We start from the raw sequence: 57671 nt of genomic DNA on the forward strand, positions 1-57671 counted from the left end.
GAAGCAGAAGCTCGGCCTGTGCTGTGCGCTCATTCACCAGCCTGAGATTCTTCTTCTCGACGAGCCAACCTTCGGCGTGGATCCCATTTCGCGTCGCGACCTCTGGTTGATTCTCGATGAAATGGTCTCGCAGGGCGTCTCGGTGCTCGTAACCACCGCGTATATGGACGAAGCGGAGCGGTGCGACCATGTGGCCCTACTCAATCAAGGGCGCATTATTGCGCTCGATACCCCCGCGGCGCTTCAAGCGACTATGCGCGGCCAGATTGTGTCGTTGCGGGCGTCGGACAGCCGCCGCGCGGTGGAGCGAATCAAAAGTGAACCGTCCGTGCGCCGAGCCACGCTGTTTGGCGACACGATCCACGTGGTCATGTCCGAGAGCGCGCGCGACTGGAGCGGCGTAGCAAGTGCGCTCGCCGCAGACGGGATCACCATCGCAGATGTGCATGACGTGGAAGCCTCGCTCGAGGATGTCTTTATTGAACGGGTCAAAGGCGCTGAGGCGGCCGCGGCGGCCGCGGTGGCGCCGTGACCACTCCTCTCGCCCCGCTCAATAATTCGCCAACATCGGCGCGCCTCGCTGTACAGGTGCGCGATCTCACGCGCACGTTCGGCACTTTCACGGCCGTTGACCACGTCACTTTCGATGTGGCCGAAGGAGAAATCTTCGGATTCCTTGGCCCCAATGGCGCGGGGAAGACGACCACCATCAAGATGCTCACCGGGTTGCTTGCGCCGAGCGGTGGCGAAGGGCGTGTGGCCGGACTGGATGTGCGCACGGCGTCCGAGGAAATCAAAACACGCATTGGCTACATGTCGCAGCTGTTCTCGCTCTACGGCGATCTCACCGTTGAGGAGAACATTGCATTCTTTGCCGGCCTGTACGAGGTCTCCGGCGAGCGTTTGGACGCGCGCCGCGCGTGGGTGCTTGAGATGGCGGGACTCACCAAGCATCGCACGCAAATGACCAGCGAGCTCCCACTTGGCTGGAAGCAACGGCTCGCACTTGGCTGCGCGGTGTTGCACGAACCGCCCATTCTGTTTCTGGACGAGCCGACTTCCGGCGTGGACCCTATTTCGCGCCGCGCATTTTGGGAACTCATCTATTCACTCGCGGACCGCGGCACGACCGTGTTCGTGAGTACGCATTACATGGAAGAGGCGGAGTACTGCAATCGACTCGCGTTGATGAACCGGGGCCGGCTGATTGCCTTGGATCGTCCCGACGCGCTCCGCAATCAGATGATGGAGCCCATTCTTGAAGTAGCGACACCCGACGCCGCCGCTGCCGCACAGGCCCTGCAGCACCAACCCGGGATTATTGAGGCAGCGATGTTTGGACGCGCGTTGCACGTGGTGGTGAACGACGTGACGGCCGCGGAGTCGTTCTTGCCAACCTTTCTCGCTGCGCGTGGCCTTCAGTGCGAGCGCGTGACGCGAATCCGGCCATCCCTAGAAGATGTGTTTGTCTCGCTTGTGCGCCGCGAGGGCGGCGCGGTGATTGGCTAACCGATGCGTATCCGCCCGAGCCGCCTCTTGGCGATTGCGCGAAAAGAAGTCATTCAGTTGCGGCGCGACGTGCGCAGCCTTGCCATGGCGTTCGTGGTGCCAGCGGCAATGGTGATGTTCTTTGGGTATGTGATCAGTTTTGATGTGAGAGACATCACGTTGGCGGTACTCGATCAAGACCATTCCCAGCGGAGTCGCGAGCTGGTCGAGTCTTTTGCGGCGTCAGGACGGTTTCGGATTGTCGATCGGCTCTCGAGGAGCGAAGACGTGGCTCCGCTGCTGGATCGTGGGGCAATCCGCATGGCGCTGGTGATCCCGCCAGGCTTCGAACGAGAGTTAGGGGCAGGAGCCACCGCCCCCGTGCAGGCGATCATCGATGGCGCGGACGCCAACACCGCTGGCATTTCGGCCAACTACGCCACGGCGATCGTCATGGCGTATTCCGCCAAGATCGTCCTGCGGACAACACTCGCGGCCGCACCGGTGAGTGCTGAGGCTCGTGTGTGGTATAACGAGGCGCTCGAGAGTCCGCCGATGATCGTTCCGGGATTAGTGGCAGTGATCATGATGATTATTGCCGCCATGTTGACGGCGCTGACCGTGGCCCGAGAATGGGAACGTGGCACCATGGAGCAACTGGCCGCCACGCCGGTGCACCCGGCTGAGGTGATTCTCGGCAAACTGTTGCCGTATTTGGTGATTGGGCTGATCGACGTCGCCGCCACGATTCTCATTGGAATGTTCGTGTTTGATGTGCCATTCCGCGGGAACCCTGCGCTTCTTGGCATTATGACCACGATGTTCCTCGTTGGTTCACTCGGGCTCGGCATTTTTATTAGCACGGTCCTGCGCTCGCAGCTCCTCGCGACGCAAGTGGCCATGCTCGCGACATTCTTGCCCTCGGTGCTGCTCTCGGGATTGATGTTCGACATCAATGCCATGCCCCTTCCCTTACGCATCATCTCGCTGGCAGTGCCGGCGCGGTTCTTCATCACCGTCATGCGCGGCATCTTCCTCAAGAATGTCGGCATCCCCGTGCTGTGGGGTCAGGGACTCGCGATGGTGGCGTATGCCATCATCGGCCTGACGCTGGCGGTTCGCGCATTCCGTAAGGAGATCGCATGAAGCGACTGAGCTTTAGTCGCCTCGGGCAGCTCCTGCGTAAGGAGATGCGGCAGTTGCTGCGAGATCCGCGGTCGCGGCGCATGCTCTTTGTGGCACCGATCTTTCAGCTGCTGATCTTTGGATATGCGGTGAACACGGATGTTCGCCACGCGCGCACCTATTTGCTCGACGCAGACCAGAGCGCTGAGTCGCGACAGCTGGCAAGCACGCTCACCGCGAGCGGCTACTTCGACATTGTAGACCGTAGCGATCGGCCAGCGCAACTCACCCGCGCACTCGATGCCGGCGATGTGCTGCTTGGCGTGAACATTCCTCGCGGCTTTGGCGCTGACGTCTCACGCGGGCGCCCGACGTCCGTCCAGCTGCTGGTTGACGGCGCTACCGCTAACACCGCGAATGTGGCGCTTGGCTACGCGACCCAGATCATTGGACGATACGGCAATCAGCGCGGCGCACAGATCGCCGCCCGAGCGAACGGTGGCACCATGCCCAGCGGCGTGGACTTCAAGATGCGGATGTGGTACAACCCGAATCTCGAAAGCCGCGTGTACAATGTGCCCGCCGTTATGGGAAACATCGTCATGCTGATGGCGTTACTTCTCACATCGCTCGCCGTCGTACGGGAACGAGAGCTCGGTACGCTCGAGCAGCTCATGGTGAGCCCGCTTCAGCCCATTGAATTGATTCTCGGCAAAACGTTGCCGGCGGCGCTCATTGCGATGATCGATGTGGTTATCATCACCGTCGTGGCACTCCTCTGGTTTCACATTCCCTTTGCCGGCAGCTATCTGGTGCTGGGCGTGGCAAGTGCGCTGTTTGTGGTCACCGGCCTTGGTGTCGGCTTGTGGATTTCGACCGTGAGCAACACGCAACAGGAAGCATTTATGCTGATGTTCATGTTCTTCCTACCTGCCATGATGCTCGGTGGTATGATGTTCCCCGTGGAGAACATGCCGCACTGGGTGCAGGTGGCTACGCTGATCAACCCGGTGCGCCACTATCTGGTGGTAGTGCGCGGCGTATTCTTGCGCGGCGCAGGCTGGAGCATTGTGATGCCCCAGCTGATAGCGCTCAGCGCAATCGGCGCCGTCGTCCTTGGGTTCGCGACGGCGCGGTTCCGCAAAACAGAGATGTAGCGCCGTTGGCGCAGCCTATTTTGGCCGCGCCAACGCCTCCTTCAGCCGCGCCTTGGTGATCGGCAGTTGCACCACGCGAGCGCCCACCGCGTCAAACACGGCGTTCGCCACCACAGCGCCCATCGTAATGATTGCGGGCTCACCACCGCCCATCGGCGGTTTGTCAGACGCCTCGATAATCACCGCCTCGATCTTCGGTACCCACGAGAAACGTGGGATGGCATAGGTGCCGTAGTTCTTGTCGAGCACCACGCCGTTGCTGAAGCGCACTTCTTCGGAGAGCGTGTAGCCGAGTCCCATGGTGATGCAGCCTTCAAGTTGCTGCCGCGTGCCGTCAGGGTGCACGACGAGCCCCATATCTTGCGCGCACACCACGCGCACAACCGTCACCTCTCCCGTCTCGCGATTCACCTTTACCTCGGCAATGCTCGCCACCCACGTGCCAGCATCTGTTCCGCAGGCAATGCCGATGCCGCGTCCGCTCGGTGCGACTTTCGGCACGTAGCCGAACTTGGCCGCCGCCGCTTGGAGTACGCCTCGCATCCGTGCGTCGGTGAGGTTCTTGAGACGGAACTCGAGCGGATCAACGCCAGCTTTCGCCGCGAGCATATCCATGTGCGACTCGCGCGCAAAGACATTCGCGTTGGCCCCAGGCGCACGCCACGGCCCAATGCCAAAGGGATGCAGGTCACCCGAGTTCCCCATCCAGCCGCCACGCACGAGAGTGCGATGATTGGGAATCTCGTATCCGTGCGCCGCGCCGCGATCGCCTGCGCCGATGACTGTGTAGTCCCACGCGACGATCTTCGAGGCACTGTCGAGCCCCGCCTTGATCTTGATGACGGCGGCCGGGTCGAAGGTGTCGTAGAAGAACTCTTCGTCGCGTTCCCAGATCACGCGCACCGGTACGCCTGCAACCATCGCGAGCCGAGCGGCTTCAATGGCCTGCGCACCCGCACTCTTACCGCCAAAACCGCCACCCACGTACGGTGTGATCACGCGAACTTTTTCCGGCGCGAGATTCACGGCGCGCGCCAGCTGTGTCTTGAGGGGGAACGGCGTCTGCGTGCTCGCCCATACTGTGAGCTTACCATCGGCAAACTCGGCGACCGCAGAATGCGTTTCCATCGGCGCATGCGCGACGTAGCCTTTGAGATACGTCTGCTCCACCACCACTTTGGCACCCTTCAAAGCGTCGGCCACCTGCCCAGCTGAACCGGTGACATTGCCCACCGGAGCCTTGGCTTCGAGATGCGCGAAGATCGTACGGTCATTGAGGGGAGACGGGGATGCACCGTAGGTCGCCTTGATGAGACGCATCGCCTTGTCCGCTTCGTCGCGATGGGCATGCAGCACGGCCACAAGTTCTCCGGCGCGCACCACGCGCGCGCCTGGCACAGACTCGGCCGCTGTGGTGTCGATGTTGGCGAGTACTGCACCGTGCGCCGGAGGACGTACGATGCGGGCGTGCAGTGCACCTTTCGGCGCAATATCGCCGGCGTACTTAGCGCGTCCGGTAACTTTTTCAATGGCGTCTCGACGAGGCACCGATGTGCCCACGATGTTCATGGCAGAAACCGCTTCGAGCGGCGCAGGCCCTTCGAGACGACGTTCGATGCGTTTGCCCGCGGTGAGTTCGCCGTAGCTCACTCGCTTGCTCGCGTCCGTGCGTGACTGCACGATGCCGTCCTTTACCTCGAGCGACGCAGCGGGGAGTTGCAACCGGTCCGCAGCCATCGCGACAAGCGTTGCACGCGCTTCGGCGGCGGCGGCGCGAATCGCCGGCCCGAGTTGGCGAATACTGAGCGAGCCGAAGGTTCCCATATCGATGGGGCAGAGATTGGTATCGCCCAGCACAATATCTACGGCACTGATCGGCACGTTGAGTTCATCCGCCACCAACTGTGGGAAGGAGGTGCTGATCCCCTGTCCCATTTCGATCTTGCCGACGTACGTGGTCACGCGCCCATCGGCACCGATGTGCAGAAACGCATTGAAGTCGGTGCCAGCGCGTTGCTGCGCTGCGGCCGCCGGCAGTTCAGGACGCACTGGGCCGGGACGCATCGAGAACGCAACGAGTAGACCACTGCTCGTGACCGACAAGAAATCGCGGCGATCCATCCCACTCAAGCCGTCGGCGTGCGAGGCGTCGGCGCTCAGCGTATGAGGCACGTCGTTTCGCGGCGTCACTTGGCCGCTCCCGCCATCACCGCGGCGGCTTCTTCGATGGCATCTACAATGCGTAGGTGCGCACCGCAGCGACAGAGATGTCTGTCCATCCCCTCCATGATTTGCTCGCGCGTTGGCCGCGGATTTTTCGCCAGGAGCGCGTGGGCGCCGAGGATCATCCCTGGCGTGCAGAAGCCGCACTGGAAGCCCGCGTGCTTTACGAAAGCGGCTTGAATAGGATGCAGATGATCGCCGGTGGCGAGCCCTTCGATGGTGATGACTTTTTTTCCGTCGGCGAACGTAGCTTTGGTTGAGCACGCGCGCACGGCTTGGTCATTCACGAGTACGGTACACGATCCACAGAGCGCTTTGCCGCATCCATACTTGGTTCCGGACATTTCAAGATCGTCACGGAGCACCCAGAGCAGCATGCGCTCGTCGTCAATGGTGACTTTGCGCACAGCGCCATTCAGCGTAAATGAAATGGTCTTCGTCATAGTCTCTCCCTGGGACGGTATCCCAACACAGCGATCCGACGCCTACAGGGTAAAGACCAACGGCCATATGAGCTAGAGTGAGTAACCCCCGTTTGCTACCGAAGTTGCTGAAAGACGCTCAGCCGGTCGGTGACCTGCCAATGTCCCGTGAGCCGATCACCGTCTACGGAATAGATGGTGATTCCCGACGTGTGTACGGGCTTCCCGGTGGCAGGAAAACCTGGGAGGTCGGCGAGAAAGGTGCCCGACCAACGCCAGGTCACGGCGATGCGGTTTCCTTCTTCGAGCATCATGTCGACGCTGAACTTCTGATCGGGAAAGGGCGCGCGACTCGTCACGAGTCGGTGCTTGAACCCATCGCGCGTCAGCGTCTGTCCGTGCCAACCATCACCGGGATCGTGGTGGATGGTGTACGACTCGGCGAGATACGTATCGACGGCGTCCGCGTTGCCGTTGTCCCACACGTCATGCAGGAATGCAGCAATCAGCGCCTTTGCCGGTGACGACGCAGTGAAAGCGGCGGAGGCGAGGTCGGTCACGCGGTCTCCTGTGCGGAGTGACTAAAGGCGAGGTGCGTCGCGTGGGTGCGCACGTCGTGCGGCCACTCCCGGATCAGCTCTCCGAACCGTGCATGATCGCCGGCGAAGAGTGCGCGGGTTGCCTCTTCGAATCCGGGGAGATCGCCGGCCATCGCCAGCATGAAGTGGTATGCCGCTTCATGTGCGTGCCGCCGCCGATCTTTTTCGCCACCCGCACGACGCGCCTCCTCTACGAGTTTGCGCAGTGTGACGGACGCGCCCCCTTGTTGGGTGCTGAGCCATTCCCAGTGACGCGGCAACAACGTGACCTCGCGCGGCACCACGCCAAGTTTGGGACGTCCCCGTCCGCGCGGCGGTTCGGCGGGCGGCGAGTAGCGCGCCGTGATCTCAGCGTCGGTGCCGCGGGTGTCCACATCAATCGAGCGGCCCGTTTGGTTGTTGAAGATGAGGAGCGGGCCGTCTGCGTTTGCATCGACGGCAGCACGGTACGCGACGGCGATCTCCGCCAACGTGCCGGAGGCGAGGCGTCGAAATCCGCCAAAAAGCGCGTAGGGCTGGGACTGGGAACTAGGCATGTCGGAGCGGCTTCTATATGATAGGGATATCGAATATTATTATCCGGATATATATCTGTCAATATTATCCGGATAAATAAGCCACCAAACAGCTGTTCGCTAAGCGATGGCTCAAGCAGAGGCAGCCTAGCCCAACCGCTAGACTTTCAAGCCCGAAAAAGGCGCGCGTAGCTCTGCCCGTCTCTCTCACGCACTCCATATTGTTGGGGTCGCAGTAACCGCTCCAAAAAAACGCCTACCCCCCGGCTCCTGTCTATCGAGGCGCTTCGCGAAGCCATCGGCTCGACCTACGAACTCCAGCGCGAACTTGGCACTGGGGGAATGGCGCGCGTGTATCTGGCGCGGGACATCAAGCACGACCGGCTCGTCGCGATCAAGGTGATGCTCCCCGACCTTGCTGCCAGTGTGGGAGCAGAGCGGTTTGTGCGAGAAATCCGACTCGCCGCGCGACTGACGCATCCGCACATCCTCCCGTTGCTCGACTCCGGCGAGGCCGGCGGCATGCCGTACTATGTTATGCCGTATGTGGATGGTGAGGACGTGCGCACGCGCCTTGATCGCAATACACGACTGGGCGTCGGCGAGGCGGTGCAGATCGCACGTGAAGTCGCCGACGCGCTGCATTATGCGCACGCCGCCGACGTGCTCCACCGCGACATCAAACCGGAAAACGTGTTGATGCTCGCCGGCCACGCGGTGGTGCTCGATTTTGGCGTCGCGCGCGCAATCTCCGCATCGGTAAACACCGGCGACGTGAATAGCACGACCTCGGGACTGGCCGTCGGTACACCGATGTACATGAGCCCCGAACAGGCCGCCGGTGAAACGTCCTTGGACGGTCGGAGCGATGAGTACAGCTTGGCCGTGATGCTCTTTGAGATGTTGACCGGCACACCGCCGTTCGCGGGCAACACCGCGCAGGCGGTGATTGCCAAGCGATTCTTCGAGACACCCGTTCGGGTTGATACCATCCGGTCCGACGTACCGCTGCATGTGGCGCGAGCCATCGAGAAGGCGCTCTCGCGCGATCCGGCTGATCGATTCCCAACGGCGGGAGCGTTCGCCGAGCAGCTTGCCGGACAGTCGGGAGAATGGGCAGCGGCACCACGCCCTCCAGAAAAGCCCTCGATTGCCGTCATGCCCTTTGCGAACCTCGGCGGAGAGCCCGAGAACGTCTATCTCGCCGACGGCATCACGGATGAAGTCATCAGTGCGCTGAGCCGCCTGCGCACCCTGCAAGTGGCGGCGCGCACTTCGAGTTACGCGTTTCGCGGCAAGTCGGACGACATTGCGGCCATCGGGGCACGACTCAAGGTCACGAGCATTCTCGAAGGCAGCGTCCAGCGCGCCGCCACTCGGATTCGCGTGAAGGCGAGGCTCGTGAGCGTCTCGACTGGCTTTCCCTCCTGGAGCGAACAGTTCGATCGTGAACTCACCGATGTGTTCGCCATTCAAGATGAAATCAGCGGGGCGATCTGCCGGACCCTTGAATCCACGCTGGTGGGTGCCGTTCCTGCGGCGCTGACGAACGCGGCCGCGACCGATGTAGAGACCTACGAGTTGTATCTCAAGGGGCGCTTCTTCTGGAACAAGCGCACCGAACACCACCTCATCCACGCCACCGAACTGCTAGACGCGGCCACCGTTCGCGATCCACTCTACGCACCGGCCTTTGCGGGACTCGCCGACGCCTACGCGGTGCTTGGCATTTACGGCGCCAAGCCGCCGCGCGACGTGATGCCGCTCGCCCGCCTGACGGCGCAACGCGCGCTGGCGATCGACCCGTCTCTTGCCGAAGCGCATGCCACACTCGGGCTCGTCGCCGCCGCGTACGATCGCGACCGCTCTGCCGCTGAAGGGGCTTTTCATCGCGCGCTGACCCTCGCGCCGACGTATGCGCCCGCACTCCAGTGGCGCGCCGTCACGCACCATGTTCCGCACGGTCGGTTCGACGACGCCATAGCCGATATCGAAAAAGCGCGCGCGCTTGACCCGCTCTCGCTGGCCATTAATGCCACCGCCGGCGTTGTGCTCGCACTCGCCGGGCGTCTCGACGAAGCGATCGCGCGCCACACCGAAACGCTCGCCATGGAGCCGGCGTTTGCGATGGGGCACTTTTTTCTCGCGCAGTCGCAACTGTATGCCAAGCGACCGGCGGAGGCCGCAATCAGCATTGCGCGTGCCATCGAACTTTCTGGCGGCACGCCGGAAATGTGGGCACTGCAAGCGCTGATTGCCGCAACGCGTGGCGCGTGGGCAGATGTGGGAGCGCTCCGCGATCGCCTGACCGCACTGCGCAACGAGCGATACGTGGCCGCCTCATTGCTCGCGCGGGTGCAGCTGGCGAGCGGACAGCCCGACGCGGCGATGGAATGGCTCAACCGCGCCGTGGACGAACACGATCCTGAACTTATTTATCTGCGGGTGCGCAGCGAGTACGACGCCCTGCGCCAAGATCCGGCCTTCAGCCAGTTGGCGACGCTCGTCTTAGGCTGAGCGCGTCACCCAACACCGCCGCTGCCTTTCCGTACGCGGCGTCTCGCGTACGGAAAGGTTTTCATGCTCGCGCCGACTGGGCCGCGTTCATCTAGACATAGGTTCCAGTGATCACGGAACGAAGGTGCATCCTTCGGCCTTGGCGCACTTGGGATCGACCGTCGGAAGCCCGAGTCGCTTGAGCTCATTGTTGAAGGCGTTGAGATCGGTCTTCCACACCTTGTCGAGATTGGTCGTGTATTTCTTGAGCTCCACGGAGAGAATGCCGAGGATCTCATTGACGTTGTTGTTCGGCCGGCCGTCGCCACGCTCGACCATCGAGAGCAGTGATGCGAGACGGTTGTTGATGCGAATCGGGAAGTTGAGCGGATCCTGCCCGCTCTGATTCTTCACCTGATACACATCTTGTTCCACTTCACCCGCGCCTGCGGTCAACTTGTCGCCGGTTTCCTTGAGCTTGACATCCGGCGATTTCTTGAGGCGATCGGTGACCTGCCCCTTCACGTTGCGAATGTCCACCACCGCCTGATTCGCTTCGCTCACTTTGTCGCGAATCTTGCTGGCCATCACATACTGCGCGCGCATGTCGGCGTCGCTCACATCCGTGATCAACGGATTGCGCTTGACGATCATCGGCTGCGTGAGCTGCTTGCCGTCGGCGGTGAGGCGCAGCGTGTAGCGGCCCGGCGGCACCTGCGGTCCATTGGTGCTGGCGCCCCACAGAATCATTCCCGGGAAGACCGTCGCTGGTGTGCCGCGCAGATCCCACGAATAGCGATTGAGTCCCGCGGCATTCGGCAGTGCGGGTGCGCCGCCAAAGCGACCACCGCCACCACCTGCTGGCGCCGAATCCGCAGCGGCACCCGCACCACGACCGCGTCCAGCGGCCGGAGCGACGGCCGTGTCGGGTTCATATTTGCGCACGAGTGCGCCGGCGCTGTCGAGCACTTCGAGCTTCAAGCGCACGGCGGGCTTCTTCAGGTACCAGCTCAACGTGGCGCTCGGGCCACTGCGAATCACCACCGGCGGCGCAAAGAGATAGGCGTCACCCGCGGTGACCTCCGGCTTTACCTGACGCAACGGTGCCACGTTGTCGAGCACCCAGAATCCGCGCCCGTGCGTCGAGATCACCAACTCATTCGCCTCAACAACGAGATCACTCACCGGCACGTCCGGCATGTTGAGCATGAACGGTTCCCACGTCTTGCCGTCATCGTACGCGATGTACACCCCGTGTTGCGTGGCCGCGTAGAGCAATCCCTTGCGATTAGGATCTTCGCGCACGGCGTGCACAAAGGCATCGGCGCGCAGACCGTTGATGATCTTCGTCCACGTCTTGCCGTAATCGGTGGTCTTGTAGATGTACGGCGATTTATCATCGAGGAGCGGGCGCTTCGCCGAGAAGTACGCGGTGCCGGCGTCGAACGCCGAGGCGTCGATTTGCGTGACGCGACTGAACTCTGGCAAATCCTTGGGCGTGACGTTGGTCCACGTTTTTCCGCCGTCCTTCGTCACGTTCACCAAACCATCATCAGAGCCGGTCCAGATGACATTCACATCTTTCTTGCTCGGGCCAACGGCAAAGATCACGGCGTACACTTCGGGGCCGTTCATATCGCCGGTGATCGGGCCACCGCTGTGTCCCATCGTCTTGGGATCGTGGCGCGTGAGATCGCCGCTGATCGCGGTCCAGGTGTTGCCGCGGTCGTTGGTGCGCCAGAGCCGCTGACTCGACGTGAACAGCACGTTCGGGTTCACCGGCGAGAAGATGATCGGATACGTCCACTGCCAACGCTCGCGGATCGCACTGCTCGGCTCTCCCGAATACATCCACGGATACGGCGTGACTTCGCGATTGGTGCCGAGTCGACGGTTGAACTTGTCGAGGTAGCCGCCGTTGTTCGTGCCGGAGTAGAAGAGGTCAGGGTCGAGCGGGTCGGTGGCGATGTAGCCAGGTTCGCCGCCGCCCGCGGTGTAGCTCACGGCCATGCCGCCGGCGGTGATATCGCCTGGAGCGCCACCGCGACCACCGCGTCCACCGCCGCCACGCCCGCCGCGCGCGGTAAAGCCAAAGGCCGCCGCATTCCAATTGAACGGCGTGCAGAGCGTGGAGTTGTCCTGCTGCGACCCGCACACGTGATACGGAATGTGCTTGGTCGTAATGACATGATAGAACTGTTCGGTCGGGAAATCTTCATCAGTCCACTTGGCGCCCGTCGTAGTGCTCACCGCACCGCCGCCGTCGTTGCCCACCACGAGATGCGTCGCGTCGTCGGGGTCAATCCAGAGCGCGTGGAAATCGCCGTGCGTGCCGTTGCCGGCATTGCCGAGCGTTTTGCCAGCATCAGCGGAGCGGAACATGGAGGTGTTCTGCATGTACACAACGTCCGCGTTCTTGGGATCGGCGTAGACGTGCGTGTAATAGAAAGCGCGCTGACGAATGTTACGGTTGTCGTTCACCAGCGACCAAGTGGCGCCGGCATCGTCGCTCTTGAAGAGGCCACCCTTGTCGTTCTCAACCAGCGCGTAGACGCGGTTCGAGTTGGCGCCCGACACGTCCACGCCAATACGCCCCACCAGCCCGTCGGCCGGAAGTCCCTTGGCGCGCGTGATTTCCGTCCACGTTTCGCCGCCGTCGGTGCTCTTGAACAAACCGCTGCCGGGGCCGCCGCTCGACATCGTGTATTCTTTGCGGTAGGCCTCCCACATGGCGGCGTACATCACGTTCGGGTTGTTGCGATCAATGGTGATATCGATCGCCGCCGTTTTGTCGTCGCGATACAGCACCTTACGGAAGGTCTTGCCGCCGTCGGTGCTCTTGTACACGCCGCGCTCTTCGTTTGGCACGCTGTATTTGCCAAACGCAGCGACGAACACAATCTCAGGATTCGTGGGATGGATGCGAATCTTGGAAATGACTTCGGATTTTTCGAATCCGATATGCGCCCACGTTTTGCCGGCATCGACGCTCTTGTAGACACCGTCGCCCGCCATGATGTTGCCGCGGATGCAGCTCTCGCCCATCCCGATGTAGACGATGTCGGGATTCGACTCGCTCACCGCGATTGCACCCACCGACGCGCTGGTGATCTGCCCGTCGGTTACCGGCGCCCAGTTTTCACCAGCATCGGTGGTTTTCCAGAGTCCGCCGCCGACCGCGCCAAAGTACGCCTCTTTGGGGCGTCCCTTCGCGCCGCTCACGGCAATCGAACGGCCGCCGCGGTCGGGGCCAATGTTGCGCCAACGATAGCCTTTGAGAATGGCCGTATCGATGGTCGCGGCTGCGCGCACCGGCAGGGATCGCGCCTCGGCGCGGTCGCCGGTCCAGGCGGCGGTGAAAGTGACGCACGCGACCGCAATAACGGTCGGGACAATGGCGCGTGTTAAGCGTGACATCCGCTGTTCCTCGTTCGGGTGGGGACGCTCGGCGAGCATAGGAGCGCTACGACCGACGTCCTACATACGTTGGCGCAGGGGGAACCGTGGAGCAACTACCCCGCCCCCGGTGGTACGGGGTGACACCGCCCCAGCCAGTAGGTGATCATTCGGACATGTCTAAAGTCACCGTCATTACGGGGGCCAGCTCCGGGATCGGGGCCGCCCTCGCCGAACGCCTCGCCGCCGCCGGGCACTCGCTCGTGCTGGTTGCCCGCCGCGAAGCCGAACTGCACGCCGTGGCCCAGCGGTGTGGCCCCTTAGCCCTGCCCGTGGTGGCCGACGTAACCATCCGCGATGACGTCCGGCGCGTGGTCCGGAGCGCCATTGAGCGGTTCGATCACATTGACGTCTGGGTGAACAACGCCGGGCGGGGCATTACGCGGTCGCCGTCGGAACTCACCGACGAAGACATTGATGACATGATCCGTATCAACGTGAAGAGCGTGCTCTATGGCACGCAGGAAGTGCTGCCGCACTTTAAGGCGCGCGGCGCGGGGCACGTCATCAATGTGTCGTCGATGCTTGGGCGGATTCCCTTTGCCGTGTTCCGCGCGGCGTACAGTGGCGCCAAACACTTTGTGAATGCACTCACCGCCACCTTCCGCGACGAACTCAAGAGTGCGTACCCCGGCATTCAGGTATCGCTGGTGTCGCCGGGCGTGGTGCAGACAGAGTTCGGGGCCAACGCGCTGCATGGGGGGCCGGATTCACGGTCACTGCCCAATTCGCAGACCGCCGACGAAGTGGCCGCTGTGATCGCCGAGGTGATTGAGACACGAAAGGCAGATGTCTACACGCGCCAAGGTGCACGAGAGATGGTCGTGAAGTACTTCGCAGCCGAGGAGCCGGGCGCGTAGGTTCCGCGCACATAGCATGTGCGGCGTCGCGACCGTGTCGCGACGTCCGCCACCTGCCGGTCAGGCTTGCGTCTGTAACCGCCGACGCGTCAGCCGATAGATAGGCCATCCCGCCGCCGTGAGCGCCGCACCCCACGCGAGTGCCTCCCAGCCGGAGCCATAGAACGCCCATATCGAAAAGAGCGCCGCGCCCACTGAGGCGACGGTGAGTCCAGCTGTACGCGGCAGGCGGCCATTCGACATGAACTTGAACGCCACGATCGAGCACAACAGGTACATCACCAAGTTTGGAGCGGTCGCGAGCAGCGCCACAAAGTTGAACGCGGCCACACCGGCCTTGGTCGCTGCCAAGAGCGTGAGCAAGGCGCCAATGACGCCCGAGAGAACAACTGACTGTGCCGGAATGCCGTTGGCATTGCGTTTGCCGAACCAGGGCGGAAGAGTGCCCGCGTCTGCCATCACCGCGGCCATCTGACCTGAAATCAGGATCCACCCGTTTACGGCGCCAAAGCAACTCACCACGGCACAGAGCGCCACAAAGTCACCCGCCACAGTGCCCCAGCTCACGGCAATAAAATCGGCGATCGGCGCGTTCGACTTGACCACCTGATCCACCGGCAGCATCAAGACGACGGCGCAGGTGGCAATGATGCTCGCTACCGCGCTCACTACCGTACCGATGATCGTCGCCCGCGGCACGTTGCGTTCCGCGTTTTCTACCGCATCACTCGGCACCGTCGCGCACTCCACGCCGAGCATCGCGTAGAGCGTGAGGGACGCCACCGAGGTGGCGCCGGCGAACGTAAAGGCACCCGGTGTGATGGGCGCCAGCACACGACCGCCCGTGCTGAAGAGCCGCCAGAAGGCGAGTCCGATGGCGGCAGCAAAGGGGAGGAGTTTCACAATCGTGGTAACGAGCTGCACGCTGCCACCCGTGCGCAGGCCGCGCAGATTCACCCACGTGAGGAGTGTAATGAGCGCGAGGGCGATTGCCGTCGCCCCACCGGGGATGGTATCGACGGCTGGGACGAGGCGTGTCAGGTAGCTCACACCGGTAATGGCGATGGCCGCGATCGTTGGCCAGCACGAGACGAGATACCCCCACGATCCCAAAAAGGCGGCTCCCTCACCGAGGCCGAGGCGCATAAACCCATTGGCGCCCCCGGCGTCCGGCAAGCGGCGCGCCAGCTCGGCGAACACCCAGGCGAGGCAGAGCGCACCGAACATGGTGATCAGCCAGCCGGCGACGGCATTCCAGCCGTACGGTGCCAGAGAACCCGGCAACATCAGAATCCCAGCCGCCAAAATGTTACCGATCACCAGCGCGGTGGCCATCCACACACCGAGTTTCCGAGAAGGTGCCGTCATGGCGGTAGTATGCACAATCGACGCACGGGTGGCGAGTCGGCTCGCCAATGCGCATATAATTGAGTGTGCGGTCGAGGTTCCCATTGCGACTGCCCGGTTGCCATCGCACCAGCCACCACGCCATCGTGCCCATCCTCGCGTTCACCAGAGCCGTCAGTTCACGGATCGCCCAGTGCGAGCTCACGCATCTCGCCCGTGAACCGATCGATGTAGAACGTGCGCGCGCGCAGCACGCCGCGTATGAACATTTGCTCACGGACTTGGGCTGTAGCGTGCAACGCGTGGCGGGCGCCGAGGAACAGGCCGACGCGGTGTTCATTGAAGACACCGCCGTGGTGCTGCCAACGATTGCCGTGATGACACGGCCTGGGGCGCAATCGCGCCGCGCCGAGGTCGATGCCGTGGCCGCGGCACTCGCGGCGTATCGGCCCCTCGCGTTTATCAACGCGCCCGGCACGCTCGATGGCGGGGATGTGCTTCGCGCGGGGCGGACGCTGTTTGTTGGACGCAGCACACGTACGAACGATGCCGGCATCGCCCAGCTGGCGGCCTTTGCCGCTCCACAGGGATTCACGGTCCGTCAGATTGACGTTGGCGGTGCGTTGCATTTGAAATCCGCAGTCACCGAGGTGAACGCCAACACGCTTTTGGTGAATCCCGCGTGGGTGGACGTGCGGCAGTTCGGCGACTGGCAGATTCTCGAAGTGGATCCCGACGAGCCGGCCGCCGCCAACGTGTTGCGAATCGGCAATGCGCTCGTGCACGGCGCCGCATATCCGCGCACCCGCGCACGACTTGAGGCGGCGGGGTATCGCGTGCACGCTGTGGATGTGTCCGAGCTCGCCAAGGCTGAGGGTGCGGTGACCTGCTGTAGCGTGTTGGTCGAGCTGTAAGTCAACGCGGGACGCTTGCGCGGCAGCGCCAGCACGATGATTCTCACTGTGTCTGCGGTACGTCCTCCTTCATTCTGACACTCCATGAAACGCTTTCTGCAGCTCTTGGGCGCCGTGGTCGTTGCGATCGTGGTGGTTCTCGTTGTGAACACGATGCGATCGGCGCGTGCGGCCGACGCCGCCGTGGCGCCCGTAGCTGTTGCCGTCGATTCCGTCGGCGCCATCGCGCGTTTCTCCAAGGCGCTGACGTTCCCGACGATTTCGTATGATCCGGGGACGCATCCTACCGACAGCGCTGCGTTCCGCGCACTGCACGCGCACTTCGTCACGAGCTTTCCGCTTGTCCATCAGAAGCTGAAACGCGAGACGATTGGGCTCGCGCTCCTCTATTCCTGGCCTGGGAGCGACCCATCGCTCGACCCCGTGGTATTGATGGGGCATCAAGACGTGGTGCCCGTGATTCCCGGCACCGAGAATCGCTGGGAGCAGCCGCCGTTCAGCGGTGTGGTGGATGGCGGATTCATCTGGGGTCGTGGTTCGCTCGACGACAAAGTCTCGGTGCTCGCCATTCTCGAGAGCATTGAAGGGCTGCTGCGCGCTGGATTTCAGCCGAAGCACACGATCTATCTGGCCTTCGGGCACGATGAAGAGATTGGCGGACATGGCGCGGAAACGTTGCGCGACACGCTCATGGCGCGCGGCCTCAAGCACGCAGCACTCGTGATTGACGAAGGCGGTACGGTCACCGACGGCGCGGCCCTTGGCGTGACGGGAAAAGTCGCCTTGATCGGCGTGGCGGAAAAAGGATATCTGACGCTCGAACTCACGGCGAACGGCAAGGGCGGTCATTCGTCCACGCCGCCCGCACATTCGGCGATCGGCGTGCTCGCCACGGCGATTACTAAACTGGAAGCCTCGCCCTTTCCCATGACGCTCGACGGCCCCACCGAAGCTATGCTCGAGTCGGTGCGCGCCCGTATGCCATTCAGCCGCCGTCTGGCGCTTTCCAATCTATGGTTGCTCCGCGGCGCGGTGGTGCGCGCGCTCAGCGCGGCACCGATGTCCGCGTCGATGATGCGAACCACGACCGCCGTGACGATCATTGGTGGCGGCGTAAAAGCAAATGTGCTGCCGATCGATGCCAAGGCGTCGGTGAACTTCCGTATTCGTCCGGGCGAGTCCGTGGCGAGTGTGACCGCGCGGGTGGTGCAGACGATCAACGACACATCGGTCCACGTCGTGGCAGTCGGCTTTGCGCGCGAGCCCTCGACCGTCAGCGATGCCAAGGGCGCGGGCTTCGCAGCCATCTCACAGTCCGTGCGAGAAGTGATGGGTGGAGCCGATGTGACCGTCGCGCCATTTCTCCTGATGGCCGGCACGGATGCACGGGCGTGGTCGGCGAAGAGTTCGCAGGTCTTCCGCTTCATTGCGGCACCACCGGACGCCGACGTGCTCACGCGCGTCCATGGAACGAATGAGCGGGTCACCCCCGCCGCGTATCTGACCGCCGTGCGATTCTTCGACCGGCTCGTGCACCACACCGACGATCTCCCATAGCCGGTTGGGAACGAACCCGCGTTTCTGCAGCGTTTGTCGGTCGGGATGAAACGTGCGAAGCAACTCTGGTTCCGGCGCCTCGGCGTCGTTGGGGGACTGCTCTTTCTGGCGAAGGGGCTCCTCTGGCTATCCATCCCTGCCGTGCTGACCCTGCGCCAGTGCGGAGCATGACGGCGCGGAGCTGAACACGGGCCGTTTGACCGAACCCTGAGAATGGTTGCCGTGGTGACCGAGGCTGTGGGGCAAAGTTCCTCTGCCCAACGGGGTGGGGGCTCAGTATCTTTCGGGATCTCCCGCCCCACGCTGCTCGGACCTCCGATGCCGACGCATAGTCGATTTCACGAATTCGCTTCGCTCCTCACCCTCGCCAGCCTCGCCACCGCTACGGTGTATGAGTTGGCGCACGGTGACGCACTCGTGGCGGCGCGTAATTTTGGGCTCCTGCTCATCGCGCTCGAACTGGTCCGTCGCCCCGCGCCGGCGGGGCGCCGGCGTGACTGAGTTCCAGGCGACCGCACGCCAGACGTCGGCCCAGGTCCACGTCGAACACTGCCACGATCGAGCGTTGTTTGGCCGTTGAGTCTTGGCGTATACGCATCGGACAGACAACCCGACTCGCCGCACTATTGGTCGCGCTGAACGGCGTGGCGGTTGATGCTGCGTTTTCGCAGGTGACCGTGCCGTCTGGGCCTGCTGCATCAGCGGCGCCAAGGACCACCGCCGGTGCTGCCCGTGAGACGACCGCCCGCGCCGTGCGAACGGCCACGCCGCCCGTCATTGATGGTCGCGACGACGATGCGGGATGGGCCGCGGCGCAGCGGTTAACCGACTTCCGTCAGTTCGATCCTGGTGAGAACCTGGACCCCTCGTTCCGCTCCGAAGCGCGCGTCCTCTTTGATGATCGCTATCTCTATGTGCTGGTACGCGCCTTTGATCCGCACCCAGACAGCATTGTCACGCTGCTGAGCCGACGCGACGTGAAAACCGCGAGCGATCAACTCAAAATCGTTATTGACGCGTTCCACGACGGTCGTACCGGTGTGGAAATGGCCGTGAACCCGGCCGGCGTGAAGCGTGATTACTCGATCTACAGCGACGGCATCGAAGACCAGACCTGGGATGGCGTGTGGGACGCCGCGACGCGCATTGACGCGCTCGGGTGGATTGCTGAGTTTCGGGTGCCCTTTAGTCAGCTGCGCTTTAATCCGATGGCCGAGCACACCTTCGGATTCGGTATCTGGCGCGACATTGCACGCTTCAGTGAGCGCGACGCATGGCCGGTATACCGCTTGTCGAAGAGTGGGGTGATCTCACAGCTCGGCACACTCACCGGCATCACGGGCATCGCACCGGTCACGCGCTTGGAGTTGCTCCCCTACGGCGTTGCCAAGAATGCGAGCGAGCCAACGGCCACCGGTGCGCGGTCAGTGAACCACGGGACGGTGGGGCTCGACATCAAAGCCGGGCTGACGTCCAATGTCACGGTGGACGCCACCATCAATCCGGACTTTGGTCAGGTTGAAGCCGATCCGGCGGTGCTCAATCTCTCGGCGTTTGAAATTCGCTTTGATGAACGTCGTCCGTTCTTTCAGGAGGGCGCGGGGCTCTACCGTTGCTCTGGGCCGTGCGAGGGAATCTTCTACACGCGGCGCATTGGGCGCACGCCGCAGTTGCGCGCGTCGGCGAACGATCCGTGGTTTACGCCGATTGTCGGCGCCGCGAAACTCACCGGACGCTTTACCGACGGCACCGCCATCGGAATCGTGGAGACGGTGACGGACCGCGTGATCGGATCCAACGGCACGACGATTGAACCGCGCTCTAACTATCTCGTGCTGCGCGGCGTCCGCGAATTTGATCGCGGGCTCTCGCAGTTTGGATTTGAAATTACCGACGTGCGCCGTGCGCTCGACGCGGCCACCGAGCCGTATTTGCGTCGGTCCGCCACGATGGCGGTGCTCCAAGGGTACACGCGACTCTTCAGCGACGACTGGCGCGCCATGATGTACGCCGGCGTCAATCATGTGGACGGGAGCCGGTCGGCGATCGCGCTCACTCAGCTCGGCAGCGTCCACTATTTTCAGCGGCCCGACGGCGACGAACATTTTGACTCCACGCGAACCGCCCTCGGTGGATATGTGATTGGCGGCGAACTCACCAAACTCGCTGGGCGCGTGCGGTACGACGGATTCTACCGCTATGCCACCGGTGGCATCGAAGCCAACGACTTTGGCTTCGTGACGCTCGTCAACGACGTGAGCGCGCGCCATCAAATTGATTTTCTGCAACTGACGCCCACCGACTGGTTTCGGTCGGCCTTCACATCGCTCGCACTCGACTCCCATTGGACGACGGGCGGGTTGCCCACGTCGGAAGTGTTTCAGGCACGGTCGAGCATGGTATTGCCGAACTATTGGGGCGGCATCGTCACGTACACGCTGAGCGAGTTTGGCGGCACGTCCTGTGTGAGTTGTGCGCGTGGTGGTCCGGCACTGCGCCAATCACCCAAGCACGGGATTCGACTCGACCTCACCCCCGATCCGCGCCTCAAACTATTGCCGCACGCCGCGCTGCGCGCAGGCACCAGTGACGAAGGGCGCTCGTCCTACCGCGGCGGCGACCTCGGCGCGGACCTCCGAGTGGCGAGCCGCTTTTCGGCATCGCTCGGCGGCTCGTTTGACCATGTGGTGAACGATCAGCAATGGGTCGCCAACTACGGTGACCCCCTACGCGACAGCACGCACTACACCTTTGCCCGCCTCGATCAAAATATTCTGGCGATCACCGCCAGGATCAACTGGACGGCAACGCCGAATCTGTCATTCCAACTCTACGGGCAGCCGTTCCTGAGCACGGGATCGTACGACGCGTGGCGACAACTCGCCTCGCCGCATGCGTCGCGTTACGACGCGCGATTCCGCGTGTACAGTGCGAGTGCGCCCAGTGGCTTCAACGTGAAGCAGTTCAACTCGAACATCGTGGTGCGCTGGGAGTATCGTCCGGCCAGCACGCTATTCGTGGTCTGGCAGCAGGGGCGTCTCCAGAGCGACCGCGACCTCGGCAGCTTTGATGCAACACGGGACGTGTCGCATTTGTTTGCGTCACGCCCCGACAACACCGTGCTCGTGAAAATGAGTTGGTGGCTCAACCCCTAACAGGGGCGCGGACTACTCGACGCGCAGCACGTTGAGCACTTTGTGTCCCGACTTCCACAAGTCGTCGAGAAACATCTCCATCCGTCCGCCGCTAAAGCGAGCGACGCACACCGGTCGGTCGCCCTGCTCGGTGACGATGAAACTGTTTACGCGCACCCCGCGGCGACGCGTGGCGTCGGCCAACCAGACGAAGATGTCTTCGCCGACCGTCACGTCGAAGGTCACGCGCGCATCGCCCGACGCCGTCTCGAGGATGTTGGCGAACGCGTGAAAGATGTCGGACTCGGTGATGATCCCCACGAGCGTGCCATCGCGCACCACGGGAAGGGCGCCGATTTTTTCGTGGCGCATCGCGGTCGCGGCTTCTTCGATCGGCGATTCCGGCGTGGTGGTAATGGGGTCGTGCCGCATCACATCGCCGGCCGTGAGCACGGCCGAGCGAATGTCCGGTGTAAGGGGATCGGAGCCGGCGGGGAGTGCGCGCAGCAACTCCGTGAGCGAAAGCAGCCCGACCACCTTGGGCGTGCCATCGCGAATCGCCAGCACCGGGAGATTCCGGATGTTGCGCGATTTCATCAATACGGCGGCTTGGCCCACCGGCATACTCTGCTCAATGGTGAGCACGTCCCGCGACATCCACATGCTGACGATCATCCAACCTCCCTTCGGTCCACGCGCGCCGTGCTCGTTACGGATTTAGGGCGGCGGAACCGCCCCACCGTGCGTACGCCACGGCACTTCTTTCATCCCAAGGAGCTTCACACGACGTTCCGTGAGCTCCCGCAAAAAGCTTTCACTCAACAGCACATCCAAATCTCGTTGCCGCCACGGCGCTCCCCAGGCGTCTACGCCTTCGGTGAGGGCACGTAACTCCGGATCGTCGTAGCCCGGATGCACCACCAACCTCGAGACACCAGCCGGTGCTCCGCGCACCACAGCTTCGTACCAACGCGGCCATCGCGCCGGTGTTTCGACTGGCGTGATCGCCGTGCTCACTTCGAGCATCGGCCCCGTACCGAGGGCCAAGGCCAACGTTCCCCACTCGGTTGGGCCGGTGCGAGACAGCACCACGGTCACCGCTTCGTCCGCCACGATCCGAACCAAGGCGTCGGCAAACCGTCCACCGCCGCCATACAACGCATTCTTGTGCACATCGAGATGCGTGACGTGCACCCCCGCAGCGCGCGCCAACATCAGCTGCGCGCGAATCTCCTGCTCCACCTCGCGTGCATCAGCACGCGATCCGTCAAAGCGACGCCGGAAAGCGCCGGTGCTGTCGGTGAGGGTCGGCACCACGGACGGTGGCATCACCGGACGCCACCGCGCATGCGGCCACTCAGCGCTCAACACCACGTGCAAGCCGACGTCCACTTCTGGATGCGCCCGCAACCACGCGGCTGCGTCGTCGAAGGCATCGCCCACGACCATCACGCTCACCGAACTCACGGTGCCGCGCGACACCGCTTCAAAAACGCCGCGGTTCACCGAGCGGGACATCCCCACGTCCACCGCACTCACTACCATGAGTTTCGGCCGCGGGGTGAACGTTTGTGAGCGTAGGTTTGAGGAAGTCGCGAGAATCGCGACCACCACACAGGCATATCGCATACCAATACGCCTAACTTGTTGCTGCACTTATAGTTACGGCGCTATGGCGAGGGCGAGAATCAGGCGCGAGAGGGCGTCCAAATCCCGCAGGTCGAGCACTTCGCCGGGGGTATGCGAGTAACGCCCGGGCCAAGAGAGCCCAATATCCGGTGGGCCGAACCCGCCAATCGCGGAACCGTCCGTGGAGCCGTGCGTGGTGCCCACCTGCAAGGGGATCGCATTGGCCTTGGCCACGCGCATCACGCGATCACGTTCGGCGCGTGGCGCAACGCTGCCATCGTCGAGTCCACGCAACACCGCGCCTTGACCGAGTGGCGCGTAGGCAAACATCGGCTGCTCGAGTGGTGTGTCGGAGGACACGAAGGTGTCCACCGCGTACACACGCTGCAGCCCTCCACCAGCCACCGCACCCCACGCGCGTGCGCCAATAAGCCCGCCTTCCTCACCCACCGTCCATACGAAAATCACTTTGTGTTTGAGCGTGGCGGGATTGAGCCGCTGCACGGCGAGCAACAGCGCCGTGGATCCGGTGCGATCGTCCGACGAGCGTCCGGTGATTCGGGTGCCAGCGAGGCGTGTGGCGTGTTTGTCGCCGATAATCGCGGAGCCCGTGCGCACCCCGCGCCCCACGAGCGCGGCGGAGTCGAGTCCAAACCACGCGACGAGCCGCGGCGGGCTTTTTACGCGGGCGCTGTCGCGCGGCACGAACACACCAGAGAGCGGGCTCGCCGTGTTTCCGTTGGCATCGGCGTCAAAGAAGAGCACGGCGGGCTGCCCTTCCCACGCGGATGGAATCACGCCGCCTTTGCGCGTCAGCGTGACGGTGCCGTCGCCGAGGATGCGATCGACTTCAAAGCTGACTTCGTCGACGTGTGCTACAAAGGCTACGGAATCACGTTCGGGGCCCGCCTCTACAATCAGATTGCCCGTGGCGTCGACTTTCGCCCGCGCCCGCGCCCACTCGGGAAGTGCGGCACGCACGGCATTGCGCACCCGCCACTCGTGGCCGGGGACGCCAGGCAGATCGAGCAGCGACATCACCATCCGTTCGGCGTTCTCATGCGCGTCGGTACGTGGCCGACGAGCGACGGTGGCGATGGCTGGAGGGGCGACCCAACCCGCGTCTGCAGCGAGCGTGACGCCGGCCGCTTTCGCAGTCGACTCGAGCAATGCTGCGGCCTCGTTGGCGTGAATGGTTTCGACGCGCGAACCCGCAAATCGTACGCGCGCAGACACCGCACGGGCACCGGTAACCGTGTTGACCTCACGCGCGGACGCGCCGATCACGAAAAGAGAATCCACGCGCCCGAGCCGCTGCAGCGCGGCCGTCAGACCGCGCCATCCCATCACGTGACGCGCGGACAGGATGAACACCGTCTCACCGCTTGCCACGCGCCCCTCGGCGGCGGTGGCCACCGCCGCACACGCGGTGCGACTCAACGCCCCCGCCCCGCTGGCATAGCCTTCAAAGCTCCACGCCGGACGCGTGGGGGTCACAGGATCAAGCAGCGCGATGCCGATGCGCTCCGCTTCCGCGCGCGAGGACACGCCGACATCTACCCACAGTTGATCGACGCCCACGACGGTCGTGTCCGCGCGGTGCTGGCGAGTAAAGTGCCCATTGGCGATCGCCACCACGCCGGCCACCGTGCCATGCGCGGTGTGAATCTGCACGCGCTGCGCTTCGAGTGACTGATCGGCGAGCGGATGTTCCAGCGCCGTGCCGATGCGATGCAGGCGCAGATAGCCGTCGGCGGTGATGGCACTCACCACGTACGCGTGCATGTCGAGCCCGCAAGCGACGACGCGACGTGGAGCGCCCTGCCCCACCCGCTTAATGAGATTCCCCGACAGGTCGCGCGACCAGCCATGCAACGACTTGAGGAGCGGATCGGTGGCGAGTTCCTCGGAGCCCGGCGGCGCGGTCATCGCCATCCAACGCGAGAGTGTTTCCGCGGTACGGGAGGCGTCGCCTTGCGCGCTCAGGCGGGCGGCGGCGAACGCGAGGGCGAGGGCGATTTTTGAGAGGTTGGTCATACGTGTAAGCTGTGGGCGCGAAGGGCTTGGCGGCAATGTGTGTGGCCCGCGCAACACGATTTAATGCGCGGCGAATGTGGCACCGCCGATGAGGCCGTGCCTACGGCCGTCTACTGTTCGCCGAGCGGCGTCGCGCGCGTGGTGTAGGCGACGGTCTCGTAGGCGAGGCCTGTGTAGTGCCGGAGACCGATGGCGCCGGCGCCGTGGGCCTGTAACCATGCCGGGAGATCGGTGAGGTCGGCGGCGCGATGATAGGCGGCAATCGCGACGAACGGCGTGTGCCGGAGCGTCTCGCGCGAGCCCGCGAGCGCAGCGGCTTCTTGGCCTTCGACGTCTATTTTGATCATCTGCGCGGCGCCGGCGAGGCAATCGTCCACGCGCACGACGGGCACCTCGACCGATACGCCATCGTCGGCCGAGCCAAGTGCACCGGACATGCCATCGGCCTTCGCAAACCAGGTGGAGCCCGGCGCCGCGCCTGCGGCCGCTCGTATGACAGTCGCACGCGCGCCAGACAAACTCGCGGCGGCCTTGGCAGCGAGCGCCTCATCCGGCTCAATGACCACCACCTCCCCGTCGGGGACGTGGCGCAGGAAGGCGCGCGCGGTGTCGCCGTCAAAGCCGCCGCAGTCCACGAGCGATCGAATAAGCGCGGCATCAAAGTAATCGGGATCGAACCATTGCTCGTGCGAGGACTTGACCGCCCACAGTTCGCGATCGTTAAGTGTCCGCCGAAAATGGAGCACGCCTTCGAGTACGCGGAGCGATGCGTCTCCGTCGAGTGCGCCCATCAGCGCGAGATACTGCCCTGGACGCGCCATCGCATCGTCTTGCCACGCCTGCTCTGGCTCTGCCTCTACGCGCGCGGCGAGATGCAGGGTGGAGAGACCATACGCGCTGCTTCGCCTAGCGGCGCTCCAGGCCGCGAACATTCGGTCGGCGGCGCCGGCGGCGAGCACGACGGGGCCGTCCGGCGCGTCGTCTGGCGTGTGTACGGGGAGTCCATCGTCGTTGGTACCGCGCGCGGCGGGATTGGAGTCCACCCAAAAGAGTGTACGGATTCCGGCGGCGGCGGCACGCGCACGCGTGATCCGCCCAACCATCCCGCGACCGTAGATACCGATGCCACCGGCGCGGCGTGCGTCGTCGCGCAGCCGTGCGGCGACGCCATCCGACTGCCATTCCGCTGCGTTGAAGAATCGCCAGAACTCCGACAGCAAGGCGCGATGCTGTGGGTTGTCGGCATCGGGGAGTCCCGCGCGCCACGCGGGAGCCCATTCGTTGCTCGGCTGACCCAGGGGAATCAAGCTCCACCGCAACGCTGGCACCTTCGCGTCGGCGGCGAGCCGGTCGCTGAGCAGAAGCCGCACGGAATGGCTTGTAGCCGCGTACCGCCATTCTTCGAGCGGTTGCACGTCGGCGAAGTCGCGAAGTGCACTGAGCGCTGGGATGGCGGCAGCGGCCGCATAGACCGCCACGTGAGCGCCACTGCACTGCCAACCACGCAGGCGATCGGACATCGCCATCACCCGAGCCGCCGACGACTCGAGTGAGACAACGATGATAACTTCGAACCGCGCGTCAGTCACCGTGTGTGCCGTCGAGACAGCGCGCCATCGCCTCTGCATCGGCTTCGGTAATGGGGCTCGGCGATTCCTTGCTGCACCACACCGCGTCGTCGGCCACGCGTCGCACGACAGATGCGCGCGCCTCGGCGATGTGTGGTGATGCCGCCAGAGCGGCCACACTCTTTGAAATGAGTGCGAGACTGCCCGCGCGATCGAGCAACTGTTCCCACACGGCGAGCGCGTCCGACATCGACGTGACACCAAACGCCTGCGCAAGTTCTTGTTGAAGGCGCGCGCCCTGTTCAGAACGTGCGGTCTGCGCAAACCCACGGCGCGCAAAGATCCAGAGGGTTTGCGCGTGCGTGAGTCCGTCGCACCACTCCAGTGCAGCGCCGCCGGCTTCGTGTACGTGTCCGGTGCGCGCATTGGAAATCGCAACGCCTGCCATGCACGCCGCCACCTGTAAGTGGGCGATGTCGTCCATCGACAGTTGGTTGCCGGTCAACAACATGCGCACCACACGGGACAGCGTGCGAATGCTTTCGAGGCATACGGCGCGCGTAATGTCCGTGGCTTCGCCTTGGCACACATACGATTCGCAGCAGTGCACAAAGGCGTCGAACGCGGGTTCCGCAAAGACGCGCGGTGGCGCGCCCGCGAGCATCTGCGGGTCGAGAAGTGCCACATCGGCCACGAGCGACCAGCTTTTTCCGTGCGATTTTTTCCAGCGAGCGCCCGACTTGTCGTAACACACCACATAGCGGCTCGTTTCGGCGCCGCTCCCGGCGGTGGACGGTACCGCGATGAACAGGGGCTTGGTGATGCCGGCGCGCGTGGGCTGCCCTCTCCGCGTGCCCATTCCTACGCCGTCATAGCCGCCGTCAAACAGCCACTCGCCGAGCAATGCCTTTGCGCTGTCGAGCGCACTCCCGCCGCCAAAGGCAACGACCCAGCCAATAGAAGACCAGTCCAACTGCGCGGTGTGTTCACTCACCCACGCCGTTTCAGGCATTTCGCGATTGGTGAGCCAAATAGCGCGTGCGCCGAGTGCGGTGCGCAAAGCGACGACCGGTGCTTTGTGTTCGAGGGCCGGGTCACACACGACGAGGCAGCGGGAGCTGGTGCGCTCGGCCATGAGCGTGAGCCATGGGCCGGCGCAGTTGTCGCCCCAGATGAGTCGCGTAGGCGCGGAAAATCCGCCGCGGGCACGCTGTCCAAAGAACAGCTCTTGATCGGACTGCGCGGCAATCTGTGCGTCGTTTGCGTGCAATGTGCTCATGCGTCCTCGCGGTGCCAGCGCCACATTCGACGGAGTCCGTCGTCGAACGATGTCCATGCATCGAGTCCCAGCTCAGCGCGCGCCAACGCAATCGACGGCACGTAGTGTGAGGCGTGGCCGTGACTCGTGGCCGGTGCGGATCCTGCGAATTCGAGGGAGACTGGTGGCGTCGCGAGTGCAGCCACGCGCGACGCAGCGGTGCGCAAATCGTACGACTCTTCGGATCCTACGTTGTACGCGGCGCCGCTCTTTCCGTGCGTGAGCAACACCCAGCACCAGGCGGCGAGGTCGGCGGCGTAGAGCCACGAGCGCACGGCGGTGCCATCGCTGAGCAACGTGATGGGCCGACCCGCGAGCGCGTCGCCCATGAAGTTGCCGAGGGCAAACTGGCCGTCGAGTGGTAACCGCGGACCGAAGAGCGCGAAGACGCGCGCACACACACCGTGTACGCCGCGCGCGCAGGCGACTTGTACACGTTGTTCGGCGCGCCACTTGGCGGTGCCGAACCGCTCAGGCCCTTCCACCGCGCGCGCGCGTCCCGGGAATGCTTCGGTGATACCCGTGGGTGGCACCGGTGGCGTGCCATAGATGGATCCGCTGCTCAACTGCAACAGACGCGTGCCCTTCGTGGACTCCGCTTCTTCGCACATGCGTTCGGTGCCGTTCTCAATCAAGTCCACCACTTCGTCGGGCTGTTCGGCGTTCATGCGCGGCGGCGCCGCCGACGCCGAATGCACGATATGCGTAAACTCGCGAGTCGGTGGATCGGCCATGCGCACGTCGCCCACATGAATGCGGAGCGCCGCATCGGTCATCAGGTGCGGAAAGCGCGCGGCAAAGGTATCGCGATCGCGCACGAGCGCGGTGACGTGCACACCGAGTTGCTTCGCGCGATTTGCCGCGAGGAGCGATTCGAGGAGCCAACTCCCCACAAAGCCGCTGGCGCCGGTGATAAAGACGCGTGCCTCGCGTAGGTCGTCCCACGCGGGAGCCGCGCGCTGCACCACGGCATCTAGGTCGGCGGCGGGCAACCGGGTCACGGGTATGTCCTGGGGGGAATCATGCCGAAAGCTAGCGTTCCCGCGCGAGGGGCACAGGGCACCGGTCAGGCGCCGGCCAGTCGCGCGCGCCGTAGCGCGGCAAAGCGGACGGCTACCGCGAGGGTGCTCGCGAGTCCGGCGGCGGCGTATCCCACCGCAGCGCCCGCTCGCCCCGCGGCTACTCCTCCCGCAATCCCGCCAGCGGCCATCACCGCACACGCGATAACAGCTGGCGTGCCAAACGACTCGGTGGCAAAGGCCCGCGCCCAGGCGAGCATCGCTTGCAGTGCGACTAGCGCAAAGCTGCCCGTGAGCAGCGCGCTCAGTGACCAGAGCGAAAATACAGGAACCTTTGCATCGGGCAGCACCATCGGGATCGCGCTCGCTAACGCGAGTACGGCGACGGCGCCGGCGATAAAGACGAGCGTTGCTTGTAGAAATGCCTCGCGTGCTGCGCGATCGAAACCGCTCACGTCGCCGGCCGCCACACGTGCGCCAAAGCTGGCATATCGACCGTGCAACCAGACGACGCCCAGCACCGGCGGCGCGAGGGCGAGGGCCATATGCAGGCCGAGGTCGCTCCCTTCAACCGCGCCACGGGCGGCGAGGACTGCGGGCGTGAGTGCCTGTGGTGCGAGAGTCAGCGCGATCCATACGCGCGCGGATCGCCCCTGCTCTTGGCGGTAACGGCTAGCTCGCTCTTCGGACGGTGACCGTTCGCCGGCGAGGTAGCCGCGTTGAAGAAAAACGAATGTGCCAACCACCAAAAGCTGGGCGAGTGATCCGGTAGCCGCGGCCAAGAGCGGTCGTCCGGTTGAGAGGCCGAGCGCCAGCGCACACAACAGCGCGAGTGCCTGTACGGCGCGCATGCGTTGCACGTGCACGGTGTAACCGATGCCTTCCAACGTGCAGATGCGCGGCGACAGCCAGATATACAGCGTGGTGCTCCCGACCAACACGAGCCATGGGAGCAAGAACTCCACATGTTCCTGTTGCGCGCGTCCGCCGAGGAGGAGCACGCCGCCCAGTACGGCAAGCGCTGCGAACCAGAGGGCCGCGTGCGCAAACCAGCGGTTCGCCATGGAACGCACCATACCGATGTCGGCGCCGGCGTGTGCGGCGAGCTGCACCACGAGTGTGCCGAGTCCGGTTTCGAACATGGGACCCACGGCCACGAGGTTCACGGCCACGAGATAGAATCCGCGCGCCGCTGGGGAGAGTCGTGTGAGGGTAAGCCAGAGCGTGAGCGGAGCGCCGGCGAGGGCAAGCAGGCGGGCGAGCGCGAGCCAGCGAACGGCAGGGTCGGCGAAGAGTTGGCCTGCGAGTCGTTTCATGCGCCGGCTGTGCGGGGGCGAGCGAATGCGTCCGGCGTGAGTTCCGGCACGACACGCATCATCTCGTTGTCCTTGTATGGCAGTGCGCCGATGAGCAAACGACCAGTGGCGTGCCATTCGCGCCAGCACTCGCGAGCGAAATCGGCGACCGAACGCGTGACGCCGGACGCAATATTAACTTCCTCGATGCCGCCGTCCTTCCGCTCCTGGATGCGCTCCGCCAGCATGACCAGCATCTCGGCCACCTGATCAACACGAACGAAATCGCGGAGTTGCTCGCCGGGCGACATCGGGAAATCTCGCCCAGCTGCCGCCGCGGCGCGAAGGGCCGGCCACAGGCGCGACTCCGCCTCACCTTCTCCGTAGACTTGAAACAACCGTGCGATCATCCCCACGCTTCCGGTTTCGCGAATGAACTCACGAACCGCAAGACTCGCCATGGCCTTGGACGTCGGATACGATCCCGCAGGCCGTAGCGGTGCGTTGGAGGGAATGCAATCGAAATCATTCGCGGAATAGCCGTACTCGAAACACGAACCCGCCACGAGAAAACGGCGCACCCCGTGCTCATTCGCCGCGCGCAAGCAGCGAAGGCTGTCCGTGACGTTGCCCTGAATGCAGCGCTCCAAAGAGTCGTACGGCGTGTTCGGACTGTGCGCGGCGAGGTGCACCAACACATCGTGCCCCGCCATGGCGTCCCCAGGTACGGTGGCAAGATCGCCTGTCACCCACCGAGGTTCGTGCGTGAGCACGATACGCGGGGCGCTCGTCGCGCGCCGGAGTGCCGTTACCTCGTGGCCGCGCAACATCGCCGCTGCCACAAAATGGCTCCCCACAAAGCCCGAGCCGCCTGTGACGAAGAGTTTCATGCGGTGCGCGTGTCTGCCGGCGGGATGGGGCGGAACGTCGAGATGGGCGGCAGCGCTTCATCCCGGCTGGAGACTACGGGCGCCTGCACCGGCCAGTCAAACGCAATACTGCGCCAATGCACGCCGGCATCAAGCGCAGGCACGTGAACTTGCGAGGTGAGATAGCCAATCATCGAATGCTCTGATTGACTGAGAAAGCCGTGGGCGATGCCGCGCGGGATGAAGATGCCGACCCCCGATTCCGCAGCGAGCGACAACGACGCGACGCGTCCGAAACCTGCTCCTTCGCGTAAATCCACCAGCACGTCGAGAACAGAGCCGCCCATGCAGAAGATGAATTTCTCCATCATCGCATTCCCTAACTGCAGATGCATCCCGCGTACGACATGAAGGCCAGAGGTGGAGTAAAAGAACTCAGCGCACGAAAAGCGCTCAAACAGACGGTTCCCATCCCTCGAAAACGCCTTGCTGAAGAGCCCGCGATCGTCGGCGTACCGATACGTCTCGACGGCGTAGCAACCGGGCAGCAGTTCATCGCGGATGTCCATCGGCCCACCTGCTCAGTCGAAGTTGATGCGTTCGGTTTCGAACACGTACGGTACGTGTCGGACATGCGTCCAGATCGTTCCCACATATTCACCCACGATGCCAATGAAGAACAGTTGAACCGATGTTAAACAGAAGAAACCGATGAGGATCGGGGCCACGCCGAGCGGCATCGCATTCCAGAACAGCAACTTGGCAATCAAGTAGCCGAGGGCGACGAGCAGGGAAAGGGCGGACATCGCGAATCCGAGCATCGTCGCGAGTTGCAGCGGTACGCGTGAATGGCCGATGATGCCGAGCATCGCGGTTTCGTACAGCGAATAAAAGTTCTGAGTGGATACACCGTGCGCGCGCGGCGGTTGATGGAATGGCACGAGCACCGGGGCATAACCGATTTCCGCGATCAGGCCACGCATAAAGGGCAGCGGGTCGTTCATGCGTTTGAGGGCATCCATCACCTTCCGATCGAACAGACCGAACCCCGTTACCTGTTGTTCAATGCGCACATCGGCGATGCGATCTAGGAGGCGGTAGTACAGACCTCGAAGCCGGAAGAACAGCCCGCTTTCCGACGATGACGTCTTCTGCGCCAGGACGACCTTCGCACCGGCCTCCCAGTGGCGCAGGAACTCGTGAATCATTTCCGGCGGTTCCTGAAAATCAGCCGCCATGCCGATCACGGCATCACCACGCGCCGCATGTAAAGCATTCGTGCCAGACCGAATCACACCGAAGTTGCGCGCATTGAAGATGGCACGCGCGTTCGGTTCCTCGGCACAGAGCGCGCGCAGTGCGGCGCGCGTTCCATCTTGCGAACAGTTATCCGCAAAGATGTGTTCGAATCTGTACTGCGGATGCTTCGCCATCACCGCTTTCACGGCCTCGTGCAACGGCCGCACGTTCTGCTCCTCGTTGTAGCACGCGGTGACAATCGAAATTAAAGGCTGGGTCATGTGTATCTCCGAGACACCACCTGCAAGGAAATGACGCATCGTTCGAAGCCAATCGCCGATGGCCCACGGGTGACATTCATCTGGATTCGGCCAGTAACGCGCGCAATCCATCTTCGAACGCGATCTGTGGTTCCCATTGCGGAAGGTCGGTCCCCGATCGCCAGGGAATGAAGCGCTCCCGTTCCCGGTACGGCCGCGCACCCCACACCACCGGTGCAGGAGTCCCTCGCAAGCGTTCGTAGATGTGCACGAACTCGCGGAGCGAAAGCACCTCTTTCCCTCGTACCGCCCAGCGCTCAAAGGACGCTGCCGAAACATCGAGTCGCGCCGCGGCATGACGAAACGCGGCGGCGGCATCATCTACGTGTACGAAGTGCATGAACTGATCACCCGCCGTCAGCGCGACTGGCGTTCCGGTGCGCACCGCTTCGTCCAACTGCACGACGAGTTTCTTCCGGTCGTCGCCAGGACCATACACATCCGCGAGATCGAGTACCACGGCGCGCATTCGAGCCATCTCTACGTAGTACTGCAGAACGGCTTCAAAGGCCTGCTTTGTGGCGGCATAGAGCGACATCGGAGAATATTCACGATCTTCGAAATGCTGCCACATCGTTCCGGCCACAACAATCCGGCGGCATGACGACGTACTCATCGCTTCGAGCAACATCGCCCCGAAACGCACGTTGGCGTCCACCAGTGACGCCGTGTCTTCTGGCATATGTGCAGGAATCACACGCGCGGCGAGGTGGAAGACGGTATCGGGCGAGACTCGGCGCATCAGCGCCGCCAGCGAGGCGTACGTGTCGTCTATTTGTGCGCACTCAATACCGTCGGCCGCCAGCCCCGCAACACGATCAGCGCGTGACGTGGCGCGCACCGTCGCCACGACACGCGCGCCGTCGCGGCTCAGTCGTCTGGCCACTGCCCCACCGACAAATCCGGTCGCGCCGGTGACCACCACCGTGGAGCCGTTCACTCAGCCTCCGAGAGAGGTGGATGGGCCGTCACCGGCGTGCGACGAACCGCAGCCGTTCGAAGCCGAGCATCGCGCCGCCGAAACGACCAGTCCACGATCCGACGACTCCGACCAAACACGCGTGCCAAGGCAAGAGCACCAATCGGATATCCGATATTCGAGTCGAGCAACGAAAGAATTTCCGGCCATGCTGCATCGCGCCCTAACACCCCCTGATACCGCATCACTCGGCTCCACGGATACTCAAGGCGCAGCAACCCACGTAAGGCGTGTTGGCTGGCACGATCCGAGTCGTCAAACACGACGGCTGACAACTTGGCAAACCCCCGAAGGTCGATCAACACCCGCGCCGCCAGTCCCTGCGCCCGAAACGAATCGTTGCCGAGCCGACATTTGACTAACGCCTGATCGATGTATGTGAGCGTGGCACCGCGTCGACAGGCCGACAACAACTTGTACACGTGAACGTACGATGAACCAATCCATGGATCATCACCCGGCGTCGCGTCCCAGATCTGTCGCTCGAAGACGATGGACGAGAGATAGCTGAACGCCACGGCGAGCGAACGCCCTGCGCGCAGGTATCTCGCAAATTCGCCGTCCTCAGAGAAATCGAAGCGCAACGCATCGCCACCGCGTGGCTCAAAAAAATGATCCTCTCCGATCAGGGTGAGGTCGCGCTCACAAAGCATCCGATTGAACAACAATAGATTCGGCTTCTCGGCCTTTAGGCGGCGCAGCACTTCGGCGACGGCTCCAGGCATCAACGGATCGTCACTACCGAGGATCCAGCACCACCGTCCCGTTGCGATTTCGACGGCCTTTAGAAAATTTCGATCGGGACCGTGGTTCGAATCCCAGCGAAAGTACCGCACGGCACCCACACGGCCGCGGAACTGCTCGATCAGCTGCTCGGTGTCGTCCTCCGAGCCATTGTCGGCTACCGTGACTTCGAGGCCTTCACACCATTGCGATTCGATACTCGCCAACGTCTCGGCTAAAAGCGCCGAACGGTTGTACGTGGGGATACAAATCGACAGCGTGGGGGCCTCGCGCAAGGAATGCATGAGGTCTACGATGCGCCCCGCGCATCCACCGAACGGGAGCTCACGTGCCCCAGCTCGCGCTGTAGCACATCTATCGGTAACAACGGCGACATGTCTTCGAGCGGCATCGATACCATCGATCCATCCGCGCGCGGAATGGCGGCCACTTTTGGCGCGAGTGTTTCACTGGACGTCAGCACCACGTCACACAGGTACGGACCGCGTTGCGCCAAGGCTCCGGCGAGACCCTCCGCCAAATCCTCGGCGCGCGTGATGCGCATGGCGGGAATGCCGATCGCGTCGCAGACCTTGAGCAAATCCGGCATGACCAACCCTGACTCGGCCCCGGTACCGATGAAGCGACTTTCGAAGTAGTTCCGCTGCGTGTTCCGGATGGAGGCGTAGCCGCCATTGTTCATCACAATGAGAACGATCGGTAGCTGGAGCGCCTTGAGCGTTGATAGCTCCTGGAGATTCAACATCAAGCTGCCATCCCCTTCGACGCATACGGTGCGCTGCCGGCGAGTGCCGAGACACGCGCCGATGGCGGCGGGAAGGCCATAGCCCATGGAGCCCAGCCCCGACGTAAGAAACACGCGCTGACCCGGCTTATTGCGGAAGACGGTGTAAAACACTTCCACCGCGAGCCCAGAACTTCCCGTCACGCACAACGTCTCTGGCGGAAGTGCGTCGGACAACGCGTCCACAAACCGGTAATGACTGATCTCGCCGGTGGCGCCCATTGGCTGGCCGTCCCCGATGCCGTACCGTTGCTTCCAGTCCTGACAACGCGCACGCCACGGGGCCCAGTCGGCATGCGTCACCGGTGGTGCTGACTTCCACGCGGAGAGAAACGCATGCGCGTCGCTGACGACCGCGAGTGCGACATTTCCCTCTTGCCGCGCAAGTTCATTCGCGTCGATATCGACAATGACCTTCGGAGCGCCACCCCCAAAGCCGCGATTGTCGAACCCCGTCACGACATTATCCAGTCTCGCACCAATCGTGATGAGGAGGTCGCAACGCTGCACCGCAAAGTTCGGCGCGCGGAGCGCCACGACACCGGGACGTCCTACCAACAGGTCATGTTCCCAAGGCAGGAGGTCGAGCGCATTCCACGTCGTCACAACGGGAATGCCGAGCTGTTCCGCCACGGCCCGAAAGAGTGCGGCCGCACCACCGATGCGCACACCATGGCCGGCGAGCAGCAGTGGGCGTTGCGCCTTGGCGAGCAGCGCACAGAGCGATCGCATGGTGTCGTCGAGCGAGGGCGCGACGTCGCTCGGAGGCGTGAACCCCTCAAGCCGCGTGGGATCTACCTGCGCGGCCTGCACGTCCAACGGGATATCGATCCACACGGGGCCCGCGCGCCCATTCCGCATTTCGTACAGTGCGCGCTCGAGATGATATCGAATGCGTTCGGCCGACTCCACGGTCACGGCGTACTTGGTAATCGGTTTCACCATCGCAACGACATCCACTTCCTGAACGCCACTTTGCCTTAGCGGTCGACCAGCCAACAGGTCTGCGCGCTTCACTTGCCCAGAGAGCACCAGGAGCGGGAGCGATTCGATCCACGCGCCGGCCACTGGGGTCAGCGCATTGGTGGCACCCGGCCCAGTGGTGACCACCACAACGCCAAAACCCGCAGCGTCGGCTCCCTGCACGCGACCGTTGGCTTCCGCCGCGATGCCGCACGCCTGCTCGTGATGACAGGGTACCGCTTCGAGTCTCGGCTGGCAGGCGAGCGCATCGTTCAGGTGCATCGCACCGCCCCCCGCCAGCATGAACACGTGGCTCACGCCCTCATCGGCGAGCCGTGCCATCACATAATCAGCCGCGCGCATCGTCGGTTCGCTCACATCCAGAACGCAAGAATGGTTTTACGGTGCGCGTTCTGCGCGATCGTCGGATCGGTATAGAACGAATCGTCCACGAAGTGGGTGGATGAAATTTCCTCGAACACCACGCCCGTGTCGGTATGGAACTTGTGGCGCACCTCGCGCGAGACGGTCACCACATCACCCGGGGCCACGTCGCGCGCCGTGCCGTCGAGCCAGAGGCGCATGGAGCCGTGCAAAATGACGAATGTTTCTTCCTTGCGGTGATGATACTGCTCTGGATGCGTCTGTCCCGGCAGCATCACGAGCAACTTTTTGGCGTACTCGCGATTCACGACGGTAATCATCGACAGACCGGTTTCCGGAAATTGCGCCATCCCGTAGTGATGCGAGATTTCGAGGTGCGCGCGACCCGGAACAATAATATTGCCCTGCTTCAGCAGGCCCTTGACCGCATGTACAGCTGACAGCACGAGCGCGCGGTCATTGCTACTATCGACCGCCGCCTGAAGCACGGGCTCCCCTGAACCAAGCGCCGTACGCGTGATGTAGCGCGCGTACTTGGACCATTCGTTCGCCGTGAGCTGTCCCTCGACTGGCGGGAATGCGAACTCCACGTCATCGCGACGCAGCGGCTGCCCGGCGGCCACGGAGCGAACGGTAAAGACACCGCGGCGCAGCGAGCGTAAGCTCGCGCCTTCTTCAGGAAACGGCTCCAGGCGCTCCGCGGGACCAGTCATCGCAAAGGCCCGACGGGCGGCTGTCACCCATACGCGCACCTGCTCCGGCGTCGCCGAGTATGCGTTGGCTTTATACGAGCCGACTTCGAGTGCCACGTGTTTTTCAAACACCGTCGCTCCCTTTGCCACGGCAATCATCACCGGCACAGGATCCGACGGATCTTCGTGCGTCGAAAATCCAATGCGCACGCCAGGATACCGTGCGCGCAGCACATCAATCTGCGACAACCGCAAATCCGCATCCGGCGTCGGATACTCGGCGACGCAATGCATGAGCGTGAGTGCCTTGCCGCGGTGCACCAGAAAACTCACCACCGCATCCATTTCGTCGAGGCTCGCTCCAGCGGTGGATGCGATCACCGGTTTGTCGACGAGCGCAATGCGCTCGAGCAACGGCCAGTCGGTGAACGATGCGCTCGCGATCTTCACCATCTCAACGCTGTGCGCCTCAATGAGATCCACCGACGGTTCGTCGAACGGCGTGCACAGTGAGATGAACCCATGCGCGTGAATGGCCGTCACGAGCTCGAGATACTGCGCGTGACTGAGCCGCGTTTCTTCAAAACGCTTCACATACTTGATGTCCGCTCGGCCCTTGGCGCTGGAATGGATGAACGTGTCGAGATCGCGGTACTGCAGTTTGAAGGCGAACTGGAACTCGTCGAATCCCCGCACCGCCGTCTGCATCGCCGCGATGAGCGCGCGCCCATGGGCGAGGTCGCCCATGTGGTTGTTCGCCATCTCGAGAATGAACAGGGGTCGTTTATCCATCACACACTCCCGCTCGGCGCGTCTAGGATCGCGCCGAACCGTTAACGAAATCGTGAATACTTTCGACGATCCACGCGAGCATCGGCGCCGTCAGACCTGGATAGCATCCCACCCAGAGCGTCCCACGCATGATCGCGTCGGAATTCGGTAGATCACCAATCACGCGATACGGTAATCCCCGATACGCCGGCTGGCGCACCAGATTGCCACCAAACAGCAAGCGCGTGCCAATCAGTCGATCTTCGAGGAATTTCACTAGGGCGTTGCGTGTAAACCCCGCATCATCACGCACACGCATCGGGAAACCGAACCAACTGGGTTCGGCCTTGGGATGCACCGCCGCAAATTCCAACACGTGCGACAGGTCGGCGAGCTGTTCGCGCAGGTAGTCGTAATTGCGACGTCGCGCCTCAATAAAACCATCGAGATGCTCGAGTTGCGCGACGCCAACCGCCGCCTGCATATCGGTCGCCTTGAGGTTGTATCCGATGTGCGAATACGTGTACTTGTGGTCGTAGCCGAACGGCAGGTCGCCGAGTTGATACTCGAATCGTTTGCCGCAGGTATTCGCCTTGCCGGGGTCACACCAGCAATCGCGGCCCCAGTCACGAAAGGACTCCACGATGCGCTTGAGCTTAGGCGCATGCGCCAACACGGCGCCGCCTTCCCCCATCGTAATGTGGTGCGCGGGATAAAAGCTCACCGTGGCGAGGTCGCCAAAAGTACCGACCGACTTGCCGTCGAACTTGGCACCCACCGCATCGCAGCAATCTTCAACCAACCAAAGCTTGTGCTGTTGGGCAAACGCCTTCACCGCGCCAATGTCGTACGGATTCCCGAGCGTGTGTGCGACGATAATCGCCTTGGTGCGAGGCGAGCGTGCGGCTTCCAGCTGCGACACATCAATGCCGTACGACGGAAGCTCAACGTCCACGAACACCGGCACGAGGCCGTTTTGAAAAATCGGATTCACCGTGGTCGGGAAACCAGCTGCCACGGTGATCACCTCGTCGCCCGGCTTGAGGGCGCGATCTTCGAGCAAGTGCGATGTGAGCGCGCTCACCGCCGCGAGATTCGCCGAGGAGCCCGAGTTTACGAGCATCGCGTGACGCGCCGACATGCGCTGGGCAAAGCGCCGCTCGAATTCCGCCGCAAATCGGCCGGTGGTGAGCCAGAAATCCAGCCCGGCGTCCACCAGCGATTGCACGTCCGTGGCATCGAAGACGCGCCCCGTCACGGGCACCGGTGATTCACCTGGAACGAACGCTCGATCGGCGAACGCTTCGGCGTGATATTCGGCGACCAGTCCCAGAATCTGTGCGCGGAGCGCGTCGGCTCGCTCAGTCACGCTGCAGAAACTCCCGGTACCACGCAATCGTGCGATCCAGTCCTTCGTCGAGCGTAAAGGCCGGCGCCCAGTTCAACAGCCGGCGCGCTTTGGCCGCTGTCAGCCACTGGTGCTGAATCTCGTGCACGGCCTCGCCACGCACGTCGGGCGTGAGCGACAGCTGCATGCGTTCCAATACGCGACGCGTCAACGCCAGCACATCGACCTGCAGTTCGTTCGAGAAGTTAAACGCCTCGCCAATGAGCTCCGGCCGACTGTGTAAGGCTTCGGCGAGTTGCATATACGCGGCGGCGCCATCTTCCACGTAGAAATAGTCGCGAATGAGCGTGCCGTCCGAACGGATCACCGGCCGTTCGCCCTTGAGCGCGGCGCGAATGACACCCGGGACGAGTCGGTTCCAGTTGAGATCACCGCCGCCATAAAAATTGCCGCACCGCGTGACGCATACCGGCACCCGGTAGGTGTTGGCGTACATGGTGGCAATAAGATCAGCGCACGACTTGCTCGCGTCATACGGGTGCCGACCCTGCAGCGCAGCGGTCTCATCATACGGCAATGTTTCGTGGTCGCCGTAGGCTTTATCGCTCGACGCCACGACGATCGCCTTCACGGCAGGACTGCGACGCGCGGCTTCAAGCAGTGCCCACGTTCCACGAATGTTTGTGTCGAGCGTCGACACCGGATTGCGGTTCGCCACACCGACGATCGTCTGCGCCGCGAGATGGAAAATGGTGTCGATCTCGTACTCCCCTAGCGCCCGCTCGAGCAGCGCCTGGTTGCGCACATCGCCACGCACCATCTTCACGCGCTGTAACAGGTGCGTGGAGAGGAGGAGCGAGTGCGGCACATGGTCGCGCACGAGCACCGTGACGTCCGCGCCCTGTTCGATCAACTGGCGCACCAACCATCCGCCGAGCAGGCCGGTGGCGCCCGTGACAAACACCGGACGATCGCGCCAATGCGATGTCTGCGAAGTCGTCGTCATTTCCACGTTCTCCACGGTGGCGAGCCAGCAGCCCAGAGTGATTCGAGCAGATGGACATCTCGGAGCGTATCCATCGACTGCCAGAATCGTTCATGCCGGAAGGCGCGCAACTGACCTTCGGACGCCAGCCGCTCAAGCGGGTCCCGTTCCCATAGGGTCTCGTCAGCTTCGATGTAGTCGAGCACCTGCGGCTCCAGCACAAAGAAGCCCCCGTTGATCCACCCTTCGCTCATCTGCGTCTTTTCCGCGAAGGTACGCACTTCATCGCCATCGAGCGCAATGGAACCAAAGCGCGCCGGTGGGCGCACCGCGGTCACCGTTGCGAGCTTGCCGTGCGATTTGTGGAACGCAATCAACGCGGTGATGTCCACGTCACCCACGCCGTCACCGTAAGTAAGGCAGAAGGTTTCGTTGCCAATCCACTCTTTCAAACGACGCACACGACCGCCGGTCTGCGTATTGAGACCCGTGTCGATCAGGTGCACCGTCCAGTCTTCCTTCTCGTTCGTACCGTGGGTCGTGACATGCCCATCGGCGAGCCGGATGGTGGAATCGTGCATCGCCGCCCGATACCCGAGAAAATACGAGCGGATAAAGTCGGCCTTATACCCGAGCGCGAGCACGAACTCTTTCAGTCCGTGCGCCCCGTACAGGTTCATGATGTGCCACAACATTGGACGGCCGCCGATTTCCACCATCGGCTTGGGCCGTACGGTCGTTTCTTCCTGCAGCCGCGTGCCGAGTCCGCCGGCAAGAATCACGACTTTCATCCGTCCTCCGTCTTCGTCAGGGGGCTTCCCACTCTAAGGTATCACCTGCGCCTCTCGGCGTACCAGATGCAGGAGCTGAATCGTCACATTTTGAGCCGAATATTGGGCGGCGGCGGCGTCCACATATCGCCGGTGGAGCGCGGTCAGAGCACTGCTGTCGGCGTCATTGGGCTGTTGCACCAGCCAGAGCTCCCGGGGCGCCTGCTCCCGTAGGGCGGCGACCATGACCTCGTCCAGGTATCGCGGCCGCACGGTACCGGCGCCGCCCCCGACCCGCCGATAGCTCGCCGCCTCAAGCGACGACCAAAGCCCCCACCGGTTGGTGGCCGGAAACACCACCGTGGTCGATTCCGTGGGGGCGAGCGCTGCGAACGCGGCGTTTAGGGCGTGGTGGAAACCCGTAAACTGCAGATTGTACGCCAGATGATCCGCGTCCCGCACCCTGAAATCGCGTGACAGGCGCGACACGTGATACACCTCGGCTCGGCCCAGCGACCAGGTCCCAAAGAGGAGCCGCGAGACGGGGTCGAACGACGCCCGAACAGAGCCGAACAGCACGAGTGCGTAGCTGGCGAGCAGCAGGCGTCGGGCACGCGTCGGGGTCTTGAGGGCGTCGAGTGAAATCAGGGCGCATATCAGGAGTATCGGCACCAGCACCAAGAAATACCGGGGGAAACTCCAGGTGCGGTACACGGTTAGCGCGTACGTAAGCACAACAGCGACGCAGGCGATGGTCGCCCGGTGCCCGGAGGCGGAGGCGAAGGGAGCCCCAGCAATCGCAGTCTTGGACATGCGCCCACGACGCCAGCCCGAGATCAGACGCTGGCCCAGCGCCACGACAATGGCCGTGGTCGGAACCCAAGCAAATCCGAGCACAAAAATGATGGCGGCGTAGCTCTGGAAAACCGGGTCATCGAGGTCGAACCAGCGCACGCCGGCCAACGGCCGCTCGTGCATCCCCTGATTCCACACGACGTACGACGATTGCGTGCCTGCCCACCACGCAAGGAAGGCCGCATATACCGCGAGTGGAATAAAGGCCGGTGCCAGCGCGCCGGTCGACTTGAAATAAGCGCCGAGCGGCGCGGGCGCTGAGGACCGCCCCTGCACAACACCCGCCAAATCCCCCCGTGCGACACGCACCGCTCGCTCCGTCACCAACGCAGCCACGAGCACCGCATACACCAGCGCGCCCGTCTCCTTGCTGAAACAGAGCACGAGACCAGCCGCCGCGGCGAGCCACCGCTGCTCGCGCCAGAAGAACGCGAGGCAGACCAGAAAGAACACGAACACGCCATAGTCGCTGTTGAGTTGCACCAACGACGCCAGCGCTAATGGATGGACCGCTAGCGCGGTGGTCAACAACGCCCGCTCGACCACGCGTTCCTCACTCGGCCACAGCGCGAACAGGATGGCGTGAAATGCCCAGAGGGCACCCCACGCAAGCAATACGTTGGCCAGGAGGAGATGCGTGGTGTTGCCGGGATCACCAAGTTGACTCAACGCCAGCCACGCCATCGTGAGCTGCGAGTGGTGACCGCCGCACCGAAGCGCCGACACACTAAATCCGCTGCGGGCCGCCTCCACCACGCAGTCGAAGTAGACGCGCCCATCCCAGATGGGCACAAAGCCACGCTCCGGCCACACCAGTGCCAGCACGAGCGCCGCTGGAATAATGCCCCACCCGCGGCGGAGCCACGTCTGCCATGTCACCGCGCAATGCGCTCGAGTTTGCGCGCGACTATCGTGTGCCCCGCGACCGTCGTGCGCAGCACCGCCGTCTGCCGGTATCGCGCGGAGAGTCGCTCGCGCGACGAATCGGCATCCGGGCGATACGAGAAGTCGAGCCACCACACCACCGGCGGCGGCGCGGGAGTGGCGAGCAGATCTTCGTCATCCCAATAGCGCGGAACAATCACGCCGTCGCGAAGCATCGTGCGGCGCCAGTTGCGTTCATCGAGCTGGCTCCAGATGTTCCAGCGAACACTGCGCGCGGTGGCGTAGGCGGTGGAATCATTGGGGTGCATCGAACGGAACAGCGCGTTCTGCACCGCATGAAATCCTGTGAATTCAAGATTGTAGACCAGTTGATCGCGCCCTGGGCCGCGATACTCACCGGTGATCGATGCCATGCGGTACATGTCGCGCTGACCAACAGAAAACGTGCCGTACACTCGGCGCGACACGGGGTCGACCGAGCGGAACGCCGCGAGCACGAACAGCGCCGCCAACGAGGCAATGACAACGCCGCGCATGCGTGGACCCACGCCCAACCGCAGCAGCGCCGCGAACGCGAGCAGAATGAACAGCGGGTACAGCAACGCGAAATACCGCAGGTTGCTCCAGGTCCGGAACGCCGTCAGCACGTATGTGAGCACAACGGTGAGCGTGATGAGATACCAGAGCACGGGCGTGTCGGCGCCCGCGACCGTGCGGGTGGGTTGACGCCGCGCCAGCCGCACGCCGCCCACCACCGCATCGGACGCGATGATGGCAGTCAGCACCCAACCGAACCCGAGCACAAAGAGTCCGGCCGCATAGCTGAGGAATACCGGCTCGCTGAGATCGAACCACTTGAAGCCGTCCATTGTCCCCTGTTGCCATTGATGGCGCCAAATGGCCGACGACGCATGCGTCGCGTTCCACCAGAGCACGTAGACGCCAAAGAGCATCAGCGGAAAGAGCGTCACGGCGCGGGGCCGGAGGCGCTTGAGACGATCCACTAGCGGACCCGTATCGCGACGCATAGCGAACGCCGCCGCCAGACCGACCATCACACCGTAGGCGAGTACCCCCGTTTCCTTTGAAAAACAGAGAAACACACCCGCGAGCACCACCCATCGCCACGCCTGCTTGAGCAGCGCGGCGAGCGTCGCAAAGAAGAACACATACACGCCAAAATCCACATTCGGCTGTACGAGCGTCGACAGCAGCACCGGATGAACCGCGCAGACAACGGTCAAACCGTCGAGCGCACGGGCGTGCTCGCGCGCCGGAAACACGCGACCCATCACCACGCGAATGCTGGCGAGCGCGAGAATGCCCAGTAGCACATTGGTGAGGTGCAACAGCGTGATGTCGCCCAAGCGCAGGAACTGCGGGAGGGCGAGCAGCAAGGCGTACCCCTGCGACGGATGACCGGCGCAACGCAGCGATTCCAAGGACAACCCATCAGTTGCCGCGCCCATGGCGCAGTTGGCAAAGATGCGTCCGTCCCAGATAGGCACGTAGTTGCGTTCGGGCATGAGCAGCAGCACAAACGCTGCGGCAATCATGACGAAGTTGAACAGGCGTTCGCGTTCATGCGCGTTCATTTGCGCACCTCAGTGAACGACCACGCGGCTTCGTCAAAGAGGTAGGCCGCTCGCGTAGGGGCGGCGCGCAGCAGCCGACCATTTGCGTCGCCACGGTCATGCACAATCCACGAGGGCGATTCGGCCAACGAGCCATCATTTGCCACGAGCGAAATATGCATACTGCGCCGCTCCGCATAGCGAACGAAGACGATGTTTGGCGTGCGCGGCAACTCGCGAACCGCTGCGCGAAACGCGCGCGGCTCCTCAGACAAGCGTTCCACCATACGGCGCGCGTCGGCGATATCCATCACCGATAGTCCTGCGCCGAGCGCCAGAGCAGCGGTCAGCAGGCGCGGTCGCCATGCTGCGTTCACCACCGCCGGCGATCGCGACCACAACCATGCGGCACCGACCGCCGCGAGATAGGCGAACACCGGCATCGCTTCGAGATAATAGATGGTCCAATCCGCCGTGTGTGCCTGCGCGAGATAGCCGGCAATCAGCAAGAGCGCCGTGGCGAGCGCAAACCACCCCGCGGACCCAGCGACAAACAGTCCGACCACCGCCGTGACCGCAAAGGGCAAGCGCCAGCCGCCGAACGCATCGCGGAGTAACAGCGACGTGCGCGTCGTAGCCGTCACCAGGACGGGGTCGTTCGCCTGCTGCTGCTTGATGTTCGCCAAGAACCGCCGGACGCGTTCCATCTCAGCGGGCAGCGCTCGCTCTGGCGGCGCGGTATTCACCGTATAGCCAGGCACGTCAAACGGCAGATACTGCGCCGTGTACACCGCCAGCGCGTTCTGACGCCAATCGCCAGTAGTGCGCGCATTCCAAAGCGGCAGAATGACGAGCACGGCCAGACCGGTGAACACACCGGTACACAAGGCGCGCCAACGGTGCCCCTGCCACACATCGCGGAGCACCACCACGCCAACCGGAATCGCAAAGACAAACATCGTGGCCGGACGCGTGATGGCGCCCCAACCGATCGCAGCGGCCAACAGCATCATCCACCGGCGGCGTCGCGTCTCGCGCCATTCGAGCAACGCCCACCATGCCACGAGCCAGCAGGCAGACGTTGTGAGTTCGGAGAAGTAGCTCGCGCGAAAGCGCAGATTGCCGAACGTCGTGAGCCAGAGCACGAACGTGAGCACCGCGACCCCGCTATTCGCCACGCGGCGCGCCAGCACGTACACGAGCGCCCCAGTGAGCGCTGTGAGGAGCACGGGCACGAGCCCCGGCACACCCAACGCGAATCCAACGGCGATCGTGAGGGCATGCCCAGGCGGGTACTTCACCGCCCACACGGGCGATACCAACACATACAGCTGCTCAAAAAACTCCGGCACCGGCGGAGCGATTTCCGTCCAATGCGCGTGCGCGTACAAACCGGCCTGCGTCCAATAGGCCCATTCGTCGTGCATCACAGGGACCGGCGCGAGTGACCGCCACACCACGAGCACGGCGCTCGCGGAGAGCAGTGCCGCTATCCACGGCGCCCAGCGTTCAACGCGCGCGTTCAATTTTCCCCCTCGTGATACACCATCTCGAGGTTCACATCCCAGAGCGGCGAGTCGTTCTCATTCCCTGTGATGATGTGATCCACCGCCATCATCGCCGTCAGCATCGAGTGATCCTGATTGTTATACCGATGCATACCGTTACGTCCGATGCAGAACAAATTTGGCACGCTTGTCACCCACTGGCGCACGTCGCCAAGCCGGTCGTACGTCCCAAAATAGGCGGGATACGCTTTTGGCATACGCAACACACAGCCGTCACGCACATCCGCCGCGCGCGCAAATCCGATCTGCTCCAACTCTCGCACGCCCAGCGTGATCAACTCGGCGTCGTCCGTGCGCCAGAGTTCGTCGGTCTCATCCAGAAAATACTCGAGGCCAATCCACACCTTCGTGCCGCGTTCGGCAACCAGGTACGGACTCCAGTTATTGAAGAGCTGAATGCGGCCGACCTTCACGCCCTCGTCCTGCACGTAAATCCAATTGTCGCGCACCATGGCCTGCGACGCCTGGCCACTCTCTTGCACGTGCAGTTTGTCGAGCAGCAGGCCGACGGTGAGAAAATCCCGATAACGTAATCCGCGCGTCACCGCCTGCACCGTAGGCGGTGGCGGGGGTTCGGTGATCGTGATGAGCTCTTGCAGAGGCATCGTCGAAATGAAGTAATCGCACGCCATTTCCACACGCTGGCCGTCGGCATCGGAGAGTGCCGTGACGTGCGACACACGCCCGTCAGTCATCCGTACGCCCACCACTTTCCAGCCGTGGCGCACCTCACCGCCCGCGGCACGCACCTGCGCGGCGACCGTCTCCCACATCTGTCCGGGGCCGTACTTTGGATACCAGAACCGTGTGATCAGCGACGTCTCGCGCTCCTCTTGCCGCTTGCGAAACTCGCTGGAGAAGAGATCCTGCACCGCGTGGACCACCGCGCGGGTGAGCGAGAGTCCTTTCACGCGCTGCGCGCCCCAGTCCGCACGAATCTCACTGCAGGGTACGCCCCACACTTTTTCGGTGTAACCACGAAAGAACGTCTCGTACAACCGCTGTCCGAACCGATTGATGAAAAACGCGTCCAGATAGGTCTCGTCACGGCGCGGAAAGAATTGCGCCTTCAGATAGCTCAATGCGATCAGCGCAGTGTTGAAGAGTCCCAAACGCCACGCCACGATCAATGTGATGCCGAGCGGATAGGGGAAGAAATTCTTGCCGAAGTAAATGCGCGAGAGCCGTGGGCGCTGCAGCATTACGCCGTCTTCTCGCTCGGGGTCTGGAGCTGCGCGTCGCGTTTCACGGAGCCGCGTGCCCTCGAGCAACTCGGGTGCCAGTGCGCGTATCACGACGTCGGTGGCGTAGTCCACCTCGTGCGCGAGTGCCACATCGTCAAACGCCGGTGCGCCCTGCGGCGGCAGAATACCAAACCACCACTTCATCACGCGCTCGCTCTTGGAAAAGAAGCGATGCCCGCCAATGTCGATGCGATTGCCCTTGTACTGAAACGTCTGCGCAATGCCGCCCGTGGCATGCGTGGCTTCGAGCACAATCGGCGTGACATCCGTGCGGGCGAGCAGTTCCCACGCCGCGGTGAGCCCCGCCGGACCAGCACCGGCAATGATGGCGATACGCGTCACCGAACCGCGACCTTCACGCGGAGCGCGTGCAACACAGTGCCCAGCACGAGCGCCACGAGGTAGCCGTAGGGAAGCGAGGCCGCCACCACTCCCAAGAACAGCGCCAGCGCAAAGTCGCGGGACTCGCCCGCGATGTCGCGAAGCAGCGCGAGAACCGCGACGCCTTCCACGAGGAGCAACACACCCAGCATTGGCTTCGGAAACAGGAGCGCCACTTGCCCTACGCTCCCGCCAAGAAACAGTCCGACGGCCGCCAGCGCCGTGCCAGCAATGATCACCGACCCGCCCGTCCGACCACCGAACGAATAATGACCGGCCATGCCGCCAGAGCCATGGCACACAGGAATCCCGCTCACGAGTGGACTCACCAGGTTCATCAGCGAATAGGTGATACCGATGCGCCGAATCGTCAGCGGCTCGCGCGCTGGAAAGAGATCGGCGGCCACCTGCTTGGTGGCGAGCACCGAGTTCCCGAGCGAGAGCGGAATCTGCGGCAGGGCCAGCAAGAGAAATCCGCCCCAGATCGCAGCCGTATTGGGCATATGTGGCACGGGGAGATGCACGCCGATCGCCGCGATGGCCGGCGCACTCGCCCCCCCCACCGTGAGGGCGAACACCGCACCGAGTGCCAGCACAATTGGCGCTGGCGGAAAACGCCGATTGCCGAGCAAGGCCACGACGATCACGAAGGCGACGGCCGCGAGCGCATAGCCGGCCGCTCCGCCCGACGGCACGTAGTCGGCCACCGCGATGCGAGCCAACTGTAGCCCGAGCCCACACTGAATGCCGCGCACCACAACCTTCGGAACGACGCGGGCGAGCCAATCGAGCGCGCCGGTAAGCACCAGCACGAGCATCAGCGCGCCAATCGCAAACCCGCCCCCATAGACCAAATCCGGACTCACCTGCTGCGCAATCACAATGGCCGCCACTGCCTTTAACGGTTGCACCGGCATCGGCATCCGGTACACCAAACCGGTCAAAATCTGTAGGGCCCCAAACGTCACAAGTACGCTGGTGGCATCGAGATGCGCCGCCGCGATCATCCCCACAATCAGCGGTAGCGACGTCCCTAAATCGCCAAACGCACCGGAAACTTCGTTCCGGTCAAATCGTAGGTTTTCTGTGGCTGGTGGCATCAGTCGTATATTCGAAGAGCGTTACGTGTCCTACAAGGGAGCTTATGACAGAACTTGCCCTCGATATCCGAGGCGTCACCAAGCGCTACGACCAGCATACCGCGGTCAACGCGCTCTCGCTCGCCGTTCCCAAGGGAGCCGTCTACGGCCTCCTCGGTCCCAACGGCGCCGGTAAGACGACGACCATCCGGATGATCCTCAATATCATCGCCCCAGACGAAGGGACGATCTCGATTTTCGGTCAGCCGAGCAACTCCACCGGCATCATGGACCGCGTGGGGTACCTCCCCGAAGAACGCGGCCTCTACAAGAAGATGCAGGTTCGGCGCGTGTTGCGCTTTCTCGCCGAACTCAAAGGGGTGAGCGCCAAGGTCGCCGACCAGCGGATTGACCAATGGATGGAGCGGATGTCGCTCAAAACTCCAGAAAAAGACTGGGGACTGGCCAAGCTCGAGGAACTCTCGCGCGGCATGCAGCAGAAGGTCCAGTTCATCGGCACCCTGCTCCACGATCCTGAACTCGTGATTCTCGACGAGCCGTTCAGCGGGCTCGACCCGATCAACGCGCAGGCCCTCAAAGATACCGTCGTGGACCTCAAGAAATCCGGACACACCGTGATTTTCTCCACGCACCTGATGGACAATGCCGAACGCCTGTGCGACTCGGTCTGCATCATTGCCCGCGGCGAGAAAGTGCTCGACGGCACCGTCGCAGCCGTCAAAGCCGAACACGGCGGGAACAACGTGGCGTTGTCCGTCGCCGGCGGAAGCGAACTGATCTCCAAGATCTTCGCCGACCACCAGCTCGTGGAGCGCGTAGACGATTCCAATCGGTTCTTTGAAATCTCGCTCCAAAAGGACGCTGATCCGCAGTCGCTGCTCCGTCGCCTCGTCGAAGCGGGCGCGGTGGTGCAACGTTTTGAACTCGTGCAGCCCTCGCTGCACCAGATCTTCCTAGAAAAAGTCGGCGCCACCGGCGTCGAAGCGGGGATGAGCGGACATGGCTAAGCTCTGGGTGGTCATCAAACGTGAATACCTGGAGCGCGTGCGCTCCAAGTGGTTCATCATCAGTACGGTGTTTGGCCCGCTGTTCTTTGTGGCCATCACCATCGTCCCCGGCTATCTGACGATGAAGGGGATGAAGGACTCACAGGTCTCCGACCTCCGCATCCTCGACGCCACTGGCGCCGACCTCGGCTCGCGCGTGGCCGACCGGCTCAAGAAGATGCGCGATGATCGACTCTCGAAGATGCTGGGTGGCGATGACGCGATTGTGCCGCCCACCGTGGTACAGCGTGTGGCCCCAACGCAACTCGCCGACGCGGAGAGTACGGCCACGCGACTGGTGATGCAGAAGGAGACGCAGGGCTACCTGGTCCTCGATTCGCTCACGCTCACCAAACAGAAGGCGCGCTACGCGGGACGCAACGCGAGCTCGCTCGCGGAAATGGAGATGGTGCAGGGCGCGGTCCGTGAAGCGTTGCTCGCCAACAAACTGCAAGCCGAAGGGGTGCCGCCCTCCCGCATTGACTCGATCACTCGGGTACGCGTGGATCTCGCGACGGAGAAGATCGACGAACGGGGTCGCGGGGGCAGCGGATTGGTGAGCGCGATCTTTGGCTTTATCATCGCGTTCTTGCTGTACATGATGATCATGCTCTACGGCCAGAACGTGCTGCGTGGCGTGCTCGAAGAAAAAATGACGCGCGTGGCCGAAGTGGTGATGTCGAGCGTGAAGCCGGACATTCTCCTCGCCGGCAAAGTGATTGGCGTGGGCGCGGTGGGGCTCACCCAGCAGCTCGTCTGGTTTGCCAGCGCCGCGTTGATGGCGGCCTATGGTACGCAGATGATGAACGCGATGGGCAAACCGGGCATGCCGCCGATCTCGCTGCCGCCCATCTCGCCATTGCTGGTCATTTGCCTCGTGCTGTTCTTCCTGTTCGGCTATGTGTTCTATTCGTCGTTGTTCGCGGCGGTAGGCGCCATGGTGGGGAGTCAGGAAGAAGCGCAGCAGGCGGCACAGCCGGTGATCATGTTGCTCGTGTCGAGCATCATCCTCGTGCAGCCGATCATGCTCAATCCCAACGGCAAGCTCGCGGTGGTGATGAGCATCCTGCCGTTCACCTCACCGGTGATTATGCCGCTGCGCATGAGCGCCGTGCAGGTGCCGACGGCAGAGTTGGCGGCGTCGCTCATCTTGGTGGCGCTCGCCTGCTGGGCGGCCATCTGGGTCTCGGCGCGCATTTACCGCGTGGGGCTCCTCATGACGGGCAAGCGTCCGAGCCTGAAGGAGCTGGTGAAGTGGATCCGGTACGCGTGAGTTGCTGATGCAACATCAGAAGGGGCGTCATTCGTGAGAGTGGCGCCCCTTCTGCGCACCCTGTTGCTCGCCATCTCGCTCAGTGCGGCGGGCGCTCGCCTCGCGGCACAAACCGTGCGCGGTGTGGTCGTGTTGCGTGACAGTACTACGCCGCTCATCGGCGCCATTGTCGCGGCGCTCGCCTCCAATGGCAGTACTGCGGCGCGCGCACTGTCTGGCGAGCGGGGAGAGTTCACACTCAAACTGCCAGCACCCGGCCGCTACACATTGCGCGTGTTGCGCATCGGCTACCGGCCGTCACCGGGGCCCGTGCTCGAGATGGCGGGCAGTGCAACGGAATCCGTGCGGCTCGTCTTCAGCGGCGACGCCATCACGCTCACGGCGGTCACCGTGCGCGGGCGCAACGAGTGCCGCGTACGTCCGGACACCGGCCTGCTCGTCGCACAACTCTGGGAAGAAGCGCGCAAGGCGATGCTCGCTTCACAACTCAGCACCAGCGGCGCACCGCTCCACGCGGACTGGGTGGAGTACGACCGTACCCTCGACCCCACCGGCAAAATTGTGCGCGATCAACGCGTGCGGACCGCGAGTCACCCCACCACGCATGCTTTCAAGAGCCTCGCTCCTGAGCTACTCGCTGCAAACGGCTACGTGCTCAATGACTCCACCGGTGTGGAGTTTCACGCGCCGGATGCAAACGTGCTGCTCTCCGATTCGTTTGCAGCCACACACTGCCTGCGACTCGCGCCCGAGGGTGATCGCGCGCTCATTGGCGTGGCATTTCAGCCGGCCACCGAGCGCAAAGGGTTTCACGACATCGAAGGCACGCTATGGATTGACCGCGCCAGCGCCGAACTGCGCCGCCTCGAGTTCCACTACACCTCACTTCCTTCCGCCGCCGACAACACCGACGCGGGCGGGCGTCTCGATTTCCTCCGACTCGGCGGCGGCGACTGGGTGATCAGCGCCTGGACCGTGCGCATGCCCAAGCTCGTGCCGCGCGACAAGTACGCGGAGGGCGGCACACGCAAAGTCATTCGCGCCGCGTCCAATGACGTGGTGAAAGCCATCCAGATTACCGGCGGCGAAGTGAACCGCGTGATGCGCGGTGATTCCACGCTTCATTTTGTGGACGGCTCGCGTTTGGATTTTCGCGTCGTCTCGCACGACTCTGTCGTGCCCGCCGCTGGCACCATCATCACGCTCGACGGCACCGATTACACGACGGAAACAGACGAGTCGGGCTACGCGCTGCTCTGGCCGCTGCTCGCGGGTCGCTACACGGCCCGCATTCGCGCGCCCATTCTCGACTCGCTCGGTGTGCCGCCGATTGCGCGGGAACTCGACGCACGCCTCACCACGCGCACGGATTCTATTACGCTACCGAGTGCGCAAGAAGCGTTGCTGCGCGCCTGCCCAAAGGATTCCGTGATGTACGGCGAGGGGATGGTACGCGGCTTTGTGCGCGACGAACATGCGCGGCCATTGGCACACGCCGCCGTCACCGTGACGTGGCAGCGCTATTTTCGCATCACCGGCGATCAACTCGGGTGGAATGAGCAAACCATTGGCGCGCTGACCGACGACCGCGGGATGTGGCGCACCTGTGGTGTGCCGCGCGACACGCTGCTGGTGGTGCGCGTGCTCGCCGATTCTGGATCCGACCGGCGCACAACGAAGCTTGGGCTGCCACAAGCATTTGGCAGCGTGGACTTGGTGGCGCGCGTAACGCACACACTCATCGCCGAGCGCGAACACCGGCCGACGGCGCTGGTTGAGTTGTTCGTGACGAGCCTCGACGGTGTACCGCTCGCCAATGTCGCACTCGAGGTCACGGCGCCAGGCGGCACCACGCGAAAACTGATTACCGGGCCGAGTGGCCGCGCGCTCGTGCCAGATGTGGCGCCGGGGTTGCTCAAGGTCGAAGCCAAGCGCATCGGATTCAAGCCAGGGAAACTCGCGCTCACGGTGGAGCCCGGGCGGAACACGGCGCCGATCGTGCTCAGCGAAACCACCGCGCCGCAACTCGACACTGTGCGCGTCATGGGCGGCCGGAAAGTGGCGGGGCGGCTCGATGAGTTTGAAACGCGGAAACTCAACCACGACGCATCCGCGTCGATTGGCCGCGCCGAAATCGAGAAGCGCAACGCACCTCAGGCGTGGCATTTGCTGATGAACGTGCCGTCAATGAAGATCATTCAGACGGGGCCGGTCGTCACGGCGGAATCGAATCGGGCCATGATCATGGGCCAGCCCTGCTACATGAACGTGCTCGTCGATGGCATTCCGATGGCACAAACGGCCGACATCTACGGCAAGCTGCAGCCGATCAACTTGAACGACCTGCCGCCGATGTCGGACATTCACGGCATCGAAGTGTTTGCCGGCAGTGCGCGGATACCGCTCCGATACGCGGGCGAGGGCGGCGGGAAGTGGTGTGGGTTGATTCTTGTTTGGACGCGCTGACCCGCTCCACTACAACACCGCCGCGACTCCGGCGGTGCGTTACCGAACGATGGCGCGTCCCCGCACTTCGATGTCGCCCACCCACGCCACTGACGGATATTGTGCCTCGATCCAGCGCCGGAGTTCCGGCGGCATGGGAATGGGCGCAATATCTGGCCGTGTCAGCACGACGACGCTGATGTTTTTCTCGCGGAGCACCTGCTGTACGGCCTCGGTGGTCAGCGTTGCGGGATCGGCAAACGCCTCATACAGCGTGCGTGTGGGGTTCCGCATCCCCGTGAGAAAATAGATCTCCGGCGCGTCGTGCCACACATAGAGCCAATCAGAGGTCGCGCGTTTGTGCACTTCCTCGTACAGCCTAGCGAATCGCGTGGAATCTTCTCGGCTCACCACAATGCCACCCCGTGGACGGTCGAGGAGCACTAGTTCATCGGCCGCACGCGGCACCTGCTTGATGGCCGAATCCGCGGGCGCACGCAACTGAAACACGATCGCCACTGCCACGAGCATGACGGGCACTTCTCGCGGCATCCGCGGAAGCGCGCTCCACAGGGCCGCCGCACCGAGAATCAGAAGCGGCACGAAGTACAAGAAATACGTGTAGAGCGAGAACGGAATCTGCACCAAGCTACAGGTTGCGACGGTGCTCACCAAAAAGAAGACGGCCGCCCGTCGCGCTGAAGGAATGGCTTCGCCGAGCGGCGGTCGCAAGAACCACCACAGCGTCAGCAACGACACGCACGGTGTCAGGATGCGGAATGCATACCAAGTAGTGAAAGCGGTCCCCGATCCGTCGAACGCAAATACCGCGAACACTACGACGAGCGCCGCGGCCGCCCACCGGTCCGCTTTCGAGAGCGGACGCCGCACATACGGTGCCAACGCCAGCAGCACTACTACGGGCAACACCGACAGCGCCGCGCTCTTGAGTCCGGGCAACGCATATGTCACCAACTGAAAGCGCGCCTGCGGTGCGACGAACAGTCCACGCAGCAACCGCGGCACCGCACCAGATGCCACGTACGGCGCGACCCATGCACCCACGGTAACGGCGACACCGGCAAGGAATGGCAACACCCACGCGAACAACGCTCGCACACGCGTGGTATCCCTGCTTCCGTCCGCACGCCATTCACGCACCAGCAACAGTGTGACCATGGCCGCCGACGGGACCACAAACTGCAGGAGGGCGTTGGCGTCGCGATGGTACGCCGTGAGCTTGAAGACGCCGACGAGAAAGCCCATCAACCCGACCGTAATGAGCCAGCCGTACCATCGGGTGAGCCTCGGTGTTCGCGTCGCATCCTGCGGCACTTGTTCCTGTGCTTGAAATACGCAGAAGAGGAACACCGCCGCTACGAAATACAGTCCGACAATTTTGACGGCAATCGACGCGCCTGCGGCTAACCCTGCGGCAAACATCCAGCCGCGCGCCCTTCCCTCGAGCGCGCGCAACACGGCCGCACTTCCAATGAGCGCCAGCACGAGGTTGTACCACGACGGCAGGGGATGCACGGAAAGCGGCAGCGTCCACAGGGACGCACACCAGACCGCCGCCGCCGCTCCCCACGGCGAGAGGAACCGGCGCGCGGCGTCAAACATGGCGGCGAGACCAATCAGCCACACCACGAGCATCAGCTGACGCAAGACGGTCAGTTTCACGCCCAACAGACGAAACGCGCCGGCGTTCAGCCAGTCGAGTCCACCCGACCACAGCGCGTCAAAATCGCGATGCGGGAGTTCGCCACGCATCACCCGCTCGGCACTCTGGCCTAGAACCCCCTCGTCGCCGGGCGTCCACGACAAATACAACTCCGCGTGGCCGTGCCACCACGCCAACAGCAGAACACCCACGAGCAGCAGGTGCGCGTTGGGGGCCCGCAACCAGCGCATCACGCGCCGCAGTATTTATCGAAGGCCACCACCAGATCCGCCGCGATGTCTTCCGTCGGGCGCCCTTCAATCTGATACCGCTCGATCATCGTCACGAGCTTGCCGTCCTTGAACATCGCGATCTGCGGCGAACTCGGCGCATAGCCCGTGAAGTACGTGCGCGCCTGCTTGGTGGCGTCCACATCCTGACCAGCGAACACCGTGTACATGTGGTCGGGCTTCACCGTGTGCTGCAACGCCAACGCTACCGCCGGACGCATCATACGCGCGGCGCATCCGCACACGGAGTTGACCACCACCAGCGCCGTTCCCTTCTGTTCCTTCATCACCGCTTCCACGTCGGCGGCTGAGCGCAGCTCGTCGATACCGTGGCGCGTGAGTTCCTGACGCATCGGGGTCACCATCCGCTCATCGTACATCATGACGTGCATGTGCTACTCCTTGTCTCGCGAGAGTGTCAAAATCGCCGCCTGCGGCACCACGAGATAGCGTTCGTTCTCGAACGTGATCTCCACCGAAGCTTTGCGGAAGAACAGCGCGTAGTCGCCCACGCGCGCCTGCATCGGAACGTGCTTCGTGTCGCGCGACCCCGTAATGCGCCACGGCTCGTCGAGATGCTCCTCAACAGCCGGCAACGCCATCCCCGGTCCGGTCGCGATGATCGTCCCTCCCTGCACCGCCTGACTATCCACCGCCGTGGCGGGGAGGTACAACCCCACCTTCGAGCGCTCCTCGCCATCCTCAATCTGAATAAGGACGCGGTCGCCAACGACGATTAAGTGTTTTTTGCCTTTCTTCATCTGCTGTTTCACGTCGCTCAGAGAGTCCTCAACACAACCCTTCACCGCACCAAGAACAATTTATCCTGCCGACGCAACGCCCATTTTGGCACGCCGTCCGCCCCTACAATCATATCCTCTTCCTGCGCCATCCTCACCGGCTGGCCTCCCCACTCGGGCACCGGCGTCGTGGCCTGCAGCTCAATCGAGAACCACATCGACGGAATCACCTTGGCGTCCCCGCGCCCGGGCACACCGTCCTGATAGTCCCACAGTCCGATGAGCGGCCCGGCCCCGTGGCCGTTCATCCCGATGGGATGCGAATACATCGTGCCGTCGATCCCCTTCGATTTCATCCTCTCAAGCATCGACCTGAGGATTTCGTTCCCAGTGCGCCCAGGCGTAATCTCTTCCATGGCAATGTCCTGCATGGCGTTGGCATTCGCCAGCGCCTTCTTCAGCCCGGCCGGTGCGTCTGTTTCGCCAGGCAGTAACACATAGGCGTTGTGCTGCGTGTCGGTGTTCAGCCGCGCCACGGTGATCCCTACATCACAGTGCAGCACGTCGCCGCGCTGGATGACCGGATCCTCACCCATCTCCTCCGATGTCTTGCCCTTCCGCTGCACTTCAATGCTCGGCTGGAACCAGGTCCCCAGCCCCTGATCATTCACGCGCTGGCGCCACCACCACACGAGGTCGCTTGTTTTGGTCTTGCCCGGCACAATCACCCGGGCCGAGAACATCTCCTGCGTCATCTCCCACACTTTTGTGGTCATCTTCCGGAAAAACAGTTCCTCCTCCGGCAGGCGCGACGCAATCAGTTCGAGTGGCAATCCTTCGGCGTCCTTGAGCTTGGCGTTCCATTTGTCGCCAAGCGCTTCGCTCATCCCCTGCAGTTCACCGCTCGAGAGGCCGTCGCTGAATGCAAAGGTCTTGGACCGGTCAATGCCGATGACTTTTGGATTCTTTTCGTCGATGAGCTGTTTGAGCGCCCGCCATTGCTCGTCGCCCCACAGTTCCGCCTGACGGCCACCCACCGCGGCCACCACCGGCTTGGTCGAGCGACGCGCCGTGAATACCCCGCCCTGCGACGTGCCGCCGAGGGCGATGCGTTCCACGCAGTCGGGCTTCGGCGCCTGATTGGCGGCGGCGCACTTATCAAAGAACACATAGATCGTGCGGCGGCGTGCGGCCATTGTCTCGGGTGCCGTAATCGACGCGAACACGGGATCCTCGTTGTACTCGCGCATCGGCACGACCCACAGATCAATGCCATGCTTGCGCATCAACGCCGGCAGCGTGCCGTCGAGTCGCTTCTGCAGCCACTCTTGCTGGACTTTCGCCTGCTCCTTGAGCGTGCCGAACGGTCGCTCGGCAGCGGGAAGCGTACGAGCCGTGGGCGCAGGGGCCACCGAGCGCGCCTTCGGTGCATCCTGCGCGGGAAGTGCGGCGGCCGCCAAACAAGTCGTGGCCACAAGCAGGTACTGACGGGTCGGCAACATCACGGCAATCCTCGCGTGAGGGAAACGTCTGAGCACAAACACGAGCAGGGGCCGGCTGACGCACACATAGCTCGCACAGCCTTCGTCATCCGGTGGTG

The 57671-nt window shown here is 63.2% G+C and carries 46 protein-coding genes (2 of these 46 running past the window's edge); 13 read left to right on the forward strand and 33 right to left on the reverse strand.

Features of this window, described 5'->3' with window-relative positions; genetic code table 11:
* The 4 genes in view from NTZ43_14455 to NTZ43_14470 are tightly spaced (at most 3 nt apart) and all read left to right on the forward strand, a layout consistent with a single transcriptional unit that may run on beyond the window.
* On the forward strand, nucleotides 1–532 hold the 3' portion of the coding sequence (locus NTZ43_14455) for an ABC transporter ATP-binding protein (protein ID MCX5768417.1). The gene continues 458 nt to the left of window position 1, outside the view; 532 of the gene's 990 nt are visible here — the last part of the coding sequence; the start codon falls outside the window, past its left edge; the stop codon is at nucleotides 530–532.
* Nucleotides 529–1509 carry an ABC transporter ATP-binding protein gene (locus tag NTZ43_14460; protein MCX5768418.1) on the forward strand — a complete coding sequence of 327 codons (981 nt, stop codon included), beginning with the start codon at nucleotides 529–531 and terminating at the stop codon, nucleotides 1507–1509. Before NTZ43_14455 ends, NTZ43_14460 begins: the two co-directional genes overlap by 4 nt.
* Nucleotides 1510–1512: 3 nt before the next feature.
* Nucleotides 1513–2634 (forward strand): ABC transporter permease, encoded by a 1122-nt coding sequence (locus NTZ43_14465; protein ID MCX5768419.1) that lies wholly within the window; start codon nucleotides 1513–1515, stop codon nucleotides 2632–2634.
* The gene (locus NTZ43_14470; protein ID MCX5768420.1) at nucleotides 2631–3770 is read left to right on the forward strand and encodes an ABC transporter permease; all 1140 of its coding nucleotides are present in this window, start codon (nucleotides 2631–2633) and stop codon (nucleotides 3768–3770) included. Before NTZ43_14465 ends, NTZ43_14470 begins: the two co-directional genes overlap by 4 nt.
* 15 nt (nucleotides 3771–3785) lie before the next feature.
* On the opposite strand, the gene NTZ43_14475 is transcribed toward NTZ43_14470, so the two are convergent.
* From NTZ43_14475 to NTZ43_14490, 4 genes are all read right to left on the reverse strand, one after another.
* The gene (locus tag NTZ43_14475; protein MCX5768421.1) at nucleotides 3786–5960 is read right to left on the reverse strand and encodes a molybdopterin-dependent oxidoreductase; all 2175 of its coding nucleotides are present in this window, start codon (nucleotides 5958–5960) and stop codon (nucleotides 3786–3788) included.
* Nucleotides 5957–6436 (reverse strand): (2Fe-2S)-binding protein, encoded by a 480-nt coding sequence (locus NTZ43_14480; GenBank protein ID MCX5768422.1) that lies wholly within the window; start codon nucleotides 6434–6436, stop codon nucleotides 5957–5959. Before NTZ43_14480 ends, NTZ43_14475 begins: the two co-directional genes overlap by 4 nt.
* A 95-nt stretch (nucleotides 6437–6531) precedes the next feature.
* Nucleotides 6532–6975: an ester cyclase gene (locus NTZ43_14485; protein ID MCX5768423.1), complete on the reverse strand. Its 444-nt coding sequence runs from the start codon at nucleotides 6973–6975 to the stop codon at nucleotides 6532–6534.
* A complete protein-coding gene (locus tag NTZ43_14490; protein ID MCX5768424.1) occupies nucleotides 6972–7550 on the reverse strand; it encodes a DUF2239 family protein in 579 nt (192 codons plus the stop codon). The genes NTZ43_14485 and NTZ43_14490 overlap by 4 nt, the downstream gene beginning before the upstream one ends.
* 276 nt (nucleotides 7551–7826) lie before the next feature.
* Here NTZ43_14490 and NTZ43_14495 point away from each other — a divergent pair, with 276 nt between their 5' ends.
* Complete coding sequence (locus NTZ43_14495; protein ID MCX5768425.1) at nucleotides 7827–10046, forward strand: protein kinase; 2220 nt, start codon at nucleotides 7827–7829, stop codon at nucleotides 10044–10046.
* A 111-nt stretch (nucleotides 10047–10157) separates the two neighbouring features.
* Here NTZ43_14495 and NTZ43_14500 read toward each other — a convergent pair whose 3' ends face one another.
* Complete coding sequence (locus NTZ43_14500) at nucleotides 10158–13442, reverse strand: glycosyl hydrolase (GenBank protein MCX5768426.1); 3285 nt, start codon at nucleotides 13440–13442, stop codon at nucleotides 10158–10160.
* Nucleotides 13443–13597: 155 nt separating this feature from the next.
* On the opposite strand from NTZ43_14500, the gene NTZ43_14505 reads away from it, so the two are divergent.
* Nucleotides 13598–14341 carry an SDR family oxidoreductase gene (locus NTZ43_14505; protein ID MCX5768427.1) on the forward strand — a complete coding sequence of 248 codons (744 nt, stop codon included), beginning with the start codon at nucleotides 13598–13600 and terminating at the stop codon, nucleotides 14339–14341.
* 60 nt (nucleotides 14342–14401) lie between these two features.
* Here NTZ43_14505 and NTZ43_14510 read toward each other — a convergent pair whose 3' ends face one another.
* On the reverse strand, nucleotides 14402–15709 hold the full coding sequence (locus tag NTZ43_14510) for an amino acid permease (protein MCX5768428.1): 1308 nt from the start codon (nucleotides 15707–15709) through the stop codon (nucleotides 14402–14404).
* 125 nt (nucleotides 15710–15834) lie between these two features.
* Here NTZ43_14510 and NTZ43_14515 point away from each other — a divergent pair, with 125 nt between their 5' ends.
* From NTZ43_14515 to NTZ43_14530, 4 genes are all read left to right on the forward strand, one after another.
* A complete protein-coding gene (locus NTZ43_14515) occupies nucleotides 15835–16602 on the forward strand; it encodes a dimethylargininase (protein ID MCX5768429.1) in 768 nt (255 codons plus the stop codon).
* An 84-nt stretch (nucleotides 16603–16686) separates the two neighbouring features.
* Nucleotides 16687–18159 (forward strand): M20/M25/M40 family metallo-hydrolase, encoded by a 1473-nt coding sequence (locus NTZ43_14520; GenBank protein MCX5768430.1) that lies wholly within the window; start codon nucleotides 16687–16689, stop codon nucleotides 18157–18159.
* A gap of 318 nt (nucleotides 18160–18477) precedes the next feature.
* Nucleotides 18478–18660: a hypothetical protein gene (locus NTZ43_14525; GenBank protein MCX5768431.1), complete on the forward strand. Its 183-nt coding sequence runs from the start codon at nucleotides 18478–18480 to the stop codon at nucleotides 18658–18660.
* Between the two features lie 125 nt (nucleotides 18661–18785).
* The gene (locus NTZ43_14530; GenBank protein ID MCX5768432.1) at nucleotides 18786–21314 is read left to right on the forward strand and encodes a DUF5916 domain-containing protein; all 2529 of its coding nucleotides are present in this window, start codon (nucleotides 18786–18788) and stop codon (nucleotides 21312–21314) included.
* A 12-nt stretch (nucleotides 21315–21326) separates the two neighbouring features.
* Here the strand turns inward: NTZ43_14530 and NTZ43_14535 are convergent, their stop codons facing one another.
* From NTZ43_14535 to NTZ43_14640, 22 genes are all read right to left on the reverse strand, one after another.
* Entirely contained in the window at nucleotides 21327–21968 is a 642-nt protein-coding gene (locus tag NTZ43_14535; GenBank protein ID MCX5768433.1) for a CBS domain-containing protein, read from the reverse strand.
* 42 nt (nucleotides 21969–22010) lie between these two features.
* Entirely contained in the window at nucleotides 22011–22838 is an 828-nt protein-coding gene (locus tag NTZ43_14540) for a ChbG/HpnK family deacetylase (protein ID MCX5768434.1), read from the reverse strand.
* 117 nt (nucleotides 22839–22955) lie between these two features.
* The gene (locus NTZ43_14545; GenBank protein ID MCX5768435.1) at nucleotides 22956–24959 is read right to left on the reverse strand and encodes a M20/M25/M40 family metallo-hydrolase; all 2004 of its coding nucleotides are present in this window, start codon (nucleotides 24957–24959) and stop codon (nucleotides 22956–22958) included.
* A gap of 110 nt (nucleotides 24960–25069) precedes the next feature.
* Complete coding sequence (locus tag NTZ43_14550; GenBank protein MCX5768436.1) at nucleotides 25070–26548, reverse strand: FkbM family methyltransferase; 1479 nt, start codon at nucleotides 26546–26548, stop codon at nucleotides 25070–25072.
* Nucleotides 26541–27806, reverse strand: coding sequence for an iron-containing alcohol dehydrogenase (locus tag NTZ43_14555; GenBank protein ID MCX5768437.1), 1266 nt, complete (start codon nucleotides 27804–27806; stop codon nucleotides 26541–26543). The genes NTZ43_14550 and NTZ43_14555 overlap by 8 nt, the downstream gene beginning before the upstream one ends.
* Nucleotides 27803–28846, reverse strand: a complete 1044-nt coding sequence (locus NTZ43_14560) for an NAD-dependent epimerase/dehydratase family protein (protein MCX5768438.1) — start codon at nucleotides 28844–28846, stop codon at nucleotides 27803–27805. The genes NTZ43_14555 and NTZ43_14560 overlap by 4 nt, the downstream gene beginning before the upstream one ends.
* Before the next feature lie 65 nt (nucleotides 28847–28911).
* The gene (locus NTZ43_14565; protein MCX5768439.1) at nucleotides 28912–30180 is read right to left on the reverse strand and encodes a hypothetical protein; all 1269 of its coding nucleotides are present in this window, start codon (nucleotides 30178–30180) and stop codon (nucleotides 28912–28914) included.
* The gene (locus NTZ43_14570) at nucleotides 30177–31049 is read right to left on the reverse strand and encodes an NAD-dependent epimerase/dehydratase family protein (GenBank protein MCX5768440.1); all 873 of its coding nucleotides are present in this window, start codon (nucleotides 31047–31049) and stop codon (nucleotides 30177–30179) included. The genes NTZ43_14565 and NTZ43_14570 overlap by 4 nt, the downstream gene beginning before the upstream one ends.
* Nucleotides 31046–31597: a dTDP-4-dehydrorhamnose 3,5-epimerase family protein gene (locus NTZ43_14575; protein ID MCX5768441.1), complete on the reverse strand. Its 552-nt coding sequence runs from the start codon at nucleotides 31595–31597 to the stop codon at nucleotides 31046–31048. The genes NTZ43_14570 and NTZ43_14575 overlap by 4 nt, the downstream gene beginning before the upstream one ends.
* Before the next feature lie 12 nt (nucleotides 31598–31609).
* On the reverse strand, nucleotides 31610–32548 hold the full coding sequence (locus NTZ43_14580) for a glycosyltransferase family 2 protein (GenBank protein ID MCX5768442.1): 939 nt from the start codon (nucleotides 32546–32548) through the stop codon (nucleotides 31610–31612).
* 76 nt (nucleotides 32549–32624) lie between these two features.
* The gene (locus tag NTZ43_14585; GenBank protein ID MCX5768443.1) at nucleotides 32625–33527 is read right to left on the reverse strand and encodes an NAD(P)-dependent oxidoreductase; all 903 of its coding nucleotides are present in this window, start codon (nucleotides 33525–33527) and stop codon (nucleotides 32625–32627) included.
* Complete coding sequence (locus NTZ43_14590; GenBank protein MCX5768444.1) at nucleotides 33524–34594, reverse strand: glycosyltransferase family 2 protein; 1071 nt, start codon at nucleotides 34592–34594, stop codon at nucleotides 33524–33526. Before NTZ43_14590 ends, NTZ43_14585 begins: the two co-directional genes overlap by 4 nt.
* Nucleotides 34595–34599: 5 nt before the next feature.
* Nucleotides 34600–36420 carry a thiamine pyrophosphate-binding protein gene (locus NTZ43_14595; GenBank protein MCX5768445.1) on the reverse strand — a complete coding sequence of 607 codons (1821 nt, stop codon included), beginning with the start codon at nucleotides 36418–36420 and terminating at the stop codon, nucleotides 34600–34602.
* A gap of 11 nt (nucleotides 36421–36431) precedes the next feature.
* A complete protein-coding gene (locus tag NTZ43_14600) occupies nucleotides 36432–37925 on the reverse strand; it encodes an N-acetylneuraminate synthase family protein (protein MCX5768446.1) in 1494 nt (497 codons plus the stop codon).
* A 22-nt stretch (nucleotides 37926–37947) separates the two neighbouring features.
* Nucleotides 37948–39273 carry a lipopolysaccharide biosynthesis protein RfbH gene (rfbH, locus tag NTZ43_14605; GenBank protein MCX5768447.1) on the reverse strand — a complete coding sequence of 442 codons (1326 nt, stop codon included), beginning with the start codon at nucleotides 39271–39273 and terminating at the stop codon, nucleotides 37948–37950.
* The gene (locus NTZ43_14610) at nucleotides 39266–40258 is read right to left on the reverse strand and encodes a GDP-mannose 4,6-dehydratase (protein MCX5768448.1); all 993 of its coding nucleotides are present in this window, start codon (nucleotides 40256–40258) and stop codon (nucleotides 39266–39268) included. Before NTZ43_14610 ends, rfbH begins: the two co-directional genes overlap by 8 nt.
* The gene (gene rfbF, locus NTZ43_14615) at nucleotides 40255–41028 is read right to left on the reverse strand and encodes a glucose-1-phosphate cytidylyltransferase (GenBank protein MCX5768449.1); all 774 of its coding nucleotides are present in this window, start codon (nucleotides 41026–41028) and stop codon (nucleotides 40255–40257) included. The genes NTZ43_14610 and rfbF overlap by 4 nt, the downstream gene beginning before the upstream one ends.
* 33 nt (nucleotides 41029–41061) lie before the next feature.
* Nucleotides 41062–42741, reverse strand: coding sequence for a hypothetical protein (locus tag NTZ43_14620; protein ID MCX5768450.1), 1680 nt, complete (start codon nucleotides 42739–42741; stop codon nucleotides 41062–41064).
* Nucleotides 42738–44342: a hypothetical protein gene (locus tag NTZ43_14625; protein MCX5768451.1), complete on the reverse strand. Its 1605-nt coding sequence runs from the start codon at nucleotides 44340–44342 to the stop codon at nucleotides 42738–42740. The genes NTZ43_14620 and NTZ43_14625 overlap by 4 nt, the downstream gene beginning before the upstream one ends.
* Nucleotides 44339–45847: a glycosyltransferase family 39 protein gene (locus NTZ43_14630; GenBank protein MCX5768452.1), complete on the reverse strand. Its 1509-nt coding sequence runs from the start codon at nucleotides 45845–45847 to the stop codon at nucleotides 44339–44341. The genes NTZ43_14625 and NTZ43_14630 overlap by 4 nt, the downstream gene beginning before the upstream one ends.
* Nucleotides 45844–47475, reverse strand: a complete 1632-nt coding sequence (locus tag NTZ43_14635; protein MCX5768453.1) for an NAD(P)/FAD-dependent oxidoreductase — start codon at nucleotides 47473–47475, stop codon at nucleotides 45844–45846. The genes NTZ43_14630 and NTZ43_14635 overlap by 4 nt, the downstream gene beginning before the upstream one ends.
* Nucleotides 47472–48614, reverse strand: a complete 1143-nt coding sequence (locus NTZ43_14640; protein ID MCX5768454.1) for a putative sulfate/molybdate transporter — start codon at nucleotides 48612–48614, stop codon at nucleotides 47472–47474. Before NTZ43_14640 ends, NTZ43_14635 begins: the two co-directional genes overlap by 4 nt.
* 44 nt (nucleotides 48615–48658) lie before the next feature.
* On the opposite strand from NTZ43_14640, the gene NTZ43_14645 reads away from it, so the two are divergent.
* Genes NTZ43_14645 through NTZ43_14655 form a run of 3 tightly spaced genes read left to right on the forward strand, consistent with a single transcriptional unit; the run spans nucleotide 48659 to nucleotide 53399 of the window.
* Nucleotides 48659–49621 carry an ATP-binding cassette domain-containing protein gene (locus tag NTZ43_14645; GenBank protein ID MCX5768455.1) on the forward strand — a complete coding sequence of 321 codons (963 nt, stop codon included), beginning with the start codon at nucleotides 48659–48661 and terminating at the stop codon, nucleotides 49619–49621.
* Nucleotides 49614–50933, forward strand: coding sequence for an ABC transporter permease (locus NTZ43_14650; protein ID MCX5768456.1), 1320 nt, complete (start codon nucleotides 49614–49616; stop codon nucleotides 50931–50933). Before NTZ43_14645 ends, NTZ43_14650 begins: the two co-directional genes overlap by 8 nt.
* A gap of 39 nt (nucleotides 50934–50972) precedes the next feature.
* Nucleotides 50973–53399, forward strand: coding sequence for a carboxypeptidase regulatory-like domain-containing protein (locus tag NTZ43_14655; protein MCX5768457.1), 2427 nt, complete (start codon nucleotides 50973–50975; stop codon nucleotides 53397–53399).
* Nucleotides 53400–53438: 39 nt separating this feature from the next.
* Here the strand turns inward: NTZ43_14655 and NTZ43_14660 are convergent, their stop codons facing one another.
* The 5 genes from NTZ43_14660 to NTZ43_14680 all read right to left on the reverse strand — a co-directional run.
* Nucleotides 53439–55292: a hypothetical protein gene (locus tag NTZ43_14660; GenBank protein ID MCX5768458.1), complete on the reverse strand. Its 1854-nt coding sequence runs from the start codon at nucleotides 55290–55292 to the stop codon at nucleotides 53439–53441.
* Nucleotides 55292–55723 carry a BrxA/BrxB family bacilliredoxin gene (locus NTZ43_14665; protein ID MCX5768459.1) on the reverse strand — a complete coding sequence of 144 codons (432 nt, stop codon included), beginning with the start codon at nucleotides 55721–55723 and terminating at the stop codon, nucleotides 55292–55294. Before NTZ43_14665 ends, NTZ43_14660 begins: the two co-directional genes overlap by 1 nt.
* A 3-nt stretch (nucleotides 55724–55726) precedes the next feature.
* Nucleotides 55727–56104, reverse strand: coding sequence for a co-chaperone GroES family protein (locus tag NTZ43_14670; GenBank protein MCX5768460.1), 378 nt, complete (start codon nucleotides 56102–56104; stop codon nucleotides 55727–55729).
* Between the two features lie 29 nt (nucleotides 56105–56133).
* Nucleotides 56134–57573: a M24 family metallopeptidase gene (locus tag NTZ43_14675; GenBank protein ID MCX5768461.1), complete on the reverse strand. Its 1440-nt coding sequence runs from the start codon at nucleotides 57571–57573 to the stop codon at nucleotides 56134–56136.
* An 85-nt stretch (nucleotides 57574–57658) separates the two neighbouring features.
* Nucleotides 57659–57671: the 3' portion of a hypothetical protein gene (locus NTZ43_14680; protein MCX5768462.1), read on the reverse strand. 563 nt of this gene lie beyond the right edge of the window; only the last 13 of its 576 coding nucleotides appear in the window; the start codon falls outside the window, past its right edge; it ends in the stop codon at nucleotides 57659–57661.

The organism is Gemmatimonadota bacterium (assembly GCA_026387915.1).
Lineage (GTDB): Bacteria > Gemmatimonadota > Gemmatimonadetes > Gemmatimonadales > Gemmatimonadaceae > Fen-1231.

Coding starts and splice junctions, on each gene's coding strand:
- NTZ43_14650 (MCX5768456.1), top strand. CDS start 49,614: ATGGCTAAGCTCTGGGTGGTCATCAAACGTGAATACCTGGAGCGCGTG.
- NTZ43_14490 (MCX5768424.1), bottom strand. CDS start 7,550: ATGCCTAGTTCCCAGTCCCAGCCCTACGCGCTTTTTGGCGGATTTCGA.
- NTZ43_14580 (MCX5768442.1), bottom strand. CDS start 32,548: ATGACCCAGCCTTTAATTTCGATTGTCACCGCGTGCTACAACGAGGAG.
- NTZ43_14510 (MCX5768428.1), bottom strand. CDS start 15,709: ATGACGGCACCTTCTCGGAAACTCGGTGTGTGGATGGCCACCGCGCTG.
- NTZ43_14465 (MCX5768419.1), top strand. CDS start 1,513: ATGCGTATCCGCCCGAGCCGCCTCTTGGCGATTGCGCGAAAAGAAGTC.
- NTZ43_14625 (MCX5768451.1), bottom strand. CDS start 44,342: ATGAACGCGCATGAACGCGAACGCCTGTTCAACTTCGTCATGATTGCC.
- NTZ43_14595 (MCX5768445.1), bottom strand. CDS start 36,420: ATGCGCGCGGCTGATTATGTGATGGCACGGCTCGCCGATGAGGGCGTG.
- NTZ43_14545 (MCX5768435.1), bottom strand. CDS start 24,959: ATGACCAACCTCTCAAAAATCGCCCTCGCCCTCGCGTTCGCCGCCGCC.
- NTZ43_14555 (MCX5768437.1), bottom strand. CDS start 27,806: ATGAGCACATTGCACGCAAACGACGCACAGATTGCCGCGCAGTCCGAT.
- NTZ43_14640 (MCX5768454.1), bottom strand. CDS start 48,614: ATGCCACCAGCCACAGAAAACCTACGATTTGACCGGAACGAAGTTTCC.
- NTZ43_14535 (MCX5768433.1), bottom strand. CDS start 21,968: ATGATCGTCAGCATGTGGATGTCGCGGGACGTGCTCACCATTGAGCAG.
- rfbF (MCX5768449.1), bottom strand. CDS start 41,028: ATGAAAGTCGTGATTCTTGCCGGCGGACTCGGCACGCGGCTGCAGGAA.
- NTZ43_14505 (MCX5768427.1), top strand. CDS start 13,598: ATGTCTAAAGTCACCGTCATTACGGGGGCCAGCTCCGGGATCGGGGCC.
- NTZ43_14660 (MCX5768458.1), bottom strand. CDS start 55,292: ATGCGCTGGTTGCGGGCCCCCAACGCGCACCTGCTGCTCGTGGGTGTT.
- NTZ43_14470 (MCX5768420.1), top strand. CDS start 2,631: ATGAAGCGACTGAGCTTTAGTCGCCTCGGGCAGCTCCTGCGTAAGGAG.
- NTZ43_14570 (MCX5768440.1), bottom strand. CDS start 31,049: ATGAAACTCTTCGTCACAGGCGGCTCGGGCTTTGTGGGGAGCCATTTT.
- NTZ43_14540 (MCX5768434.1), bottom strand. CDS start 22,838: ATGGTAGTGAGTGCGGTGGACGTGGGGATGTCCCGCTCGGTGAACCGC.
- NTZ43_14520 (MCX5768430.1), top strand. CDS start 16,687: ATGAAACGCTTTCTGCAGCTCTTGGGCGCCGTGGTCGTTGCGATCGTG.
- NTZ43_14525 (MCX5768431.1), top strand. CDS start 18,478: ATGCCGACGCATAGTCGATTTCACGAATTCGCTTCGCTCCTCACCCTC.
- NTZ43_14610 (MCX5768448.1), bottom strand. CDS start 40,258: ATGACGACGACTTCGCAGACATCGCATTGGCGCGATCGTCCGGTGTTT.
- NTZ43_14665 (MCX5768459.1), bottom strand. CDS start 55,723: ATGCACGTCATGATGTACGATGAGCGGATGGTGACCCCGATGCGTCAG.
- NTZ43_14645 (MCX5768455.1), top strand. CDS start 48,659: ATGACAGAACTTGCCCTCGATATCCGAGGCGTCACCAAGCGCTACGAC.
- NTZ43_14480 (MCX5768422.1), bottom strand. CDS start 6,436: ATGACGAAGACCATTTCATTTACGCTGAATGGCGCTGTGCGCAAAGTC.
- NTZ43_14565 (MCX5768439.1), bottom strand. CDS start 30,180: ATGAAACGACTCGCAGGCCAACTCTTCGCCGACCCTGCCGTTCGCTGG.
- NTZ43_14575 (MCX5768441.1), bottom strand. CDS start 31,597: ATGGACATCCGCGATGAACTGCTGCCCGGTTGCTACGCCGTCGAGACG.
- NTZ43_14600 (MCX5768446.1), bottom strand. CDS start 37,925: ATGGATAAACGACCCCTGTTCATTCTCGAGATGGCGAACAACCACATG.
- NTZ43_14675 (MCX5768461.1), bottom strand. CDS start 57,573: ATGTTGCCGACCCGTCAGTACCTGCTTGTGGCCACGACTTGTTTGGCG.
- NTZ43_14500 (MCX5768426.1), bottom strand. CDS start 13,442: ATGTCACGCTTAACACGCGCCATTGTCCCGACCGTTATTGCGGTCGCG.
- NTZ43_14590 (MCX5768444.1), bottom strand. CDS start 34,594: ATGCATTCCTTGCGCGAGGCCCCCACGCTGTCGATTTGTATCCCCACG.